General features: G+C 43.4%; 48 protein-coding genes (1 of these 48 cut by a window edge). 18 read left to right on the forward strand and 30 right to left on the reverse strand.

What is annotated here, in order from left to right; translation table 11 throughout:
* The 3 genes in view from JMX50_RS06310 to JMX50_RS06320 are tightly spaced (each overlapping or abutting the next) and all read left to right on the forward strand, a layout consistent with a single transcriptional unit that may run on beyond the window.
* Nucleotides 1–681 carry the 3' portion of a TAXI family TRAP transporter solute-binding subunit gene (locus JMX50_RS06310; protein WP_201628875.1) on the forward strand. 354 nt of this gene lie to the left of the window's left edge, so only the last 681 of its 1,035 coding nucleotides appear in the window; its start codon lies off the left edge, out of view; its stop codon occupies nucleotides 679–681.
* Complete coding sequence (locus tag JMX50_RS06315) at nucleotides 662–1,204, forward strand: DUF1850 domain-containing protein (protein WP_227670940.1); 543 nt, start codon at nucleotides 662–664, stop codon at nucleotides 1,202–1,204. The genes JMX50_RS06310 and JMX50_RS06315 overlap by 20 nt, the downstream gene beginning before the upstream one ends.
* Complete coding sequence (locus tag JMX50_RS06320; RefSeq protein WP_201628877.1) at nucleotides 1,176–3,293, forward strand: TRAP transporter permease; 2,118 nt, start codon at nucleotides 1,176–1,178, stop codon at nucleotides 3,291–3,293. Before JMX50_RS06315 ends, JMX50_RS06320 begins: the two co-directional genes overlap by 29 nt.
* Nucleotides 3,294–3,409: 116 nt before the next feature.
* Here the strand turns inward: JMX50_RS06320 and lipA are convergent, their stop codons facing one another.
* Both lipA and JMX50_RS06330 read right to left on the reverse strand, forming a co-directional pair.
* The gene (lipA, locus tag JMX50_RS06325; RefSeq protein ID WP_201628878.1) at nucleotides 3,410–4,453 is read right to left on the reverse strand and encodes a lipoyl synthase; all 1,044 of its coding nucleotides are present in this window, start codon (nucleotides 4,451–4,453) and stop codon (nucleotides 3,410–3,412) included.
* Between the two features lie 213 nt (nucleotides 4,454–4,666).
* Nucleotides 4,667–5,077 carry a carboxymuconolactone decarboxylase family protein gene (locus JMX50_RS06330; protein WP_201563056.1) on the reverse strand — a complete coding sequence of 137 codons (411 nt, stop codon included), beginning with the start codon at nucleotides 5,075–5,077 and terminating at the stop codon, nucleotides 4,667–4,669.
* A gap of 477 nt (nucleotides 5,078–5,554) precedes the next feature.
* Between JMX50_RS06330 and acnB the strand changes: the two genes are divergently transcribed.
* From acnB to JMX50_RS06345, 3 genes are all read left to right on the forward strand, one after another.
* Nucleotides 5,555–8,158, forward strand: a complete 2,604-nt coding sequence (gene acnB / locus JMX50_RS06335) for a bifunctional aconitate hydratase 2/2-methylisocitrate dehydratase (protein ID WP_201563015.1) — start codon at nucleotides 5,555–5,557, stop codon at nucleotides 8,156–8,158.
* Nucleotides 8,159–8,376: 218 nt separating this feature from the next.
* On the forward strand, nucleotides 8,377–8,805 hold the full coding sequence (locus tag JMX50_RS06340; RefSeq protein ID WP_201628879.1) for a DUF805 domain-containing protein: 429 nt from the start codon (nucleotides 8,377–8,379) through the stop codon (nucleotides 8,803–8,805).
* A 147-nt stretch (nucleotides 8,806–8,952) separates the two neighbouring features.
* Complete coding sequence (locus JMX50_RS06345) at nucleotides 8,953–9,399, forward strand: PACE efflux transporter (protein ID WP_201625183.1); 447 nt, start codon at nucleotides 8,953–8,955, stop codon at nucleotides 9,397–9,399.
* A gap of 114 nt (nucleotides 9,400–9,513) precedes the next feature.
* Here the strand turns inward: JMX50_RS06345 and JMX50_RS06350 are convergent, their stop codons facing one another.
* Entirely contained in the window at nucleotides 9,514–10,311 is a 798-nt protein-coding gene (locus JMX50_RS06350) for an enoyl-CoA hydratase/isomerase family protein (protein WP_201628880.1), read from the reverse strand.
* Between the two features lie 328 nt (nucleotides 10,312–10,639).
* Here JMX50_RS06350 and JMX50_RS06355 point away from each other — a divergent pair, with 328 nt between their 5' ends.
* Nucleotides 10,640–11,452 carry an alpha/beta fold hydrolase gene (locus JMX50_RS06355; RefSeq protein WP_201628881.1) on the forward strand — a complete coding sequence of 271 codons (813 nt, stop codon included), beginning with the start codon at nucleotides 10,640–10,642 and terminating at the stop codon, nucleotides 11,450–11,452.
* A gap of 166 nt (nucleotides 11,453–11,618) precedes the next feature.
* Here the strand turns inward: JMX50_RS06355 and JMX50_RS06360 are convergent, their stop codons facing one another.
* The 6 genes from JMX50_RS06360 to JMX50_RS06385 form a co-directional block, all read right to left on the reverse strand.
* Nucleotides 11,619–12,695 carry an HpcH/HpaI aldolase/citrate lyase family protein gene (locus JMX50_RS06360; protein WP_201628882.1) on the reverse strand — a complete coding sequence of 359 codons (1,077 nt, stop codon included), beginning with the start codon at nucleotides 12,693–12,695 and terminating at the stop codon, nucleotides 11,619–11,621.
* Between the two features lie 163 nt (nucleotides 12,696–12,858).
* The gene (locus tag JMX50_RS06365; protein ID WP_201628883.1) at nucleotides 12,859–14,058 is read right to left on the reverse strand and encodes a cysteine protease StiP domain-containing protein; all 1,200 of its coding nucleotides are present in this window, start codon (nucleotides 14,056–14,058) and stop codon (nucleotides 12,859–12,861) included.
* Between the two features lie 83 nt (nucleotides 14,059–14,141).
* A complete protein-coding gene (locus tag JMX50_RS06370) occupies nucleotides 14,142–14,963 on the reverse strand; it encodes an HAD hydrolase family protein (protein WP_201628884.1) in 822 nt (273 codons plus the stop codon).
* Nucleotides 14,964–15,085: 122 nt separating this feature from the next.
* Nucleotides 15,086–16,396 (reverse strand): phosphoribosyltransferase domain-containing protein, encoded by a 1,311-nt coding sequence (locus tag JMX50_RS06375; RefSeq protein WP_201628885.1) that lies wholly within the window; start codon nucleotides 16,394–16,396, stop codon nucleotides 15,086–15,088.
* A gap of 47 nt (nucleotides 16,397–16,443) precedes the next feature.
* Nucleotides 16,444–17,688 (reverse strand): trypsin-like peptidase domain-containing protein, encoded by a 1,245-nt coding sequence (locus JMX50_RS06380; RefSeq protein WP_201628886.1) that lies wholly within the window; start codon nucleotides 17,686–17,688, stop codon nucleotides 16,444–16,446.
* Nucleotides 17,689–17,774: 86 nt separating this feature from the next.
* Nucleotides 17,775–18,938 carry an ATP-grasp domain-containing protein gene (locus tag JMX50_RS06385; protein ID WP_201628887.1) on the reverse strand — a complete coding sequence of 388 codons (1,164 nt, stop codon included), beginning with the start codon at nucleotides 18,936–18,938 and terminating at the stop codon, nucleotides 17,775–17,777.
* A gap of 354 nt (nucleotides 18,939–19,292) precedes the next feature.
* Between JMX50_RS06385 and JMX50_RS06390 the strand changes: the two genes are divergently transcribed.
* Nucleotides 19,293–20,573 (forward strand): TerD family protein, encoded by a 1,281-nt coding sequence (locus JMX50_RS06390; RefSeq protein ID WP_201628888.1) that lies wholly within the window; start codon nucleotides 19,293–19,295, stop codon nucleotides 20,571–20,573.
* A gap of 108 nt (nucleotides 20,574–20,681) precedes the next feature.
* On the opposite strand, the gene JMX50_RS06395 is transcribed toward JMX50_RS06390, so the two are convergent.
* From JMX50_RS06395 to JMX50_RS06405, 3 genes are all read right to left on the reverse strand, one after another.
* On the reverse strand, nucleotides 20,682–21,290 hold the full coding sequence (locus tag JMX50_RS06395; protein WP_201618778.1) for a TerD family protein: 609 nt from the start codon (nucleotides 21,288–21,290) through the stop codon (nucleotides 20,682–20,684).
* A 166-nt stretch (nucleotides 21,291–21,456) separates the two neighbouring features.
* Nucleotides 21,457–22,209 (reverse strand): TIGR00266 family protein, encoded by a 753-nt coding sequence (locus tag JMX50_RS06400; RefSeq protein WP_201628889.1) that lies wholly within the window; start codon nucleotides 22,207–22,209, stop codon nucleotides 21,457–21,459.
* Between the two features lie 217 nt (nucleotides 22,210–22,426).
* Nucleotides 22,427–23,002 (reverse strand): TerD family protein, encoded by a 576-nt coding sequence (locus tag JMX50_RS06405; RefSeq protein WP_201565719.1) that lies wholly within the window; start codon nucleotides 23,000–23,002, stop codon nucleotides 22,427–22,429.
* A 365-nt stretch (nucleotides 23,003–23,367) separates the two neighbouring features.
* Between JMX50_RS06405 and JMX50_RS06410 the strand changes: the two genes are divergently transcribed.
* Nucleotides 23,368–24,033 carry a 7-cyano-7-deazaguanine/7-aminomethyl-7-deazaguanine transporter gene (locus tag JMX50_RS06410; protein ID WP_201628890.1) on the forward strand — a complete coding sequence of 222 codons (666 nt, stop codon included), beginning with the start codon at nucleotides 23,368–23,370 and terminating at the stop codon, nucleotides 24,031–24,033.
* Between the two features lie 274 nt (nucleotides 24,034–24,307).
* Here JMX50_RS06410 and JMX50_RS06415 read toward each other — a convergent pair whose 3' ends face one another.
* From JMX50_RS06415 to queC, 8 genes are all read right to left on the reverse strand, one after another.
* Nucleotides 24,308–25,372, reverse strand: a complete 1,065-nt coding sequence (locus JMX50_RS06415; RefSeq protein WP_201628891.1) for a DUF475 domain-containing protein — start codon at nucleotides 25,370–25,372, stop codon at nucleotides 24,308–24,310.
* 388 nt (nucleotides 25,373–25,760) lie between these two features.
* Nucleotides 25,761–26,336 (reverse strand): TerD family protein, encoded by a 576-nt coding sequence (locus JMX50_RS06420; protein WP_025650997.1) that lies wholly within the window; start codon nucleotides 26,334–26,336, stop codon nucleotides 25,761–25,763.
* A gap of 308 nt (nucleotides 26,337–26,644) precedes the next feature.
* Nucleotides 26,645–28,951: a bifunctional 23S rRNA (guanine(2069)-N(7))-methyltransferase RlmK/23S rRNA (guanine(2445)-N(2))-methyltransferase RlmL gene (gene rlmKL, locus JMX50_RS06425; RefSeq protein ID WP_201628892.1), complete on the reverse strand. Its 2,307-nt coding sequence runs from the start codon at nucleotides 28,949–28,951 to the stop codon at nucleotides 26,645–26,647.
* 212 nt (nucleotides 28,952–29,163) lie between these two features.
* The gene (locus tag JMX50_RS06430; protein ID WP_227670941.1) at nucleotides 29,164–30,351 is read right to left on the reverse strand and encodes a mechanosensitive ion channel family protein; all 1,188 of its coding nucleotides are present in this window, start codon (nucleotides 30,349–30,351) and stop codon (nucleotides 29,164–29,166) included.
* Between the two features lie 215 nt (nucleotides 30,352–30,566).
* Nucleotides 30,567–32,063 (reverse strand): dihydrolipoyl dehydrogenase, encoded by a 1,497-nt coding sequence (locus JMX50_RS06435; protein ID WP_201628894.1) that lies wholly within the window; start codon nucleotides 32,061–32,063, stop codon nucleotides 30,567–30,569.
* 76 nt (nucleotides 32,064–32,139) lie between these two features.
* A complete protein-coding gene (locus JMX50_RS06440) occupies nucleotides 32,140–32,637 on the reverse strand; it encodes a peroxiredoxin (protein WP_201628895.1) in 498 nt (165 codons plus the stop codon).
* Between the two features lie 188 nt (nucleotides 32,638–32,825).
* A complete protein-coding gene (locus JMX50_RS06445) occupies nucleotides 32,826–33,155 on the reverse strand; it encodes a hypothetical protein (protein WP_201565699.1) in 330 nt (109 codons plus the stop codon).
* 386 nt (nucleotides 33,156–33,541) lie between these two features.
* A complete protein-coding gene (queC, locus tag JMX50_RS06450; protein ID WP_227670949.1) occupies nucleotides 33,542–34,267 on the reverse strand; it encodes a 7-cyano-7-deazaguanine synthase QueC in 726 nt (241 codons plus the stop codon).
* 645 nt (nucleotides 34,268–34,912) lie between these two features.
* Here queC and ttcA point away from each other — a divergent pair.
* Nucleotides 34,913–35,932: a tRNA 2-thiocytidine(32) synthetase TtcA gene (gene ttcA, locus JMX50_RS06455; RefSeq protein WP_413786819.1), complete on the forward strand. Its 1,020-nt coding sequence runs from the start codon at nucleotides 34,913–34,915 to the stop codon at nucleotides 35,930–35,932.
* Nucleotides 35,933–36,214: 282 nt separating this feature from the next.
* Here the strand turns inward: ttcA and JMX50_RS06460 are convergent, their stop codons facing one another.
* The 6 genes from JMX50_RS06460 to ccoN form a co-directional block, all read right to left on the reverse strand.
* Complete coding sequence (locus JMX50_RS06460; RefSeq protein WP_201565695.1) at nucleotides 36,215–36,796, reverse strand: FixH family protein; 582 nt, start codon at nucleotides 36,794–36,796, stop codon at nucleotides 36,215–36,217.
* A gap of 131 nt (nucleotides 36,797–36,927) precedes the next feature.
* Entirely contained in the window at nucleotides 36,928–38,331 is a 1,404-nt protein-coding gene (gene ccoG / locus JMX50_RS06465) for a cytochrome c oxidase accessory protein CcoG (protein WP_201628897.1), read from the reverse strand.
* A 510-nt stretch (nucleotides 38,332–38,841) separates the two neighbouring features.
* Entirely contained in the window at nucleotides 38,842–40,002 is a 1,161-nt protein-coding gene (gene ccoP / locus JMX50_RS06470) for a cytochrome-c oxidase, cbb3-type subunit III (protein ID WP_201618768.1), read from the reverse strand.
* Nucleotides 39,999–40,181 carry a cbb3-type cytochrome oxidase subunit 3 gene (locus JMX50_RS06475; protein WP_191690612.1) on the reverse strand — a complete coding sequence of 61 codons (183 nt, stop codon included), beginning with the start codon at nucleotides 40,179–40,181 and terminating at the stop codon, nucleotides 39,999–40,001. Before JMX50_RS06475 ends, ccoP begins: the two co-directional genes overlap by 4 nt.
* Nucleotides 40,181–40,819, reverse strand: a complete 639-nt coding sequence (gene ccoO / locus JMX50_RS06480) for a cytochrome-c oxidase, cbb3-type subunit II (RefSeq protein WP_183618776.1) — start codon at nucleotides 40,817–40,819, stop codon at nucleotides 40,181–40,183. The genes JMX50_RS06475 and ccoO overlap by 1 nt, the downstream gene beginning before the upstream one ends.
* Nucleotides 40,820–40,828: 9 nt before the next feature.
* The gene (gene ccoN / locus JMX50_RS06485; RefSeq protein ID WP_183618774.1) at nucleotides 40,829–42,310 is read right to left on the reverse strand and encodes a cytochrome-c oxidase, cbb3-type subunit I; all 1,482 of its coding nucleotides are present in this window, start codon (nucleotides 42,308–42,310) and stop codon (nucleotides 40,829–40,831) included.
* Nucleotides 42,311–43,194: 884 nt separating this feature from the next.
* On the opposite strand from ccoN, the gene JMX50_RS06490 reads away from it, so the two are divergent.
* A complete protein-coding gene (locus JMX50_RS06490) occupies nucleotides 43,195–43,584 on the forward strand; it encodes an SCP-2 sterol transfer family protein (protein ID WP_201628898.1) in 390 nt (129 codons plus the stop codon).
* A 108-nt stretch (nucleotides 43,585–43,692) separates the two neighbouring features.
* Here the strand turns inward: JMX50_RS06490 and JMX50_RS06495 are convergent, their stop codons facing one another.
* A complete protein-coding gene (locus JMX50_RS06495) occupies nucleotides 43,693–44,673 on the reverse strand; it encodes a hypothetical protein (protein ID WP_201565680.1) in 981 nt (326 codons plus the stop codon).
* Between the two features lie 461 nt (nucleotides 44,674–45,134).
* Here JMX50_RS06495 and JMX50_RS06500 point away from each other — a divergent pair, with 461 nt between their 5' ends.
* The 3 genes from JMX50_RS06500 to JMX50_RS06510 all read left to right on the forward strand — a co-directional run bounded on the left by JMX50_RS06500 (nucleotide 45,135) and on the right by JMX50_RS06510 (nucleotide 47,588).
* The gene (locus JMX50_RS06500) at nucleotides 45,135–46,370 is read left to right on the forward strand and encodes a lipoprotein-releasing ABC transporter permease subunit (protein ID WP_201565679.1); all 1,236 of its coding nucleotides are present in this window, start codon (nucleotides 45,135–45,137) and stop codon (nucleotides 46,368–46,370) included.
* Between the two features lie 44 nt (nucleotides 46,371–46,414).
* Nucleotides 46,415–47,095 carry a lipoprotein-releasing ABC transporter ATP-binding protein LolD gene (gene lolD, locus JMX50_RS06505; RefSeq protein WP_201565678.1) on the forward strand — a complete coding sequence of 227 codons (681 nt, stop codon included), beginning with the start codon at nucleotides 46,415–46,417 and terminating at the stop codon, nucleotides 47,093–47,095.
* 175 nt (nucleotides 47,096–47,270) lie between these two features.
* A complete protein-coding gene (locus JMX50_RS06510) occupies nucleotides 47,271–47,588 on the forward strand; it encodes a hypothetical protein (RefSeq protein WP_201565677.1) in 318 nt (105 codons plus the stop codon).
* A gap of 95 nt (nucleotides 47,589–47,683) precedes the next feature.
* Here the strand turns inward: JMX50_RS06510 and JMX50_RS06515 are convergent, their stop codons facing one another.
* On the reverse strand, nucleotides 47,684–48,259 hold the full coding sequence (locus tag JMX50_RS06515; RefSeq protein WP_227670942.1) for a DUF2062 domain-containing protein: 576 nt from the start codon (nucleotides 48,257–48,259) through the stop codon (nucleotides 47,684–47,686).
* A 274-nt stretch (nucleotides 48,260–48,533) separates the two neighbouring features.
* Between JMX50_RS06515 and JMX50_RS06520 the strand changes: the two genes are divergently transcribed.
* The 4 genes from JMX50_RS06520 to JMX50_RS06535 all read left to right on the forward strand — a co-directional run bounded on the left by JMX50_RS06520 (nucleotide 48,534) and on the right by JMX50_RS06535 (nucleotide 54,912).
* Nucleotides 48,534–51,680 (forward strand): ComEC/Rec2 family competence protein, encoded by a 3,147-nt coding sequence (locus tag JMX50_RS06520; RefSeq protein ID WP_227670943.1) that lies wholly within the window; start codon nucleotides 48,534–48,536, stop codon nucleotides 51,678–51,680.
* 287 nt (nucleotides 51,681–51,967) lie between these two features.
* Nucleotides 51,968–53,023: a signal peptide peptidase SppA gene (gene sppA, locus JMX50_RS06525; protein WP_201628899.1), complete on the forward strand. Its 1,056-nt coding sequence runs from the start codon at nucleotides 51,968–51,970 to the stop codon at nucleotides 53,021–53,023.
* 126 nt (nucleotides 53,024–53,149) lie between these two features.
* Nucleotides 53,150–54,037: an alpha/beta fold hydrolase gene (locus JMX50_RS06530; RefSeq protein ID WP_201628900.1), complete on the forward strand. Its 888-nt coding sequence runs from the start codon at nucleotides 53,150–53,152 to the stop codon at nucleotides 54,035–54,037.
* Nucleotides 54,038–54,108: 71 nt separating this feature from the next.
* Nucleotides 54,109–54,912, forward strand: coding sequence for a CPBP family intramembrane glutamic endopeptidase (locus JMX50_RS06535; RefSeq protein ID WP_413786820.1), 804 nt, complete (start codon nucleotides 54,109–54,111; stop codon nucleotides 54,910–54,912).
* Nucleotides 54,913–55,015: 103 nt separating this feature from the next.
* Here JMX50_RS06535 and dusA read toward each other — a convergent pair whose 3' ends face one another.
* Both dusA and JMX50_RS06545 read right to left on the reverse strand, forming a co-directional pair.
* Nucleotides 55,016–55,987 carry a tRNA dihydrouridine(20/20a) synthase DusA gene (gene dusA, locus JMX50_RS06540; protein ID WP_201628901.1) on the reverse strand — a complete coding sequence of 324 codons (972 nt, stop codon included), beginning with the start codon at nucleotides 55,985–55,987 and terminating at the stop codon, nucleotides 55,016–55,018.
* A 214-nt stretch (nucleotides 55,988–56,201) separates the two neighbouring features.
* Nucleotides 56,202–57,503, reverse strand: coding sequence for an MFS transporter (locus tag JMX50_RS06545; RefSeq protein WP_201628902.1), 1,302 nt, complete (start codon nucleotides 57,501–57,503; stop codon nucleotides 56,202–56,204).
* Between the last annotated feature and the right edge of the window lie 168 nt (nucleotides 57,504–57,671).

Genomic DNA, 57,671 nt, shown 5'->3' on the forward strand with positions numbered 1-57,671 from the left:
ACTGATGCGGTAGAAGGTAAAAATGACTTTAAGGCAGCGCCTATCACCAATATCCAGCAAATTGCCGTGCTTTATCCTAACGTCATTCAAGTGGTTGCCTCAGAGAAGTCTGGTATTAAAAATATTGAAGATTTAAAAGGTAAGCGTATTGCAGTTGGCGATCAAGGCTCGGGTACAGAGGTCAATGCTCGCACCCTGTTAGAAGGTTTTGGTATCACTTATGATGATGTCAAAGTCGACTATTTAGGCTTTGCCGATGCAGCCGATGCGATGAAAGCGGGTAAAATTGAAGCGGCGTTTTTTAGTAGTGGCTTACCGAACTCTTCATTATTAGAGCTAGAGCAAGGTATCAAATTGCAGCTGGTCACCATCAATCAAGATAAGCTCAAAAAAATCATCGAAACCAAGCCTTACTTTAAGACTTTTGAGATTCCTGCCGGTACCTATGGTAATGCTGCTGCTATTCCAACCACAGCTGTCATGAATGCCTTATTGGTGCGCTCTGATATCTCTGAGGATGATGGCTATAAGTTGACCAAAGCGTTATTTGAAAACTTAGAGGGCTTGAAAAACGCTCACCAAGCGGCGAAGGATATCAGCTTAGAGACCGCCCAAGTCGGTATGGTAGCTCCTATTCATCCTGGTGCCAAAAAATACTATGATGAGCAAGCAGCCAAATAAACCTTTATGGTGGATAGCTGGCGCAGCAGCGATGGCTGCGCTGGTTTTATTGATACTATGGGCGATTTTTAGCCGCCAATCTGTCATTGAAATACGGGTAGCGGGCGATACTAAAGCCGATAGCTTGGTATGTTATTTTGTTGAGCCTGACTTTCAATTACGCTGGATTCATTCAGTAGAAAAACAGTGGTGGGAAGAGCAGTATCTTCGTGAAGCGGAGGGTTTACTACTAACCAATACCTATTTTCAAGCATTTGGTGCCGGTACGCCGTCTACCGAAAACGTTGCTCCTATCAAAAAGGATGGCTACGTCGGCTATCAAATTAACCAAAGGTTTCCCCATCTTAATTGGGTGGTATCAAGATTAACGCAGGGTGAAATTGATTATGCCGGTCAGCGTATTTTGATTCACCAATGGGTACCAGATTATTCAGAAGTAACTATTACGCCCAAGGCTTATAGTCTAATCGATAGATTTAATAAGGATTTTTGTCATGAACTCCCAAGTGATGGATCACAATAGCGGGACTCCTATTTATAACGATGATGCAAATTCTAACGATGATGTGAATGCTAATGAAAATGCGATATTGGCACAGCAGACAAATGCGCATGTAGAGACTGAAGATTACGACGACGTTGATCCTAGTGTGACGCAAGCGATATTAGAAAAATATGATCGCGAGTCTATCACGCGTCATATTACCCAAGGTCCGGTGAAGTATATTATCGCTACCGTTTGCATCTTATATTCCCTTTTTCATTTATATATTACCTTTAACCCCATGCCGTCATTACTACAGCGCTCCGTGCATGTGGGCGTTGGCTTTGCGTTGATTTTTTTAATCTTTCCTGCCAGCAAAAAAAGCAGTCGTAAGCGGGTAGCATGGTATGACTGGATTTGGTTTGTGTTGTCTTTATCTGGCATGACCTACCTGATATACGAGTACCAAGATATTGTCACCAGTCGCGGCGGCATGGCAAATTCGGTCGATGTGATACTTTCTATTATCACCGTCATCTGCGTCCTTGAGGGCAGTCGGCGTATTACTGGTTGGATATTGCCCATACTGGCCTCTATATTTTTGCTATATCCCTTTGTCAGTCATCTGGACTTTATGCCTGATCGGCTACTCACTCGTCCTTATGATATGGGCGATATTTTTGGTCAATTATTCCTAAAAACGGAAGGATTGTATTCAGTCGCAATCGGCGCCTCAGTCACCTTTATCTTTTTATTCATCCTCTTTGGTGCATTTCTAGCGCGTTCTGGCATGGGTCAACTATTTAATGATTTGGCATTGGCGCTGGCAGGCGATAAAAAAGGCGGTCCTGCTAAAGTGGCTGTCATTTCAAGCGGCTTTATGGGTAGTATCAATGGTTCCGCCTTATCAAACGTCGTTAGTACCGGCGCGTTTACCATCCCCTTGATGAAAAAGGTTGGCTACCATAAGGATTTTGCGGGCGCTGTAGAGGCAAGTGCGTCGGTTGGTGGTCAGATATTACCGCCAATTATGGGTGCAAGTGCCTTTATTATGGCCGAGACCACAGGTCTACCGTATAGCACCATTGCTTTGGCAGCATTATTACCTGCTATCTTGTATTATCTAGGCGTTATCGCGCAGGTACATTTTCGTGCCGGTCGCCGAGACTTAAAAGGCATGGCAAAAGAGAGCTTGCCACAGGTAAAAGAGGTATTAAAAGCGCGCGGTCATATGTTATTGCCGATTGTATTTTTGATTTATTTATTAATACAAAATGTGCCGGTAGGCTATGCCGCTGCCTATACCATTGGCTTTACGGTTGTCATCAGTATGCTACGTAAAGAAACACGCATGGGCTTTAAGGATATTTTGGGTGCGCTAGAAGACGGCGCCCGTCAGTCGCTAGCGGTGATGGCTGCTTGTGCGGTCGTAGGTATTATTATTGGGGTGGTCAGCCTAACGAGTTTTGGTACGGTAATGACTTCTTCGATTGTCACTTTAGGGGCAGGGTCGTTATTGCTGACCTTAATTTTGACCATGCTAGCGTCGATGGTCTTGGGTATGGGATTGCCATCGATTCCTGCATATATTATTACTGCAACGATGGCGGCGCCCGCATTAGCAGGGTTTGATGTGCCTATTTTAGCCGCGCATATGTTTGTCTTTTACTTTGGGGTGTTTGCTAATATTACCCCGCCGGTCTGTTTGGCTGCTTTTGCTGGGGCTGGTATTTCGGGCGGCGATCCGATGAAAACAGGCTACTTATCATTAAAGCTGGCGTTAGCAGGTTTTATCGTCCCGTTTATGTTTATTTATAATCCTGCGATGTTGATGATTGACCCGACAGGTCTTGCGGTCACGGCGAAAGAGTTCCCATTGCCACCGGTCATGGATATTATTATTGCCGTTGTGACGTCGGTCGTTGGTGTGATTGGGCTTAGTGCGGCGTTAGAGGGTTATTTTAAAGGAAGTATGAATTCAATCACGCGTATCATTCTGGCCATTGGCGCTTTACTGCTGATTTATCCTGGGCTTATCACAGGTGTGATTGGGGGTGTCATCATCCTTGGTATCGCGTTATTAAATATAAAAGCCAGTAAGACGCCCGTGTTACCTCTAAACGTTTAACCTTATTTAGAGCGATAGTTTAGAAGCATAAAAAGGGCGAATAGTAACTCTCTACTATTCGCCCTTTTTATATTTTAAGATTCGTCATCCTACTTTGATATAGTGACAAATTTCACTTAACAGCCAAGTTTACCTTCTGCTGCTAAGGCTTTTTTGCTACGGATAGGTGCTGGGCAATCTTCGCCGTAATATTGACGGTCAGCAAAGTAGCTTGAGCGCACCATAGGACCTGCCCAAATGTTAAAGAAGCCAATCTTTTTGCCATAGTCCATATAACGCTGGAACTCATCTGGATGGACATAACGATCGACTGGTGCATGGTCTTTACTTGGTTGCAGGTACTGACCAACGGTAATCATATCAACGTTATGGGCTTTTAAATCATCAAGTAGCTTATAGATTTCTTCTTCAGTTTCACCAAGTCCAACCATAAAACCACATTTGGTGGCAATATCAGGACGGCGTTCTTTATACAGCTTAAGCAAATCGAGCGAATGCTGATAATCAGAGCCGGGACGGAAGGCTTTATATAAACGAGGCACGGTTTCGATATTATGATTAAAGACATCTGGCGCAGTTTTAGTCAATAAGTCCAAAGCGATATCCATACGACCACGGAAATCTGGCACGAGTATCTCAATCAAGCAATTTGGGCTTAAAGCGCGAGATTCATTCAATACTTCAACGAAATGGGCAGCACCGCCATCTTTTAAATCATCACGGTCAACCGATGTAATTACCGCATATTTCAGACCTAGACCCTGAATGGTCTCAGCGGTATGGCGTGGCTCGTCTTTGTCTAACTCATTTGGGCGACCATGACCGACATCGCAAAACGGGCAGCGACGGGTACAGATATCACCCATAATCATAAAGGTCGCCGTACCATCGGCAAAGCACTGCGGCAAGTTAGGACAAGCTGCTTCTTCACAGACGGTATATAGCTTTTGCTCACGCAAGGTGGCTTTAATACGTGCCACTTCAGCAGGTGAGGACATTTTAACCCGAATCCAATCTGGCTTTTTCTTTGCCTCGACGGTCGGAATCACTTTAATTGGGATGCGCGCTACCTTGTCGTAGCCACGTAGCTTTTCGCCTTGGATGGCCTTTTTCGGTTTTGCACGGGCAGCGGGGACGTGGGTTTGTACGGCGTTTGTCATAATCAAATGTTCTCTTAACCCTTGATAGAATAAGGGTTTATGGCATTATTAGAATGTTTTATGAATGCAGCTATTATAGCAGATAACGGGTCAATATTTTTTAGGCAATCTTGTTAAGATAACTAAGAAAGCTACTAAGGATAAAAAGGCTTCCATGAATAAAAAAGCTTGCGTAAATAACAGGGTACTACGAAGCATACCTTTATCGTAGTTTTATTTATTGATATCAATGTCCATGTCATTTAGCACTTCTATGGCAGCGCGAAACGCTTCTTGGCTGGCAGGTGCGCCGCAATAAGGCAGGCTATGCATCAATACTTCTCGGATTTCAGCGACGCTAGCACCATTATTGATCGCCCCACGGATATGACCCTTTAGCTCAGCGGGACTTTTTTGCGCAATTAAAAACGCCATGGTAATCAATGAGCGGTATTTGCGCGGCAATACAGAGTCGTCTTGCCACGTGCTGCCCCAAGCGTGTTCGATAATCCAGTCTTGCAACGGCTGGGTAAATGGTGTTGCTGAGTCAAGCGAGCGTTTAACATGCGCTGCGCCCATCACTTCAGTACGAACTTTTAAACCATTATCGTAATGAGCGTTATTGTCCTTTTCGCTATTTTTCATACTGCTATTTTTTAGACTGCTATTGTCCATATTGCTATTATCCTTAATATTCACTCATGGCGTTTGTGTTATAAAAACCTGTATTAAAAAATCGTCTTAGAAAAAATATCTTAATAAAGTCGTAGATATTTAGATAATAAGAGTATAGCAGCCGCGCCATTTTTATTTAACCGCCAATGTAGAAGTCTATGCAGAAATTAATGCAGCAGTCAATGCAGAAAAAGAGAAGGACAAAAATGAGCGATAAGGCGACAGGTTTGCTATTTAAGGGCGTCAATCATATTAGTTATGGCACTATTTTTATAATAAATGTCCAATATGGCCTTATTCTGCGCCTTTTCGCCGCACAGCCATTAACATTTTGAGCGTTTTGAGCTATGATTGCACGGATAATTATTCAATGCAGTACATCGATGTAGGCTGTCATCCTGACTACTCACGTGATGTACTGGTCACCAACCGACGAGGACGACTATTGTGTTAGAAGCTTATCGTAAACATGTCGCAGAACGTGCTGAGCTAGGAACTGTACCACTTCCACTAAATGAGAAGCAGGTAGCAGAATTGGTTGAGCTACTCAAAAACCCACCAGCGGGCGAAGATGCGTTCTTAATGGACTTGTTAGAAAACCGTATTCCTGCCGGTGTTGACCAAGCCGCTTATGTTAAAGCTGCATTTTTAGCCGCTATCGTTAAAGGTGAAGCGACTTCACCACTTATCAGCAAGAAAAAAGCCGTTGAAATCTTGGGCACTATGCAAGGTGGCTATAACGTTGCGCCATTAGTTGCGGCATTAGACGACAGCGAAGTCGCACAAGAAGCCGCTGATGCGTTGAAAAAGACATTACTGGTATTTGATGCGTTCAATGACGTGACCGAAAAAGCTGAAGCTGGCAACGACATCGCTAAAGAAGTTGTGCAATCTTGGGCTGACGCTGAGTGGTTCTTAAACCGCCCTGAAGTACCAAAGAAAACCACTTATACCACCTTTAAAGTGACTGGCGAAACCAACACTGATGACTTGTCGCCTGCGCAAGACGCATGGAGCCGCCCAGATATCCCATTGCATTCATTAGCCATGCACAAAAACTCTCGCGACGGCATCTTTGCTGACGAAGAGGGCGTTGTTGGTCCAATGAAGCAAATCGAAGCTTTGAAAGAAAAAGGTCATCCACTTGCTTATGTCGGCGACGTGGTTGGTACGGGTTCTAGCCGTAAATCTGCAACCAACTCAGTCCTTTGGTTAATGGGCGATGATATCCCGAACGTACCAAACAAACGTGGTGGCGGTCTAGTATTGGGTAACAATATCGCTCCTATCTTCTTTAACACCATGGAAGATTCTGGCGCGTTACCAATTGAAAAAGTAGCGGTTGATAACCTAAACATGGGCGATGTGTTTGACATCTATCCGTATGAAGGCAAAATCACTAAGCATGATTCTGACGAAGTATTGTCAACGTTTACGCTAAACTCGCCAACATTGCTTGACGAAGTTCGTGCAGGCGGCCGTATTCCACTAATCGTTGGTCGTGGTTTGACTAACCGTGCTCGTGAATACATGGGTCTTGGTCATTCAGACGTATTTGCTAAGCCAGAAGAGCCAGCTGATACCGGTAAAGGCTTTACCCTTGCACAAAAAATGGTCGGTAAAGCTTGTGGTCTACAAGGCGTGCGTCCAGGTATGTACTGTGAGCCAAAAATGACGACGGTCGGCTCGCAAGATACCACTGGTCCTATGACCCGTGATGAGCTAAAAGACTTGGCATGTTTGGGCTTCCAAGCAGACCTAGTGATGCAGTCATTCTGTCATACTGCTGCTTATCCAAAGCCAGTTGACGTTGAAACTCAGCATACACTACCTGACTTTATTATGAACCGTGGCGGCGTAAGCTTGCGTCCTGGTGATGGTATCATTCACTCATGGTTGAACCGTATGCTACTTCCAGATACCGTTGGTACTGGTGGTGACTCGCATACTCGTTTCCCAATGGGTATCTCGTTCCCAGCTGGTTCTGGTTTGGTTGCATTCGCCGCGGCAACTGGTGTGATGCCACTTGATATGCCTGAGTCTGTTCGTGTGCGCTTCGTTGGCGAACGTCAGCCTGGTATCACGCTACGTGACTTGGTCCATGCGATTCCTTATCAAGCCATCAAAGAAGGTTATTTGACCGTTGATAAGAAAGGTAAAATCAACGAGTTCAACGGTCGTATCCTTGAAATCGAAGGTCTAGAAGACCTAACCGCTGAGCAAGCGTTTGAGTTATCTGATGCATCAGCTGAGCGTAGTGCTGCTGGTTGTACCATCACTCTATCTGAAGCGTCTGTGACTGAGTACCTAAACTCAAACATCACGCTACTTAAGTGGATGATTTCAGAAGGTTATGGCGATGCGCGTACGATTAGTCGCCGTGTTGAGCAAATGCAAGAGTGGCTAGCAAACCCAAGCCTATTGCGTGCTGACGAAGATGCAGAATACGCCATCGACATGACAATCAATATGTCTGATATTAAAGAGCCGATTCTTTGCTGCCCGAACGATCCAGACGATGCTAAAACATTGGCTGACGTCGCTGGTGATACCATTGATGAAGTATTCATTGGTTCATGTATGACCAACATTGGTCATTTCCGTGCAGCGGGTAAACTGCTACAAGACGTACCAGCAGGTAGCCTCAAAACTCGTCTATGGATTGCGCCACCAACGAAAATGGATGCGCGCCAATTGATGGAAGAAGGTTATTACAACATTTATGCACAAGCCGGCGCTCGTACTGAAATGCCAGGTTGTTCACTATGTATGGGTAACCAAGCACGTATCGCACCGAACTCTACTGCGGTATCGACTTCTACCCGTAACTTCCCGAACCGTCTCGGTCAAGGTGCTGACGTTTATCTAGCGTCTGCAGAGCTTGCAGCTGTCGCAGCGGTACTTGGTAAACTGCCAACCAACGACGAGTATCAGCAGTACGCTGGCATGCTTGATAGCATGGGCGAGGAAGTCTATCAGTACATGAACTTCGATCGTATGGATTCTTATACCGAAGAAGCGGACAAAATTAACGTTGCTCAGTTGACCTAATTTTGCTTAAAGCTTAAGTTAAGTATTTTTAAGTTTTACAATTCTTATTTAAATAGAAACCCCGTATCGTGATGATGCGGGGTTTTTTTAAATTTAAAATAAATCAATAACGGTTTGCAAACTTTTATTGAGTGCTTATAATCAAAGTGGCTGATTAAATTTTTTGGTTGGCGACTTTACCGTTAAGGTTGACGACAAATCCTAGGAAAAATAAAAATATGCTTGATAAAACGACGCCGCCACCTTTACCGAATTCTGCAATGGTTAATAATCATAGTGCTGAAGCAAACTTTGGCATCCTTGACTGGTTTAAAAAAGCTTTAAGAAATTATACCAATTTCTCTGGTCGTGCTCGACGTAAAGAATATTGGTATTTCGTATTGGTACAAATGGGTTTGATTATTGTAGCGATGATTTTAGATGCCATTATATTTAATTCAGAAACGGGGCTATTCTATATCGTTGTAGCGCTTGGTCTGTTTTTGCCGGGCTTAGCAGTGACTATTCGCAGATTACATGATACCAGCCGTTCAGGATGGTGGTTTTTGCTATCCATTTTGCCATTGATAGGCTCTATTGTATTACTGGTATTTTTAGCGAGCGATACCAAGCTTGAAACCAATCAATGGGGTCCACCAGCAAAATAAGCTGCGACTGGTTTCTCTTATTATCTTCTGTATAATATAGGGGCAGGCGGAAACCGTGGCTCTGCACTTTTTTCTCTTTTCTATCTCGGGACGGACCGATACTTTGCTGGGCAACTTTTTTTATAATTAAGTGCTTTGGAGTTTTGGTTGATTACTTTATCCCCACTCAAACGTCGTATCGTCTATGTGACTGTTTTTGAGCTGATTGCTATCATTGCTTCTACCTTTGTATTAATGAAACTCAGCGGCGGCGATGCGGCAGAGTCGTTACCCGTTGCTGTCATGGTGTCGTTGGCCGCTGTTATCTGGAACTTTTTATACAATACGGCTTTTGAAGCGTGGGAGCGGCGCAAGCAGGTTAAAAAACGCACGTTGTTAATCCGCAGTGCTCATGCTTTAGGGTTTGAAGGCGGATTGGTATTGATTTGCTTACCGCTATATATGATTTGGTATGACGTTGGTTTAATCAAAGCCTTTATGATGGAGGCGGCGTTACTGCTATTTTTCTTGGTTTATACCTTTGTTTTTACCTTGGGTTTTGACAAGATATTTACCTTACCGCATCACTATAAGACCGCTTCTGCTTCTTCATAAGTAAATAGATTAAAGGTATTAATATAGACTTGTCTTTATATTGTTTTACCCAAAAAAAGGCTACCTAATGGTAGCCTTTTTGCTGATAGTACAGAAGGTAGCGTTAAAAGGCTTTTATTTACCTTGATAAACGGGCTTACGTTTTTCCATAAAGGCGGTGATACCTTCAGCAAAGTCAGCAGTTTTTGCCATCATAGTTTGTTGGTCAACTTCCATATCGAGCGCTTCATTTAAGCCTGCAAAAGCATGAACGTTAATCATATGCTTCATTGATGCCAAAGCTTTACCGGGCAGGTTGCTTAGGCGTGTTGCCAATGCCAATACGCTGGCGTCAAGCTCATCTTTGCTTACGACGCTATTAACTAAGTTTAGACGCGCGACATCGTCGCTAGTAAGCTTATCACCCAACATCACAAGCTCAGTCGTTTTAGCCGCCCCAATCAACTGATTAAGCAAGTAAATGCCACCCGCATCTGGAATCAAACCGATATTGACAAAGGCTTGTACAAATTTGGCATTATCAACGGCGATACGGAAATCACACGTTAATGCCAAGTTCATCCCAGCGCCAGCCACTGCCCCTTCTAACTTGGCGATAATTGGCTTATGAATATTACGCAGTTTTAGGCTCACTTCTGCGACTTCTCTGAGCATAAAATCAAGCTTTGCCACGAGTGCCTCAGATTCCATGCCGTTTTCTAGCATCTCACCGATATGACCGCCACTAGAGAAGTTGTTATTTGACCCTTGCAGCACAATCACGCGCACATCAGTATCTTGATCGGCTTGATCAAGCGCATCCATAATTGCGCCTTTTAATGGCGTGCTAAACGCATTTAGCGTCTTAGGATCATTCATGGTAATGGTGGCAATATGGTTTTCGCTGTGATATTCGACCAGAGATTGTGACATAGTTGGTTTCCTTAATGAGAAATTTTAGATAAGCATTGCTGATAACAATGGATGTTATAATGGACAAGGTGTAACAAGTCATGCAAGCTGATTACTATAGCAGCTTGTTATGATTATAAAAGCGGGTTTTGTGGGCGCTTAAGGCACGCTTAAAGAGGTTTAAATTTTATCTATTTCAATGAACATTTACATTATTGAATATATAACGCGTACCGTGCAAAAATAACGCTATGAACTCTCTGCTCGCTGCATTATGCTAAAAGGCAGTAGTTTTAAGGATTTCTTTCATTAAACAAGCAATCAACAAGCAAAAAACAAGGAAGTGATTATGCCAATGATAAATGTAAATAACGTTGATATTTATTATGAAGACAGCGCGCCTGAGGATAAGCAAAAGCCAGTGATGGTATTTGCCCATGGACTGCTATGGAATACGCGGATGTATGATAAGCAGGTGGAGTACTTTAAATCTGGCTGCCGCTGTATTGCGTTTGATTTTCGTGGGCAAGGTCAGTCTGAGATTACCAAATCAGGCTATGATATGGAGACGCTGACCGAGGATACGCTAGCATTGTTGGATGCGCTAAATATTGAGAAATGTCATTTTTTAGGATTATCCATGGGTGGCTTTGTCGCTCAGCGTATCGCGCTTAAACGTCCAGAGTTACTGTTATCGCTGACCTTACTTGAAACGTCAGCAGACCCTGAAGACCCAAAAAACGTGCCGCAGTATCGAAAATTGATGAAAGCTATCCGCTGGCTTGGTATGAAGCGGGTCAGCCAAAAAGTCATGCCTATTATGTTTGGCAATAGCTTTTTGAACGATAAGTCGCGTAAGGCTGATCGCAGAGAGTGGCTCGCGATGCTACAAAGTAATCGTAAAGGCGGGGTCGTTAAGGCGACCACAGGCGTCATTGAGCGCTCGGCCACTTATGATCGGCTAGGCGAGATTAGCACGACGACACTGATTATCGTTGGTGATGAAGATACGGCAACGCCTTATGCAAAGGCGGAGCGGATGCATTTTGCGATTAAAGGCTCTAAGCTTGCGGTTATTAAAGGCGCTGGGCATACAGCGACGGTAGAAGAACCTGAGCAGGTTAATAAAGTGATTAATACCTTTTTAGCAAACTGTGTCTAACTTTGAGCGAGACTGGAACCAGTTTTGAATCAGACATAGCAATTAATAAAGTGTTTATACGAAAAAAAGCCGTTATCCTATTTAAGATAACGGCTTTTTTATTGAAACTATTTAAGAAATTAACATTAAAATATTAATTTTAAAACAGCAAGGGTAACATCTTTATTTATAACCGTGCCGTATAGTCATTATTAATATCATCAAGGGTGCCAAAAACCTCAGCGCGATTGACGATTTCTGTTGCCCATGCACGGTGCGTGGCAGGCTCGAGCATCGTATCATTATATTTAAATACCGCTTTTGCCTCGCTATGTAAGATTGCCTGCGCTTCATCCAAGGTGCTTAACGGCACGCAATACGCTTGCTGTACCAAAGCAATCTGGCTTGGGTGAATGACCGTTTTGCCGACCAGTCCCAAGTTCACATCACGCATCAGCTCTTTCATAAACAGTGTTGGCTGCTCTAAGTATTCAAATACTGGCGCGGTAAGATAAAAACCATGCGGTACAAAGCAGCCAAGCAGCTGATAGGCGAGCGTACCAATCGGAGTGTCATAAACGATGCTGTTTTTAGGACGGCGTAAACGCAGCGCTGCAAATAAGTCATTACCACCGATACGCAGGGCAAATACTGGCTGGCTAAAGGCTTCTTTAAAGCCAATCGCCAACTCTTGATTGTGATGTGGATTAAATAGCGCTGCCGTCTCAAGCGTCGGCATCAATAGCTGCTCAGTGCTTAAATTCTGACAGGCCATACGCCAATTAGATAAGCTATACATATCGACTTTGGGCAAAACAAAACCGTCGACCAAATCAATATGGGCAAAATCTGCGAGCTGCTCTAGCATCGCCGGATGACGCGGGCGCACGAAGACCAAAGGTCTGGTTGGCTGATCGGTGTGCGCTTTTGATTGAATGCCATCTTTTTTTGCTGGGTCATTGATACTATCGACATGCGCGGCCCACGTATGTAGCAGCGTTTGTAGACGCTCAAGTGCCAGCTCAACATCGCTATGGCTGACCGCATCTTCTAAGCAGATAATAATACTGTTAATCGTCGGCAATTTATCACGCGTAATGACTTGCCAAATATCTTGCCGCGTCGCAGGCATATATAGGCTAGCACCCAGCTGATACGGGTGATGGGTATTCGGTTTGAGCATCGCATGACGCTCAGTAATCAGGTGGGCATAAGACTGATTGTTATTATAAAGATTGGACTCATTGTGGGGCATATCGGACATAGTTGGCATCGTAAATAGTGATAAGTGAATGGTTATAGCAAGAAATCATAGCGTAAGGACGTATGATAAAAACAGCGGTGCTGATGCAGTATTGATGCATTTCTTTCGCAAGGCATCAATACATCAAGGCATCAAGGCATCAAGGCATCAATACATTAATGAATCAAGAGCGATCTGTTGCCCGCTGCTTAATCAGCGTAATCGCTTGATAGGGGAGTATTTTAGCACCTAATACCGTGATATTGATATCACGCTCGCTACATAAATGCCGCAATAACACAGTATCTGGGTGATCGGCGGTTGCCAACAAGATGCGCTCAGGATCACGGCGTAATATCGCCCTTGTCGCCTCTGCAATGGTCGGCTTAATACGGTTGCGATTGCTAATGTCATACTCTGCTGCCAGCGTATCAATTAAAGCAGCTGTCTGATAGCGTGGTTGCTCAAACGTTTGCAAGTATTGTGGAGACGTAGACAATGCACGCCGCGTGCTATCAATATGATCAACAAAGGCTAGGCTATGGTCTACCGCAACCAAGTTATCATAAAAGACGCTACGATGTAGCCCCGATTGTGGCTCAGTATATAAACTGCGTGATATCAGCCCAGATACGGTGCTGTTTAATAAACCTGATGGAATCAGCCAATCTTCCTCACTAGCCGCCAACCAAGCAACGCCTGCGGGGTCCGCAAGGGTTAATAGAGGAATAACATCCTTGCCTTGATGGAAAATATTGGCAAAATTTGGATGATTAGGGTCACTAAAGATATCTAAGCTACGAGCCAGCTCTTGATAAATTGCCCCTTTACCCGTCCAGCCGTCGACAAATATGATTGTGCTGTCTGGATGAGCGTCCAATATCATCTGCAGCGCGACTGGATCAAGTCCGCGATCGCGAATGATACTGATACCATAATGCACACTTGGCAACGCATAGCTGCTATTAGTATCTGACCTTTCATTGTCTAATAGGGCACGTTGCAACAATACGCCAACTGGTAAACCTGCGCGTACCAAGCTGACTAATATTAATGGACGTTCAGTACTTACCGTCTGCCAAAAAATATGATGTAGCGTATAAGCCAAGTTAGCAATATCAGTTGCGGTTCTTGTTGTACCTTGCGCTAATGCCTGCTGATACAATTGCTCATGCATGGCAGTTGGCGCATGCTCTAAGGTTAACATATCTGAATAGTGGCGCTGACCGCTTTGGATGAGCGCTTCTTTTTGACTGACGGGCACATCAGCAACGGCGTTTTTATCAACGATATCAAGCAGCACAGTCACATCGCTAGCAAGATAGCTGCCTGAGCCATATTCCTGCATTTTTTGAATATTAGGGTTCGTTATAGGATGGGTCATAAGATAGTTTCTACTTACAAAAATGCGTTCGATTATTGTTTTTAAAATGAGGACACGCCCTAAGAGAGGTTAAGCGTTTAGAATTACTGCGAGCTAAAGCGCTCATGTAGCTGACCATGATTTGGCATGCCGTACCAGTCGAGTAGTTGCAAAAATGGTAAATCGGCCAAGCTATCACCAAAGCCAAAGCTCGGACGCTGACTGTCTAAATGCTGGTCTAATAAAAACTGCACCGCATGGCGTTTATGCACTGCGTGCGGTAATATCGCCAGATTGTTCGCATTGACATGCACATAAAAATCTTGCTCAAAATCACGTATTAACGTTGGTAACTTTTCAGCGAGCTCTACTAACGCTTGATGGTCCTTTTGCCCATGTTTAATAGCCAGATAAATGGTCAGCTCTTCATTAACAGCGCCATCATTAAAGTGATCGATATGCGGTGTAAATACCAGCTGACTGTTATCATTTCTACTGTGATTGGCAAATAATTGGCTTAGCTGCTGTAATTTATCCTGCAATGGCGCAAGTTCACTATGCATACGCTTTTGCCACTGAGCTTGTAGCGTGCCGTCTCTATCAAGAATAATCGCACCGTGGGTTAAGACCTGCCAGCTATCAAAAGGCAGCTTAACGCGTTTGATTTCACTGCGATCGCGTGCGGTGACCACTATCAGCTCTGTACTAAGCAGCAGCCAATTAAAGAACGCGGCTTGGCGCTGACTCATAAAACTTAGTGGCTTACCTTGTTTATTAACGGTCGCGCAAACTAAGTTTTCAGGTTCAGATGTTGGCAAATCCCATGCATCAATTTTACGTTGGGTTTGAAAAAGCGTATCGTCCAAATCCATCAGCGCGTAGGGTTTGACGATATCGGAATTGGCTTGAAAAAATGGGATAGTCATAGTATTTGCCATAAAAGCGTGCGTAAGGGTTAAATGTGAAAATCAAAGCAGAATTTAAAGGATAGTTTTAATAGGACAGCTTTTATAAGACAGCCTTTGTAAGCTAGCTTTTATAAAACAGCTTAAAGCGTCGGACTCACCACCAAGACATTCTCCAAACTTTGCCACATGTCATCGACGCTATCCGCTGATGTTTCCACACACAAAATAATTAAGTCCCAATCGTTAGGCTCAACATTATAAGCAAAGTTGGTCATACCAAGCCCATAGTTGTCGCTAAAACTTAGCATCTTCTTAATCGCGCCACCAAGGGCAATCGGTGAACGTGTTAACGCGCTAAAATTAACGGTAGAGTTTTGAGTTTGCGTCTCAAGCCATTCAGCCAATAAAAACGGCAGCCAGACAAACTCATTACTGCCCAATACTAAAATCCGCTTGGGCAACTGCTCTTTATCAAACTGTTCTTTCTCAGATTGGGCTTGCTTATTAAACACCTTGAATGCGGTTTGAAACTTCAAAAAGTAATTATCAAAGCCGTCGGTACTGTCTAGAGTTGGGAAGCGTCCCCAATTACCAGTATCACCTAGCGTATGACTGCCAGCCTCAGTGGTATCGACCGATGGCATGGTAATCGGCTCAGGATTAGGCGCATCCGTCCATGTCCATGCACCAGATAACAAGTGATGACGTTGAAACTTGATATTAGGTAGACGTTTGGCGATTTGATCAGACACAGCGTCATCCGAGTCAGCTGTATCCTGATACTGATGTCGTTCCTGATTTAGGGACCAATCCACCAAAGTGGTCAGATGTACTTGCTCTAATTGATCAAGCCCTGCGTTACGTAAGGCCGTGACAACATTGACGCAAGTATTGCCCGTTGACGCTTCGTCATCGACCATAATCAAGGTTTTGCTGGCAAGTAGCTGCGCTTGAGTGACGTTATCTGCACTTTGATAAATCAGATGCTGGCTGGCGTGACTGTGATCTTCGCTAAACGTGGTCAATAAAGAGTGGCTGCTTTTGTCATGACTGTCATCATGTTGCGCATGACGCGTAGAATTTAACAGTAGCGCATTGGGGTAACGTGTTTGTAGCGCTTGATGTACCCCCGCAGATAGCCCAACCGCCGTCTCTGCCATACCTATAACTAAAATGGGTTCAGGCAAATCATCTGGTACTAGGTTTGCCAAATCAGTAAAAGCATGACGCATGGTGCTAGGCGTGACTGGAATATGGCGACCTAAGACTTTTGAGACAAACAAAAATGCGCGTTTAGGATTAATGCGCTGCGCAAATCCAAGCAAGTCTTCTAATTGATAGTGATTGCTTTGTTCTATTCCATTTTTCTCAGTGGCTGAATTGGTTTGATAAGTCAGATCAAGAGTGCCGCGTGGTAAGTTAATGGTAGTGCTGTATTGCTTATTTAGCATTTATTTTCCTTTGGTCTTTCAGTTTTTTATATCGTTGTAATGATTACTTAACCCTGACATCCTACTAACCACAAAGCACCACGGCTTTTTTTACTCAATTGCGGTGTGGTCAACGCGGCAGCTGTCGTGCCTGACATGCCAGATGCCTCAGATAAGTTATCTAAACTCATTCCAGCGCTCGCGAGTAGGGCGGATAATAACTGAAATTTCACCGCATAGTTCATATTTTGTGCATGCTCGTGCACGAGGCTAGACGTCACCATCCCGATAACCTCGCCAGTCGGCAGTAATAAAGGGCTGCCACTAGAACCAGGTTGAATGGGCGCGGTAAATTGCATATAGCGAATATCATCACCAAACCCTGTCAGTCCTGAGATACAGCCTTGCGTCACTTGTAGTTGGCTGCTCAATCCTGATAATGGAAACCCTAAAGTCGTAATGGTTTCACCCAAATTATCAGTACAACGCTGTGCTAAGGGTAAATAACTTGGCAGCGGCTCGCTTACTCTAATAATGGCTGAATCACTACCGATATCGCTAAGCACCACTTGCGCCTCACGATCAGGCTGCCCTTGTTGTCGAATTCCAATCATCACCGCCGACTCAATGACATGATAGCAAGTCAGTAGATGATAAGGGTCAATAGCAAAAGCCGTCCCTGTCCAAGTTTCACTAGACTGAACGTGTCTTGGCGGGCGCGTATCACTGTTAGGATAACCTTGCTGCTGCGTGCGCTGGGCATCTTGGATAAGGGCGTGCGTATCTGGCGGACGCATATCGAGGCTAATTTGCACATGATGCTCTAGGCTTGCCAATCCTTGGGTAGAGCTTTCACCAAGGGCGCGGCATTTAAATTGTCCATTGCGCCGATATATTTCTAATATGATTGCTGCTTTAACATGGCGCTCACTTGCGGTAAATTCATAATGAATATCGCCACCATTGAGTGTTAAATTTACTTTGCTTAATTCGACAGCGGGTAAGTTGAGGCTTGGCTCATGATAAACATAAGCAATCAATTGTAAAAAGCTTACGCCTTGTTTATCAAACAATGCCGGCAAATCCAGTTGCCATGCGCTTGGATTATCCTTGCTATTGAGCTGCGCCCACTCTTTTGGTTCATGCAGATAAGCAGGGCTACAAGCCGCTTTACGATGCTCATCTAAAGGCAGCCATAATAGTCCAAGCTGCTCGCCAAACTTTAGCTGATTTGTCGTCGCAAAAGCGACCGAACAATTCGATTGCGCGATAACCGTATTTGCCCCTAACACTAACGTGGTTTGTGCTGTCATCGCCTGCCTCTTATTGAATATATTCGGTTGCCGTCGATTTTTACCGCCGATTTATTACTGCCGATTTTTTATTTCATTGTTTTTACTTACTCGCTAGCATCTTCTTCAATCTTTACGCTGACCATGATTGAGCGTACTTGGCAGGGAATAATTTGCTGGGCAATATCCGCAAGCTTTGGCTTATCGGTTAAGCCTAACCAATAACTGAATCCAACTTGGGTTAAATCGACCCCGCTATGGGTGGTGTAATCGATGCCACCAGAGGGGCGACTGTTAATCTCAAGTACACGGTGCTGCCCGTTATCATCGGCCTTGGTTTGCACGCTGACGATACCATCGCAGCCAAAGGCTTTAATCAGTGGAATAACCACATCCATGACCGCTTGCTCGTAGCCGATATGCTGAATTTTCCCTGTTTTATAACGGGTGATGGCAGCCAGTACTTCACCATATTCGCAAACGACATCGATAGAGTATTCTTGGCCTGATAAATAAGGCATCAGTAACATAGGAATAGGGCGCTCGTGCACCATCAGACTGTTTGCATAGGCATTGATAAACTGCGTGGTATTGATTTTTTTCTCTTCGGTAAAGTATAAATGCTCAAAGCTATCGTACTGTTCACCATCGTTTTTGGCTAAATCCAATCGCCAAAAACCTTGGGCAAAAATACCTGTCACTGGTTTGACGCATAATGGTTGGTGCCCGTGCGTAGCAAGTAACGCCTCAAGCTCTGCGACATTATCAAAGCGCCATGCATCGGCAACGGGAATATCATGTTGATGACACTGCTGCATAAAGGCAAATTTATCATCTATCGCTTCTAACGCCGCCACACTTGTCGCGCCAGTCAATAAACGAATACCAGCCGCGTCAAATGCCTCACGGTGGGCTTCGTAATCAATACCATTGCGTCCAGTGAGTAATACTTTCACGTTGTTTTTCTGAGCTTGCTCTAAGACAAACTGCCAACGCGGCATCAATGGCTCAACAGATTCGAGCATTGCTTGCTCATCGCTATCTGTAGCGCTCGCAGAAGGCTCACGGTAAATGCTATCGGCAAATTCAAAAATCTCAGGTCTATTATAGCGGTGTGACGCGATGATGTTAAATGGCATATCAGATTGGGTTTTTAGTGTTTGCAGGCTGGCTAACATATCACGCTGGCTTGACTGACCTTCAGCTAACCAAGCGGCAGGTGGCACGGCAGTCGACGTTGTATGAGGGCTTTCGTTAGCAGGGGTTTTCATAATTCTCTCAGCGTTATCATAAATTTTAGAGGGGACTAACTGGGACTGGCATTTAATAAGGTAATAACCCAAGGCGCGATACGGCGTTGGTTAACAGTATTGGTTAACAGCGTTTATTAACAGCGTTTATTAACAGTATTGGTTATAGCAGGGTCTATTATATACAAATGCTAAGCGTTATAAATGCTGCTGACAAAATAGCATTAAGGATTTGTAAAAATGTTTTTGCAGCGTTGTTAACGCCTTGTTGAACTGTGCCGTGCACTGTAAAAATCAGGCGCTATCCATGCTACTATATAGCGATAGCCAACCTCACCTATATAAACAAATAATAAATAACCTAAAGGATAAATGATGAGCCAACCTCAAAAACTGATTGCTGGCGCTAATGCACCGCTGCCAACGGATAATATCAGCATTCGTATTTTAAGCCAAAGCGCCATTGATTGCGCCGCTTATCGCCTGACGACTGAAGGTAAAGTACGCGGCGATGGCGACATGATATTTTATGGGCAGACGCGTAGCGATGATGGCAGCGTCAGTTTCCGTGGTCATGATAGCGATGGATTTTTTGATATTAACTTACCTGCGCAGCCTGCGAGTATTGAAAAGATAGCCCTCGCGTTTTCTAGTGCGCAAACGCTTGCGCAAGTCGGTGATGTGGATATTCAGGTTTTACAAGGCAGCCAAGTGCTGATGACTTGTCAGTTAAGTGCTGCTGGACGTAATGAAAAAGCCATTATTTTAGCAGAGTGTTACCGCCGCCAAGGCAGTTGGAAATTCCGTTTTATCGCCCAAGGTTTTGAAGGTGGCTTAAAGCCGTTATCTGAACATTTCGGTGTTGAAATTGCCGATGAAGCCCCAGCTCAAAGCCAGTCACAAAATCAAGCGCAAAGCCAATCTCAATCTATCAATACGCAAAGACCTATTAACACGCAAAAAGCGGGTAGTGCGCCTCAAACAACGCCGCCGCCAATTCCTACAACTTCTCAAAATCCGTCAATTAACCTAAGTAAAATCACCTTAACTAAAAACCAATCTAGCATCAATCTAAAAAAACGCGATGATTTTGGTAAAATTTCTGTCAATCTTAATTGGAATCAACGCCCAGATAGCAGCACACAAGCCCCTAAAAAAGGCTTGCTAGGCGACCTGTTTAAGCAGCATAAAGCCGCTGGTATTGACCTTGATGTTGGGGCGATGATTCATCTGAAAAATGGTGAAAAAACGCTGATTCAGGCCTTGGGCAATCGCTTTGGTAACTTACAATCAGCACCTTATGTATTGTTACGTGCCGATGATAGAACCGGACAAGTCAGCGGCGGTGAGTGGCTCGATATCAATGGACAACAGTGGTCGCAGATTGAGGAAGTGTTTATCTTTGCTTTCATTTATGAAGGCGCACCAAACTGGGCGCAAACCGATGGCGTCGTAACCATTCATGTACCCGACCAGCCACCGATTGAAACCCGTTTGACAGAAGGTGCGGGTAATTTACCAATGTGTGCGATTGCGCGTTTGGTCAATCAGCAAGGCAGTATCAATGTTGAGCGTATTAATGAGTACTTTAAAGGCCATCAAGAGATGGATAAAGCATTTAATTGGGGCTTTAGCTGGAAACGTGGTAGTAAGTAAGCGCTTTAATAGTATTGTTTAATACAAAAAATCAGCCCGTCTATTATAAATAGACGGGCTGATTGCTTATAGATTACTAAAACTCTTACTTCAGATTGCTTAACCTATTTACGCATGCGGAGTGATAGCCGGCATCAAATCATGGAAAGTACGACCAGAAGCAGTCTCGCCAATGGCATGCATTTTCCACTCATTATTATGGCGATAAACTTTTGCCATAATCATCGCCGTATGAGTACCTTGTGACGATAAGTTATAGCGCGCCACTTCAGTATTATTATTGGCATTAACGATACGGCAAAAGGCGTTTTCTACGGTTTCAAACGTCTGACCAGTAAAGCTATTTACCGTAAATACCAGTGATACTACGTTCGCTGGAACTTTTGATAAATCAACATTGATGACTTCGTCGTCGCCATCGCCATCACCAGTGCGGTTATCGCCGGTATGGACGATACTACCATCTTTTGATTTTAGCTGACTGAACCAAATCGCATCGACGGCTTGTTTATTGGCATCAAACATAATGCATGAGGCATCTAAATCGATCGAGTCGCCACCGCTGCCGCCACCAAATAATTTGCCTAAAAAGCCGCCTTTTTTCTCTTGCGGTCCTTGAAAGACGTCCCAACCTAAACCCAATTTTACTTGAGTAAGCTCACCACCAGCTTCTTTGCTGAGGGAGATTTTTTGACCCTTTTGTAAACTAACTGCCATGGTAAAATCCTTATAATAATTGTGAGTAGAATACTTAAGTTTTCAGTGCTGTTTTCGGTTATTGATTTCAGTATTAGCTTTCAGGTGTCAATTTCTGCGCTGCTTCTTAGCTATAATGTGAGCTGTAATTTTAGCTATAAATTTAAATTATAAGATGAAACTTAAATTATAAGATGTTATCTAAAAACCCACCGCTGCCACCACGACCACCTGAGCTAGTACCTAAGATGCTTTGTAGCCAGCCTTGATAGCTGTCACGATTGCGCGAGCAGATGATAACTTTGCCCGTTCCTGAGAAGTTTAAAACCATTCCTTCGCCACTGGTGACGGAGTTAATAATATTGCTCATGATGCCTTTTTTCTTGCTGGTTGATACCGAAAGCTTATAATCAAGGTTTGAATCCCAGCAGACCACATGGCCGTTATCAATAATAACGTATTTATCAGGCGTCACATCAATCTCAAATAGCGAACCAAAACCTGACACCACTACCTGACCTTGACCTTGGGTTTGCATGACCATAAAGCCGCCCGTATCACCAAATACCGCGCCGCCAAGGTTGCGCTGGATATTGGCTCTGATATCGACGCCGGTTTGTGCAGCAACGAACGCGCCATCGCTCAAGGTATATTGCTGAGCGCCGCAATCGATGATTTGCATATCACCATCTAGTGTAGGGGCTAGCAAACAATCACCTTCGCCATTGACGGCCTCAATTTGCTGTTGAAAAAGTGACTCGTCGTTAGCAAAGCGGCGCATCAGTGATTGCATGAGTCCACCCTGTAGCTTACCTTTCAGCTCAAGGTTCGACTCCATCATCACCATGGCATTGGCTTCACAATAAATTGAATCGCCTTTTTTTAAGTTACAATGCAAAAAAGGTTCAATAGTGCCGATTAAGCTAAACGTTGCGGCCATGGGGTGCAAATCCTTATTCTGAAATTTTTAAATGCTTCGTTTTCTATAAAAATCATCGTTGTTAATTTAAGCCTGCCAATTACATTTAAAGCCATCAAATGCTTTAAACAGGCACACTTGATGGCTTATTAACTATCGCAATCAAATAATCGATTGCGATAGGGGGCTTAATAGAGGTCTTACAGTTATCGTATAAAACGATGACGTTATTTTAACGTTAAACGTTGACGCCGTAAGAGGCTGCTAATGGTCCAAGACCACCGCTAAAGCCTTGACCGACCGCGCGGAATTTCCAGTCACCGCTATGGCGATATAATTCACCAAAAATCATCGCTGTTTCAGTGCTACCATCTTCTGATAGGTCATAACGAGCGATTTCAGCTTCGCCATTGTCATTGACCACACGGATGTAAGCATCACCAACTTGACCGAAGTTTTGGTTACGAGCTGTGCCTTCATAAATGATGGCGCAGATAGCGACTTTGCTGACGTCAGCTGGGATACTAGCTAGGTTGATTTTGATTTTCTCATCATCGCCGTCGCCTTCACCAGTACGGTTATCGCCGGTGTGCTCAACCGCGCCGTTGTCTGACTTTAAGTTATTAAAGAAGATGAAGTCTTGGTCGTTACGGACTTTGCCAGCTTCGTTGACCAAAAAGCCAATCGCATCTAAGTCAAATTCTTGACCGTCAGTGGCGCGTGGATCCCAGCCAAGACCGACCGTAATATTGGTTAAACCGGGCGCTTCTTTTGATAAGTTTACGTTGCCGCCTTTTGTTAAGCTAATAGCCATATAAATATCCTTTGGATTAATAATTAAGTGGATTTGGTTTTATAAAACAAACTAAAAATAGTGCAGTGATTACTCTCTTAGATAAAGTAACTATCTTAGCGAAAGTATCTTAGCGAAAGTATCTGAACGCAAAAGGTCAATAAATCGACCTGTACGCCACGTCCTGCATATCATTACGTTTTACTATACTAAGCGTTTGCTGACTAAGCAAGGCGTATTTTGTGTGACTATATGACATTTATATATTTGTTTAGAAAAAAAGGGTTTTATGGCGATATCAGACCTATTTTGGCTATTTATCTTAATATGATTTATAATAGCGCGCTCAGGTTCCCTCTACCCTGACTTAAAAAAAGGACTCTTCTATGAGCAGTAGTACCCTTTCAACCACCCCGATTCAATCTATTCGCTATAGCCGTGCTTTATTTTGGCTTGTCAGTCTGCATATATTTATTATTGCTATCAGTAATTACTTGGTGCAAATACCTGTCGGACTATTTGGTTTTATTACCACATGGGGCGCCGTCACCTTTCCCTTTATCTTTCTGATTACGGATTTGACCGTACGCATATTTGGTCAAAATCTCGCTAGACGCATTATCTTCTTTGCTATGCTGCCAGCGCTGGTGATTTCTTATTATTTCTCAGTAGTGTTTTCAAATGGTCAGTTTGTTGGTCATGAGCATCTGCTAGATTTTAACCTGTTTGTCTTTCGCATTGTGGTGGCAAGCTTTAGCGCTTATGTCGTCGGACAGCTGTTAGATATCCAAGTATTTAATAAATTACGCCAGCTTAAAATATGGTGGATTGCGCCCTTAGTATCGACGTTTATTGGTAATCTTGTCGATAGCTTTTGCTTTTTTGCCATCGCCTTTTATAAAAGCCCAGACCCTTTTATGGCAACGCACTGGGTTGAGATTGGCGCGATGGATTACTTGTTTAAAATAGTAATGGGCGTGCTTATTTTCTTACCTTTATATGGTGTGATATTGGCAAAGTTGCAGAAAGTGCTTGCAGGGAAGGAAAAGTAAACAGCGCGGTTGAGCGCACTGCTGATGATAGAGATTAAAGGTGTGCGCCATGCATCAAGCGTGTAGACAGACTCAAATTTAATGCCAAAGATTTAGCTAACTATTCAGAAACACCTGCGCATTCAGAAACATCTAAGCATTCAAAAATATAGTATGTAAATACAGATAAAAAAACAGGTTATACCAATTACTTGATATAACCTGTCATTACTACGATTTTCTGTCAAAGCGCTTTTTGCTTAATGTGAAGTTAGCGTTGAAACTAAAATTCAAACTAAGTAATCGACTTTGCTTCTCGCTTACGATAATTGAGTGAAGCGACAAACGCCCAACCAATAAAGGTAATACCGATAAGGCCAGTGATAAGCTCTGGCACATGGAATTTCACCGATAACAACATGATGATGGCTAAAGCGCCAATGGCATAATGCGCGCCATGTTCAAGGTAAACAAACTCATCAAGCGTGCCTTTATCAACTAAGAAGATAGTCATCGAACGCACAAACATCGCACCGATTGCAAGACCAAGCATAATCACGATAACGTCATTGGTAATCGCAAATGCGCCAATCACGCCATCGAAACTGAATGAAGCATCAAGGACTTCTAAGTATAAGAAACCGATAATACCGCCTTTCATAATGGCGCTAGTTGCAGCACCAGTACTATTACCTTGAGCGTCTAGTTCTTCTTCAAGATCACCTTCAAGCATACCCGAGACCACTTGTACGCCAAGGTATACCAAGATACCCCATATGCCTGCAATCAATACCGCTGCTGACTGCTCAGGGTTAGCAAATGATACCGCAATCATCAACACGATAAGCGCCACAAACACGCTCATGGCATCGACTTTACCCAGTTTTGCCAAGCGGCTCTCGAGCCAATCAAACCAGTGCACTTCTTTATCATCAAAGATAAAGTTCAAGAAAACCAATAGTAAGAAGATACCACCAAAGGCTGAGATTTCAGCATGGTGTGCCATTAGTCTTGCCGAGTATTCTTTAGGATCGTTCAATGCCAAATCTATAACTTGCATCATACCAAGATTAGCGGTAACCGCGACGATGACAATAGGGAATACCAAACGCATACCGAAGACGGCGATTAAAATACCGACGGTTAAGAAAATCTTTTTCCAAAATTCGTCCCAGCCTTTAAGGACTGAGGCGTTGACCACCGCATTATCAAATGATAATGAAATCTCCATGACGGCCAAAATAGCGGTAATAGATAAGGTGGTTATCATACCGCCTATACCGCCGTGTGAATATCCCCACCATGCCGCTACCGCTAGGGCAATAATAGTGAAGATAAAGTCTAAATAAAAATGTCTCATGACACATCCTGTCTGGTTGCATAAAGCTAAGGTCGGTCTATTATAGACACAAACCGCAAAAAAAGCGGTTATTGCTAACCACTTTTTTGCATAATTTTAAACGAAACATAAAGCATTACCAGTCTTTTAGCTATGAATAATTGTGACTATTTTGCAACCATATTTTACCGTCAAAATAGCGGCTTATAATTACTGTTGAAGTACCTGTTTACAGCACCTTTAAACAGTGACTGTTTATAGTGGTTTCAAATAGTGATGTTAAATATTGATTTTCAATAATCACTTTAAAATAGCCACTTTAAATAAATAGCTAAGACCTGCTTTAGGTCTTGGACGTGATCATTCTATAAAAGTCGATTTACGGTAAGGATGCAATATCAAGACCGTGTTAGATATCGACGCCATACTGCTGACACATGGCTTGCAAGCCACCTGAATAGCCTTGACCAACGGCGCGGAATTTCCACTCACCGTTATGACGATAGACTTCGCCAAATACCATCGCGGTTTCAACAGAGTAATCTTCTGCTAAATCAAAACGTACCACTTCCGTGCCAGTTTCTTCGTTCACAACACGGATAAAGGCGTTGGCCACTTGACCAAAGTTTTGGCTACGAGCGGCTGCATCATGAATAGTGACGGTGACGACGATTTTATCGACATCAGCAGGAACTTGGGTCAGGTTTACTTTAACGACTTCATCATCGCCGTCGCCTTCGCCAGTACGGTTGTCGCCGGTATGCTCAACCGCGCCATTGTCAGATTTTAGCTGGTTGTAAAAGATAAAGTCATGATCGCCGCGTACTTTACCCGCCGTGCTGAGTAAAAACACACTGGCATCCAAATCGAACTCAGCGCCAGAAGTCGCGCGCTCATCCCAACCAAGACCGATAAGCAGCTTGGTTAAGTTTGGGTCGGTTTTGGTTAGCGATAAGTTACCGCCTTTATTAAGGGATAATGCCATGGAATTGTCCTTGTTATTAGAGTAGGGAAGGTTTAACTATTACAGCGTTAGGAATGAATGCTATAAAAGCCAAAGTCTATAAATATAAGCGATAGCGGGATTAAACTGTACATAAAACTATCGTTTAACGGTTGTCTAACTATTGCTTAACTATTACTTAGTGACGCTCTATCATAACAACAAAAAATGACCCAATCAAAGCCGATTGGGTCATTGTTATGTGTACGGTTATGTGTACGATAAGACTGACGATAAAGGACAGCGTTTACATGCAGTGCTTAACCTTTACCGGCATCTAGAAACCTAAATTATAGGCTTTGACGATGGCGAATCTCAAAACTCTGATGAATCGGCTTTTTAACATCAAAATCAAAACCAATGGTTTTTTGGGTGATATCAACAATATCATAGCGCTCAGTCAGCTGCTCATCGAGCTCAAAGCGGGTAAAGTTGTTGGAGAAATACAATACGCCGTCTGAGGTCAAGCGGTTCATCGCGCGGTTGATGAGAGCCGAATGGTCGCGCTGCACATCAAAGGTACCTTGGAACTTTTTCGAGTTCGAAAAGGTTGGCGGATCAATAAAGATAATATCAAATTGTTCCGTATTGTCTTTAATCCACTCAAAGATATCAGCAGCGACAAACTGATATTTGTTGCGGCTAACGTCAAGACCATTCAGCACAAAGTTTTGCTTGCCCCAATCGAGGTAGTTCTGTGATAAATCGACGCTAGTGACTTTTTTCGCGCCAGCCAATGCCGCATGGACACTTGCTGTACAGGTATAAGCAAATAAGTTCAGTACGGATTTATTACGACTGTTGTCTTTGATTCGGGCGCGCATATTACGGTGATCAATAAACAAACCGGTATCGAGATAATCGGTAAAGTTGACATAGAAATACGCGCCATCTTCACGAGCGACATAGAACTTGCCACGCTTTTCAGTATTGCCTTGCTTGCTATATTGGTCATTACCAGACTGACGCGCACGGGTTTTGATAAAGATTTGTTCGCGGTTAATGCCAAAGACTTCACGAATACCCATTAACGCCAAATTAAAGCGTTTTTTCGCCGTTTCAGGTGGAATGGTTTTTGGTGGCGCGTATTCTTGCACGTGCACATAATCGCCATATAAATCGACCGCTACTTTGAAGTCAGGCAAATCCGCATTATAAACGCGTAAATTACTGACAGTGTCTTTTTTAGCCAGTTTCTTCAGTTTAGCAAGGTTTTTTTGCAAACGGTTGATGAAGTCTTGTCCTTCTTCCACTTCAATCTCACGCTTCTCAAAGCGACTGACCAAATTACCCGTTTGCCCCGCAATCAAGGTGCCGTAGCGGAAATAAACCGTAATAGCACCGTTATGACAGCGTAAAGTTTTTGGCTCTTTAATCGGCAAGATATCCACTTGTTCGACATTGGCCGCCAAGATTCCAACCATAGGGTCGATATCAATACCGGCAAAACTGTCTTGTAAAATCAGCCCAAGCGCATGATATAACGGCTTAATCATCTCTTCATCACCCAAGCGCTCACCATACGGCGGGTTGGTAATGACTAAAGGATTGCTCAAGCGACCATCATCAACCAGTGGTTTTAAGACGCTGCTTAGTTTGTCAAGAGCACGCGTCTCAAGGTCGAGCAGTGGTAATAAGTCCTGCAAACCGGCGGCAATCAAGTTCTTTTCTGTCGCCAAAATCGCGCCGCTATCGGCATCAAAGCCCAAAATCAGCGGTAAAGTATCTGGCTGCTCGTTGGTAATGGCCAACGCATCACGGAAACGCGTCTGGGCATCATCAATCATCTGTTGCCATAGCGCATCGTCATGATGCTGCCATTGATAAAAACCAAATTGATTGGCGGCTTTATCAATACCGACGGCATAATCGCAATGCATGAGAAGGGCTTCAATAATAAAGGTGCCAGAACCACACATTGGATCAATCAGAGCGTTATATAAAGGGGCATTACCTTCTTCATTTCTCTTATGCCAGCCTGCGCTGTAGAGCAACGCCGCCGCTAAGTTCTCTTTTAATGGCGCTTCGGTCATCGCCACACGGTAGCCACGGCGATGCAAACTGGTGCCTGATAAATCTAGATACAGCTCAGCTTGCTTATCATTGACCGTTGCAAACACCGAAAAATCTGGGTTTTTACTATCGACGTTAGGACGGCTGTCATATACTTCGTTAAAGGTATCGGCAATCGCATCTTTGATACGCAGCATGGCAAATTGCTGACTGACGGCAACGCGTTTATCAACCGATAGACGAATGGCAAACGTTTGCTCTAGCTTAAATTGTTCCGTCCAATCGACCGATTTTGCCAAACCATAAAGCTGCTCTGCCACATCGTATTCAGTATTGATGTTTTTGCGTTTGATCAGCATCAATACCCGTGACGCAACCCGCGACCACAAGCAAATGGTGTATAGGTCACGCAATGTACCAGTCACCGCTAAACGACCAGTACTCTTGATCTCGCTTGCAATACCAAAACTGGTCAGCTCAGTTTGTAGCGGTGCCTCAAGCCCATCGGCACAGGTAATAATAAGGTCAAGCGACAACTCTGCTGAAGCGGCTGGTAAGGAGTTGGGCGTGGTTGTTTCGGTCATACGGATACCTGTGGGCTAAATTGATAAACATTGATAAATAAGGCACATCATAAAATAAGATGTTTAACCGCCAATTTTACCATAATTACGCCATGGATAGTTTAAAGCGGGATTGTTTAAAAGACTGTTTTTAAGAAACGGCTTTTTGTTTTTAAACTAAAATCATGGCGCACCATTGTTTTTTAATATCGTTAAGCAGCTAATGACACTGACTACTTACCGCCTTTTTTTAACGCGGCTGTTTCTGTGACCAATTGCGTAGGGGTCGCAACTGGCTTGGTAACGATAGGGTAAACCTGCTCTGTTGGCATCAGTAGGCGCATATGCGGATAAGGGGTTGAGATATCAGCAGCATCAAAGGCACGTTTGATATTCTCGCGTAAGACTTCTTTGATTTTAGGCATACGTGCAACAGCCGCAGGCTTGACCCAAAAACGCACAATAAAGAATACGCCGTATTCGCCAATCTCATCAACAGTCGCTGAGGTTTCAGGGCGATTTAATACCACGTCGCTCTCAGACAATACCTGCAAAATCACCTCACGTGCCTTGTCGATATCATCTTCAAAAGCAATGCGCATACGGATATCAAAACGTATAAAGTTTTTCGAGGTTAAATTGATGACCACAGAAGAAGCGACGTTTGAGTTGGGGATAATAACGGTGATATTGTCGCGGGTTAAGATATGGGTCGTGCGTAAAGCGATAACCACGACGCGCCCTTCATTGTCATTGATATTGACCCAGTCGCCGACTTGAAAGGACTGCTCAAGTAAAATGGTAATCCCCGCGATAAAGTTAGCAAGCGTTGATTGGGCGGCAAAGCCCACGGCAATACCGGCAATACCCAAACCTGCCACTAACGATACGATATCAAAGCCAAATTGCGCCATGACGCTGGCAAGCCCAAATACCAATAATAGTACGGACAAGATATTTTTCAGTAGCTGCTCGATAGAAGCGTTTAGACCATAATGCTGCAAAACCTTATGGATAATTTGCCCAGATGACGTCCATAGCACATAATAAATACCCGCCCAAGTACTGGCTTTAGCAGTGGCTTTGACCGTATCTGGCTCAAAATTAAGCTGGCTCATGATAGCTATCAAGCTGGTCACAATCCAAATATAGCGTAGTATTGAGCGAACAATTTTAGATCGGCGCTCATTTAAGCGGATTCTGGTTCTGCTTTTTTTGACAATGTAGATAGCAAGCCAATAAAAAAATCCCAATACCGCCAGCAGTATTAGGATTTTGATGCCCGTACTCACCAATTCTACCGATTTAGCTGACCAGTCTAACGAGTCTTCATCTATGGTGCCGCCGATAGCAAGGTATAGGCTAGTATGTAGGTCGCGAACAATCTCTTGAAAGAAGTCAGTAATACCAGCGATTGCCATTGTTTCATCCATGCAGGGTTTAGGTCTAAATAAAATGGGTATTAAAAAGTCTGATTGTAAATTAACTCAAATCGCTCAGGCAAATCAAGTATGACCTTGATTGCCTTGAGCGTTCATTTGAGCGCTAACTTAAAGTGATATAAGTCAAAACGACAAAAGTACGAAGCATAATTTTATTAAAAAACATTGCCGCTTATCTTGTTAAAAGCAAATACTTAAAAATTGCCTTCTTGGGTATCATGCGATTGATAAGGTATCTTCATCATACGCTGAACATCACGTAATGCGGTACGCAAACCTTCTAATATCGTCGGATGATAAAACGGCGTATCAAGCATGTCTTTGATACTCAAATCATTGGTAATTGCCATCGCCAATATATGTCCAATATATTCCGCATCAGGGCCGACCATGCTGGCGCCCAAGATTCTATCGGTCTTTTTGCAACCATAAATATGCAATAAACCGCAGTTGACACCCATCACGCGGCTACGTCCTTGATTGTCAAAGCTCACTTTGCCAATCACATGCTCAAGCTCTGAGTCTGCTTGGATTTCAGGTAGCGACATGCCGACGTTCACGATTTGTGGCGCGCAAAATACGATAGAAAATGGCGTGGCAGGTGGTCGAATATAAGCGTCTGTCTTATTGTCGCAAACAAGGCTGCCGGCGCTAAATCCTTCATCACTGGCTACATGTAATAGAGGAAGATTGGCATTGGCATCACCAACGATATAGACTTCTAAATTACCGATTTTACCAGTCTTTTTATCAAGCTGCTTTGGGCGGTTCTTATCATCAAGCTCGACGCCTAGATTTTCAACACCAAGCGTATCGATGTTATTACGGCGACCTGTGGCAACCAGTACGTACTCGCCTTGCCACTGCTGCGTTTGACCGGCGCTATCTTCGTAGTCGATAAAGGCAACGGAGCCTTTATCGACTGCATCTGCTTGAGTGCCAACCTCGGTAATGTTACTACCTAAATGCATGGTCAGCTCACGATTTAAGCAATCGATGGCTTTATTATTAATGTCATCGTCTTTTAAACTGGCGACGCGTTTGGCACGATTAAATAAGGTAACATTGACGCCTAAGCGTTTAAAGGCTTGGGCAAGCTCTAAGCCGATGGCACCTGCACCAACCACCGCCAGTGATTTTGGTAAATCAGTCAGCTCAAAGACAGTGTCAGAGGTAATCAGGGTATCGCCAAGCTTATCTGCCCAGCCTTCTGGGATAAAGGTTGAGCTACCAGTCGCGACAATGATTTTATCCGCTTCGATTAGCTCGTTATTGACCTCAATCAATCCTTGTTTATTGATATAAGCGCGACCCGCTATTTTCGTTTCTGCAGGCCAACTTTCTACTTGCTCCTCAACGTAGCTGGCAAAATGATCACGCTCAGCGCGAACCCGCGCCATGACTTGTTTGCCATCTATTCGTGCGCTGGCATGCACACCAAACTCGCCAGAATGATTGGCCTCATGCGCGCGGTCAGCAGCAGCAATAAGCAGTTTACTTGGCATACAACCGACCGCAATACAGGTGGTTGTCCAAAATCCATCATTAATAATTATGACATCGTCTTTTAATTTGCGGGCTTGGCGAAAGGCATTTTGACCAGCAGTACCAGCGCCAATGACCGCAACCGATACCTTGCGTGTCACTTTTGTATGGCTACTGTCAGCAGTGCTATCAGGCTGTTTATTCATAGTATTCTCAAATCAGGCGAATGTGATATTAGGTGATGAATTTGCACAAAAAACGATGAAAAAGGCTATTGAAAAATTAAGGCGCTAACGTATTCAGTAAACGCTCAGTATAGCCTGCCGCGCGTAAATTACGCTGCGCATGAGTTAGCGTGCCATCTTTATCAAAGACAAAGGCTGAACGTACAAGACCTAAGCTGATTTTGCCATACATGTTTTTTTCTTTAATGACATCGAAGTATTGGCATAATTTCTCATCACTATCACTGATAAGCGAGATATTAAGATGGTGTTTAGCGATGAATTTTTCGTGAGATTCGACGCTATCACGCGAGACACCGATGATATCGTAACCCAATTTATCAAACTCATTGAGCTGAGCGGTAAACTCTGTCGCTTGCGTGGTGCAGCCTGGGGTGTTGTCTTTGGGATAAAAATATAAAATTAGGCCTTTATCGGTATGAGCAACCAGCTCTTTTAGGCTGATGTCGTCATGTATAAAGTTGCCGTCTAGCTCGCGCACGATGGTGACTGGGAAATCAGGTAGGGCAATAGTCTCGGTGGTCGGCTTGGCCATTATAAAATCCTTATTAGTTTTGGTTATGCATATATTGTTGTTTATACATATATTATAGTGATTGCTCTTATTATAGGCAGATTCATGGCAATAACTACTCAGTTTTACACTTCACTTATTCATTAGCAACAAAAAAGACTGGCAATGACCAGTCTTTTGTATTTTGCAGCAAATATCTTTTACGTGCTTTAAGCAGGTTTTTGTGGCTGCTTTAAATCCAAACCAACCGTGCATTGCTGCAGGTCTTTTTGCATTTTTTTCACGTAAGGTAAGCTTGATGGGTCTTTTTTATCTTGCGCGTAGCTTTCAATTTCCCACATCTGACCGATGGTCATCTCGCTACGGACACCGATGGTGCACTTGCATAATTTGGTCGCGGTATTTTTGTCAGCGACCTTATATTTGACCGCGCCATTGACACAGGTATTGATATTATTTTGCTTGATATCGGCAGCGTTTGCTTGTGGCAATGCAAACAGAGCAGCTAGGGCTAGGGGTAATACTGGCAACAACTTCATAAACATCCTCTATAGGTCGCGTCAATTTTTCAGATTTTATAGGCAAAAATCTTGGTCGTTTTATTTGGTTACTGGTCTAAGTATTGATTTTAGCACTGATTTTAACAATGGTTAGGATACTAATTTTGTCACTTATTTTATAACTTGCATGAGCAAATATATAGGCAATTCTTCATCTATATAGCGCTCATTACATTTAGCTAACTATCAGTACGGTTATCTTGTCATTGATATAGTCGCCCATACCATAGCAATTAAATTGCTTAAAATACAACGCCAGCGTGCTGTGTTAATGCAAGCAAATGTTGCGCAAATATTTAATGAGCTGCGCTATTAAGACAATCATACTCGCCTTTAAGATAGCTATAAGCCTGTTTTTACAGTATTTATTCAGGCTGATAATGCGTAGGGTCAGTAACGCCAGCTTGGGAAAATCCTTGGCGGCGCAGCACACAGCTGTCGCAGACACCGCAAGCCAACCCATCGACATCTGCTTGATAACAAGAAATCGTCTGCCCATAATCGACCCCTAACGATAAACCAAGCTCGATGGTTTTGGCTTTAGATAACTGCTGCAGTGGTGTTTGAATCGATAAATGGTGACCGGTGACGCCAGCTTTGGTGGCAAGATTGGCCATGTGTTCAAAAGCAGCGATATATTCTGGACGGCAATCAGGGTAGCCTGAATAATCGACGGAGCTTACACCAATGACGATATGGTTGGCATCGGTCACTTCAGCGACTGCCAAGGCGTAAGATAAAAATATGGTATTACGCGCAGGTACATAAGTATTTGGAATAGCGTCGTTATCGATCTCATCACGATTTTTACTCGGGAATTTATCGGTATCGCCATCAGGGACAATCATGCTGTGGTCGGTGAGTGATGAGCCGCCAAGCTGCGCGATATCGATATCAATAATGCGATGATTGACTGCTGCGGTTTCAGCGATGGCTTTAGCGGCGACAAGCTCACTATTATGACGTTGACCATAATTAAAACTGACCGCTGTCACAGAAGCATAGCGCGCCTTTGCCCAATACAAACAAGTCACGGAATCAAGCCCACCTGATAGTAGCACCACGGCATTTTGGCTTTTATGCAGCGCCATCAAGTTAGCGTCGTTTGCTGGATTGGTAGAGGAGGTTTGCGCAGTAACAAGAGTCATAGTGGTATCTATTATTAGTTTGAAATTATTGGTTCAAAAATATGGATTTACGAAAGCCGTCTATTTTAGCAAAAATAGCCCCATTACAGAACCTTGAAGGTGTTATTAAAAGAGGGCTAAAGCGTGATTAAGTAGTGGCTAAAGGATGGTTCAGTCAGCACTGTATTTGTATTATCCATCAAACACTATTAATCAGACATAGGACAATCAAGCAGGCGATTAGGCATAAGTACTATTATAAAGTTAAATAACAGTCTTAAGCTGCCTTCTTAAGTTGGCTTGGTATTTAGCCTTATCAATTAACGTCATATTTTCAATCTGTTAGCAAAATTTGTTATAATCGCTGCTTTTAAAGCCCGTGTGCTAAAAATATTGCTAACTGCTTTGTAGCAAAATCAACCTTGTAAAGATATTGAGTAACTTATGACCGTAGCGACCTTGTTTACGCCAAAAATAACCCCTCAGTTTGATGCTGCGTCTATCGATGCTGCTTCTACGGATGCTAGCTCTGCCGACACTGGTTGGGATAGCTATGCATTAGATACGGATGTCGCTGACGAATCTGATGGAGTTGCGCATGACAATAATATGGCTGAGCAATTATTATCTAATCAGCTGCTACCGACTGAAACGGCACAATTTCGCAAGCTACAAAAAAAGCTACGCCGCCAAGTATCATGGGCGATTCGCGATTTTAATATGATTGAAGATGGCGACGTCATCATGGTTTGTGTGTCAGGCGGCAAAGACAGCTATACACTGCTAGATATCTTGTTGTTACTTAAGCGTATTGCCCCGATTAGCTTTGATATCGTTGCGGTCAATCTCGACCAAAAGCAGCCCGGTTATCCTGAAGATATCTTGCCCGCTTATCTGAATGAGCAAGGTATCGCGCATTATATTTTAGAAAAAGACACTTATAGTATCGTCAAAAGCGTGGTGCCAGAAGGTAAGACTTATTGTTCGGCTTGTTCACGTCTGCGCCGTGGCTCGCTATACGGCTTTGCCAAACAAATTGGCGCAACCAAAATCGCCCTTGGCCATCATCGCGATGATATGCTGGCGACGTTCTTTTTAAACTTATTTCACGGCGGCGCGCTTAAATCGATGCCGCCTAAACTGCTCAGCGATGATAAGCAAAACTTGCTTATTCGTCCGCTTGCCTACGTTGAAGAAAAAGACATCATTGAATATGCGCGTTTAAAAGAGTTTCCGATTATCCCGTGCAATCTATGCGGTAGCCAAACCAATCTACAACGGGCGATTATCAATGACATGCTACGCGAATGGGATGACGCCCATCCACAGCGCTTAGCGTCTATTTTTAAAGCCATGCAAAACGTCGCACCGTCGCAATTAGCCGATCGTGAATTATTTGATTTTGAGACATTAAGCCTCGAGCGTGATGATAATGAGCGCTTATTTGAAGGCGATAATATCCAAGCAGGGCAGACCGATAGTCTGGCTGAGATTGGCTTACCTGTAGCACCAAAAACTCAAGTCTTTAATCCAAAATTTGCCAATAATCAGAACACGGACGCAGCAGATGAAACGGAAAAAAACAGCCGTATAACGCAGAAAATTCCAACGATTAATCCTGTCATTTAATGAGCTGATGGTTTAAAGCTATAGTCAAAATATCCTAAAAACGCTACGGTATTGCTGATATCAATTTTTTGTAGCCTCTGTCTGCGCAGGCACAGCAAGCAAGAAAAATTGATATCAGCAGCGCGTGATGTATCGATATTACTTTTCACTGACTATATGTTGCTTAAATAATCTTAAGTTAATTTGATAAAGTTAAATCCATAAAAGTTAGCCCCAAAAAAACCAGCCCTTAATTATTAAGGGCTGATTTTTTTAACTTTAAGAGTAGCTATTTAAATAACACTAGCTTTCGGCAAACACCGGTAGCGGATTAAAACTTACCTCTGAACGTGGCAATTTTGCCACATCTTGCATACGCCAATCATCCTTACCATCATTACTAACTTGTAAGTAATATTTGGCTTTGACTGGGTCAATATTTACCTGAGCGCTATATTTATTACCTTCTTCATGTTTTAACACAACATCACGATCTTTTTTGATATCGGTGGCATGTGAGATAGATAACTCTAAGGTATCAGGATAAGTAACCGGCTCGCCATTTGATAATTTACCAGACTGCAAGCTCTGCTCAGGATAATTTAGATAAAACACGATATCACCATTATCGGCAAACTGCATTTGACCGTGTAAGTCTAAATCATAGGTGAGCTTGTCGCGCGAGACGTCATGATAGAGGGTTTTGCCATCCATATACCAGTCGTCACGTACCACACTGTCACGTATTTGGTAAGAGTAATAAACAAACCAGATGCAAGCAATAACGACTAACGCTGGCATGCCAATGACAAAAATAACCACCATATAGTTTTTGTACCATGGCTGGCTATCTTGATGCTTAAAGTTGGGGGCTGGACTAGACATAACATACCTATTAATCAGATATTCGTTTATAGCTGTCTATTAGAGAGTTATAAACGGTATCAACGGATAAAATGATGGCTCAATACTGCCAGATTAATGACGAAATATTCACGCCCTAAGCACGCAAAGACTTATTGTCCTTGCGTGGTAAAGATGTTTTGTTTGCTAACATTATACTGACCATTTTCGCTCTTCACATTTAAAGTAACTGGTGTTTGACCAAACTCAATCACATCAGGGTCACCATAAATACTGACTGGCATATCAAAGCTTTCACCAGCCTCTAACGGTACATCGTTAAAGCGTAACTCTAAGCTCAAACCGTCTTGTGGCTCAAGGGTTATCTTATAAGTGTGAGGCTCTTGCGTTTTGTTGGTCAATTTAACGATATAGCTGTTCTCAATCATGCCTTGCTGATTCAATGACGACAACTGGTTGCGGTCACGGCGAATATCAATCTCTAGCGGTACGCGATCATTTAAGGCATAAATTACGCCGCCACAAAGCACGGTCAGTAAGGTTAAGTAGGCGAAGAAGCGCGGACGAAATACACGGCTTGGCTCTTTTTCGACCAATTGACGCTCTGTTGTATAACGAATCAGCCCGCGTGGGTAGCCAACTTTATCCATTACATCATTACACGCATCGATACAGGCAGCGCATTGGATACAAGCTACTTGCAAGCCATCACGAATATCAATACCCGTTGGGCAGACCTGCACACACATCTGACATTCGATACAGTCGCCTAAATCCTCAGGGTTGGTGCCTTTTTTGCGCGCGCCGCGAGGCTCACCGCGCTCATAATCGTAAGAAACGATTAACGTATCTTTATCGAACATCACGCTTTGGAAGCGACCATAAGGACAGATTTGCACACACATCTGCTCACGCATATAGCCTGCATTGACGTAGGTCGAGAAAGCAAAAATAAATATCGATACCCATATCCACGTTGACCAATCAGGGAAGGGGATAAACCCTATCATCTGCCAATTTTGATACAACGCCTCAGTACCCGACACATAACTGACAAAGGTTGTGGCGGTAATCATCGAAAACACAAACCAGATAAAATACACTAAAAAACGCTTAAACACTTTCTGTGCGCTCATAGGCTCTTTATCGAACTTTATACGCTTGTTACGATCGCCAATCACCAGCTTTTCAACATATTGGAACATATGCGTCCAAATGGTCTGGGGACAGGCATAGCCACACCACACCCGTCCGGCGTAGACAGTCACCATAAATAGGGTAAAAGCAGCAATAAGCGCGAAAGCAGCAATAAAGTAAAAATCTTGGGTTAAAAAGGTCATACCAAAAATATAATAATGCTGCGACGGCACATCAAACCAGATTGCTTGCCTACCGTTATAACGTAGCCACGGCAAAATCAGAAATAATGCCAAAAACGCATACATGCTAATGACACGGATGTTTTGATAAAATCCGGTGACAAATCTGGGATGTACACGTTTTTTATTGGCGTTAAGATCGACGACAGGGATTTTATTGGATTGTTGTGCTGACATAAACGTGCCTCTTTAAAAAAAGAATCAGTCTGCTGGCATGATGAACAAATACCCTGAATAACTGGGTATATGAATGTGCGATGTTATCAATGTCAGTAAGTAGCGAGACATACTGAAAGTCAAAATATGCTGACTCGACTACCAAATGAGCGATTGTAAATAATGGGTTTAAATATGCTTAAATGGATGATTCAATAGTGTTTCTCATAGATAGCTATTTTAACATTCTCCCTACTATAAATGGGGCAATAATGCTAGAAAGCAACATTAATCTCATCATTATTGATAGACGAATGCGGTAATAGCAGCTGCTAATGATAAACAAATCATAAGCAAGGGACAAATAACCAAGTCTAATTATTGTTAATGAGAGTATTAAGGTTTTTATTGAATTTACTCACTATAACCAACATTTAGCCCTCAGTGAATAACTAAAAAGGGAGAACTGCAATAACAGTCCTCCCTTTTTTAAACTTACTTATTTACGATATAGCGACTGACTAAATATGATTAGTTAGCGGCTGTCGTTTCTGCTGTAGCGGTTGCGGTTGTCGCTGCCTGAGGAGCAGGGGCAGAGACTGTTTTTGCTTTAGCAGGTTGAGCGCTTCTGTCTGATAGAGAGTAAACATAAGCAGCAAGCAACATAATGCGCTCATTACCCAGTTTGGTTTCCCACTCAGGCATTACGCCTGCACGACCATAACGTACCGTTTCGCGAATGGTTTCACGATCGCCGCCATATAGCCAGATTTTATCTGTCAAGTTTGGCGCGCCAGTAGAGGTCATACCTTTTGCGTCTGGACCATGACAAAGTACACAGTTGGTTGGCTCGTTGAAGATTGCCTCACCCTGAGTAACTTTGGCTTTATCCAACTCATAACCTGGTTGATTGCCAGATATCGAGAGGACATATTCAGACACGGCACGAACACCGTCTTCACCGATTTGGTCGCGCCATGCGGTCATACCACCGACGCGGCCGTTATGTAGAGTTGTCAAGATATTTGCCGCCTCACCGCCATATAACCAGTCATTATCGGTAAGATTTGGATAGCCTGCCGCACCTTTGGCGTTAGAGCCATGACAAACTGCACAGTTCTGTAAGAACAAGCGACTACCAACCTTCAATGCATTCGGGTTTTCAGCCAGCTTTTCTACATAAGGTGCCAACTCGGCAACTTTCTCGTCGATTTGAGCCTGTAGTTCTGCTGGTGGCTTCTCACTATGACGCAGCGTTGCTTGCATCTCAGAAAGCGTTGCTAGGGTTTTTGTTGCACCGCTAGCATCAGCCTTGGCCAAAATGTTTTGCTCAAAGTTATCGGTAAATACTTTGTTATTACTTTCAAGTTCGCTGTTCAACTCGTTATGAGAAGTCCATGGTAAGGTTTTACCATCCACTTCTACGGTTGTAATACCTTCCCACTTTGATGGAAAGATAGCAGGGAAAAATATCCAGTATGCAACGGCCCAAATGATTGAGCCAAAAAATATCACTAGCCACCATTTAGGGAGTGGCTTATCGTATTCCTGAATGCCATCGTAAGTGTGACCAGTGGTACCGTCTTCCTCTACTTCTGGCTTGTACTTCAAAACCATTAGCAAAACACCGAGGATACCCGCCCAACACATAATACTTAGTATGGTGATCCAAGAACTCCAAAAAAATGTCATCGTTTATCCTTATTGCGCTGCTCTTCAGACAAAGATTCGATATCTTCGTCATCAAGCGCAAGTTGTGCATCTTCTTCGAAGCGTTTTTTGTTTTTTGGCGAATACGCCCACCATGCAACGCCTACGAAGGCAATAAAGGCAGAAACGGTCGCAATTGTTTGTAATTCACCAATACCCATTAGCGCTGTCCTTCCATCGCGGTACCTAACTGCTGTAAGTAGGCAACCAAAGCATCAAGCTCAGTGGCACCAAGTACAGCATCGGGTGCGCCTTCGATATCTTCTTCAGTATAAGGCACACCGAAGCGATCGCGGAATAGACGCATTTTGGCTTGAACATTGCTACCATTAACTTCATTGGTTGCAAGCCAAGGGAAACCAGGCATCACTGACTCAGGTACTAAAGAACGTGGCGCAATCAGATGCTGTTTTTGCCAATCTTCAGAATAGCGGCCACCAACACGTGCAAGGTCAGGACCCGTACGTTTTGAACCCCATAAGAATGGATGGTCCCACGTTGATTCTGCAGCACGCGAATAAGGTCCATAACGCTCAACTTCAGCACGTAACGGACGAATCATTTGGGTATGACAGACGTGACAGCCTTCACGAATATAGATGTCACGACCTTCAAACTCAAGTGCAGTCCATGGCTCCATGGCGGGAAGGGGAGCGTTCACCCCACCTTCTTCAGGACCCTTGTTATCATAAATCAGCGGTACGATTTCAACGAGCGTTGCAAAGCTAATGGCAATAACAATACCGATAACCAACAAGCCTGTATTTTTTTCAATAATTTCATGCGGTGTACCAGACATGATCGCTCCTTATACGTTAGCTGCCGAAGGTTTATCAACACTAGGTTCATGATCCGTTGGGTCAGCGATATCTACAGGCTTACCTTCTGGCATTTGCAGTGTTTTATAAACGTTATATGCCATAACAAACATACCCGATACATACAATAGGCCACCAAAAGCACGACCGATATATGGGAAATGTGAGAACTCAACCGTATCAACGAAGCTGTATACCAACGTACCGTCTGGGTTGGTCGCAAGCCACATCATGCCTTGGCCAATACCTGAAATCCACATAGAGACGATATAGAAGATAGTACCTGCTGTTGCCAACCAGAAATGCGTGGTGATTAAGCTGATTGAGTACATTTTTGGTTTGTTATAGATACGTGGTAACAATACGTATAGCGAACCAATGGTAATCATACCAACCCAGCCAAGCGCACCTGAGTGTACGTGACCTACAGTCCAGTCAGTGTTATGAGATAACGCGTTGACGGTCTTAATAGACATCATTGGACCTTCAAACGTCGACATCGCATAGAACGACAATGCCACAATCATAAAGCGAATGATCGGATCGGTACGTAACTTATCCCAACTACCTGATAGCGTTAGTACACCGTTAATCATACCACCCCAAGATGGTGCAAATAGGATGATTGAGAATACCATTGCTAATGACTGCGTCCAATCTGGAAGCGCTGAATAATGCAAATGGTGACCACCAGCCCACATGTATGATGCAATCAATGCCCAAAAGTGAACGATAGACAAACGGTAAGAATAAATAGGACGACCAATCTGTACTGGAACGAAGTAATACATCATCCCAAGGAAAGCGGCCGTTAAGTAGAAACCTACCGCATTATGTCCGTACCACCACTGCACCATCGCATCAGTTGCACCGCCAAATAACGAATAAGATTTAAACGCACTAACAGGGATAGCCATACTGTTTACGATATGCAGTAAAGCAATCGTAATAATAAAAGCGCCAAAGAACCAGTTAGCCACATAAATATGTGAGGTTTTGCGTTTGATTAGCGTACCGAAGAAAACGATGGCATAAGATATCCATACCAAGGCAATCAAAATATCGATTGGCCACTCAAGCTCAGCGTATTCTTTGGTCGACGTCAGACCTAAAGGAAGCGTAATAACCGCTGATACGATAACCGCTTGCCAACCCCAAAAGGTAAACCAAGCCAAGTAAGGTGCAAATAGTCTCGTCTTACAGGTACGCTGTACCACATAATAAGAGGTTGCGAACAGGGCAGAGCCACCGAATGCAAAGATAACCGCGTTGGTGTGGAGCGGTCTTAGGCGACTAAATGTCAACCATGGAATGTCAAAGTTGAGTGCTGGCCATGCTAACTGTGAAGCAATGAACACACCAATACTCATGCCGACGATGCCCCATATCACGGCCATTATCGTAAAGAATCTTACGACAGTGATTTCATATTCACGGTCAACTGGGGCGACTGCTGTGTTTTGTAAACTCATTGGATGATTCCTTTACAGCCCGAATTATCAACAGAATTAACTAACTCTCCGCGGCAGCTGTCTTATAAAAATTTATAAGCAGACAATGATTGCGGTACATGCTATTTTTTGACTACTCTTATCAGTCTTGCCATTATTAACTATCAACTTCGCTAGTTATCAGCTATCGCTGATGAGTAGAGGACGGCGATAAAAACGCACTGCGCTCACAGCTAGTCGATAGTAGGATTGTTAATAAACGGTCAGATTTGATAAGAAAACGTGCCTTCCTTGAGCATCAAACATCTATTGAGGCTGAGTATGTATCTTAATTATTACTGATAAAAACAGTATGAACGAAGATAGATACTGATATTCAACTGGCGCTAAAAAGCTCATGCACCATCAATGTATGCTAGCGGTGGCTGACAAAAAAACATGTTTAGGTAATGTTTAGTTAAAACTCCCGACTCTGTTTAAGGGTATTGTAACGCAAACCTAATCAAATATCATCAGAACTATGCGCCAAAATACAAACTCTTTGGTAAAATATGCGCCAACAACTTAATATTGCAGCATTATGCTCCCATTTTATACCCAATTTCCCTACTATTCTAGGGGTGAAAAAACATAGTGCTAACGAAGCAAAACGCAGACTTATCAGAAAAATTTGTAACCATGACGACATTGGACCTTTAAGAGGCTATAAATAAGTTTTACTTATTATCAAGTCGCATCTTATAATGGCGCTGAACAGTATTGCTGACAGGACGTTTTTATGCTTCTGTTAACAATTATTTTAATCATTGAAATAGCGGTCAGACTTATGCCTTTAACGGCACAAGCTGTCCATACATAAGCTTTTTATACATGAGCTTTTTATAATAGGTATTAAGGATAATAATATGGCAGTTTTTTTGACAGACGAATGGTTTGAGCAAGTTGAGAAAATGGGTGAAGAAGCCGGTGAACTAAATCTACCACCAGCATTGGCTAATATGATTGTAAACCTAAAAGTATCTGATACTGAGCAAGATATCGAAGCCAGTTTTGCTAATGGTTTATTGCATCGCGGCTTAAATGACGCAGCGACGACGACTTTATTGCTTGATCGCAGCATCTTACAATCTATCATCACTGATTTTGATACCAATGAAATCATGGGTGCCTTTATGGGTGGTAAAATCCGTGTTGAAGGCGATATGTCACAATTGATGGCAGTACAAACGGCGCGTCCTAGTGCTGAGCAAAAAGAGCTGTACAGTAATATCAAATCAATGACTACCATGGCTTAATGGTTTGTCTTGAGTTTTTATAAAATATAACGTTTAACATAAAAAAGCCCTTAATTCATATTAAGGGCTTTTTTATTGACAAATTTAACAGTAGAGGACAGTGTTAAATTAGCTGGCTTTTGATTGTTGCGCGCTTGCTTGCGATTTTTGATTTTCTTTATAAATCGCTGCTTGTAACCAGATATTCGCCTGTACATAGTCATGAACTTGGATAGCAGCAGTGGTTGAAGTTTTAGGCGCACCAATACGGATTACAAATGGGTCAGCATCTTGCTCACGCAGTACCACCACATCAAATAAGATAATGGGCTTACCATTAAACAGCGTTTCTTGCTTACCAAGCACCTGACCTTGACACCAAGCTTCATCTTCTTGCCCTAAGGTATCACCAAACAGGTAAGCGCACATATGACCTAAGTTAATCTCAACCGGTGCCATTTGTTCTTTGGTCTCTGGCTGCCACGCTTTGATTTGCTCTTGTAAATCATCGGGCATTTTTCCATCGTTGGCGGCGACGATATCGTTAAAAGCGCGATGGTAGCGAATGGCTTCTTGGTCTTCGACCATAATCACTTCGTCTTGTTCGCTCAGCTTAATCTCATGCGCCCAAGCACTAAAATTCACATAATACGCCATATCCTGCTGATATAAATGACGGTTGGCGGTATAAAGCTGGTCAAAAGCATAGATGATGCTGCCATCAGCGGTGCGTAAGCGTAATACCGCATCATGGGTATTGTCATTGACAATCATACGTTCAATTTTACACGTCAGCCCATAAGGGCTATCGACACAAGGGTAGGCGTTAATAAAGCATTCAGGCTTGCCATCTTTCATCGCCAGCACTTGATTGATATGACAAGGCTGGTCTTCAGATAGCAGCAAACAGCTGTCTTTGGCACTGACATTGCTGTTAAGCCCTTTCGGCATAGCCGCTTTTTCAATCATCTTTTGCAGCCATTCTGGCACGTCTTGACTCATGTCATCGGTCAAAATGCGCCAATGATCGGCGTGACCGGCAGACTGCTCGTCAGATAGAGTGATTTTGGTGGGGGATTGGATATTTTTATATTGATAATTAATGGTCATGAATATACTCAAACTTAAGTCAGCCATGAGGTTTGGGTCTAAAACTGTGATTGCTGACCATTATCCAATATGTGAGCGGATTGGTTTATGATAACCAGCAATGTCGTCAGTAAAGAGGCAACAAACAACAATGAGGGGTTAATGACAATTGTCCTTAGCATACAATATATAGGTATAGACGCAACTAATAGCAAGCCCCTCATGAAAAATAATGTTAAAAGTTGAGTTTTTATTAAAAAATACTGGCAGTTTGCGCTAATGACTGGCACATATAAGTCAAATTGTGTCAAACTAGCTCCCTTTTGACAGCGGCATTTTGCTGGTCATAACCCCTGTTTTTGTGTTCGATTGATATGTTTTTGCGGCAAGCGCCTTAGTAAATGTAATGCTACGAGGCGGTTGTTGCATCTGGTTTTATAACATAAATAAAGTCGCACGTGGATAAGATAAAGAGTTTGAATATGTTTCGTCCTTTAGCGTTATTTATCGGCTTACGGTACACCCGAGCAGAGCGTAGTAATGGTTTTATCTCCTTTATATCGCTGATTTCAATGATTGGTCTGACGCTTGGCGTTGCGGTATTGATTACCGTGCTATCGGTCATGAATGGTTTTGATCGGGAGCTAAAGACTCGTATTTTGGGTATGGTGCCACAAGCGACGGTGATCTCAACCGAGATTATCGGTGATTGGAAACAGGTGGCAGATAAGATCAAAGAAGATCCAGAAGTCGCTGCCGTTGCGCCTTTTATCCAGCTGCAAGGTATGCTGACCTCCAACGGTCAAGTGGCTGGGATTATGGTCACCGGTGTCGATCCTGAATACGAGAAAAACGTCTCTATCATCAACGAGCATATGGTAGAAGGCAGTATTGATACCTTACAAAACGGTGAATTCAGTATTGTGCTTGGCGAAGAGATGGTGCAATCCTTGGGGCTACGCTTAGGCGATAAAGTGACGTTGGTGTTGCCAGAAGCGTCGCCATCACCAGCGGGTGTGATACCGCGCTTTAAGCGTTTTACGTTGACGGGTATTTTTACCATCAGTCCAGAAGTAGATAGCCTGATGGCGTTTATTCCGATGGGCGATGCGGCAAAATTACTGCGTCTGCCAGAGGGCGCGCAGGGTATTCGTATGAAGCTTGACGATATCTTTAACGCACCGATGGCCGCCCAACGAGCTGCTGCCATTGCCCCTGAGCAGTTATATCCTAGCGATTGGACCCAAACGCACGGCAATCTATTTGGGGCGATTCAAATGGAAAAAGCCATGGTTGGCTTGCTGTTATTTTTAATTATTTTAGTTGCCGCTTTTAATATCGTCTCAAGTTTAGTCATGCTAGTGACCGACAAAAAAGCCGATATCGCCATTCTAAAAACCTTTGGTGCTTCACCGCGTCTGATTACCCATGTCTTTATGGTACAGGGTGTGGTCATTGGTTTTATCGGTACGATTGCAGGCACGATACTCGGCGTTATCTTTGCCCTGACCGTCAGTGATATTTTGGGCTTTATTAATAATAGCTTTGGTTTGAATTTATTTGATGCTTACTTTGTGAACTATCTGCCATCGCAGCTGCGTTTGACTGATGTGGTACTGATTACCAGCGCGTCATTTGTATTGAGCTTTTTGGCGACCATTTATCCAGCACGCCGAGCGGCTAAAATCCAGCCCGCCCAAACGCTACGTTACGAGTAATCTATAGGCGTTAATGCCATGATAAATAAAATAAAGGAAGCGCTATGTCTGCGATTTTAAAAGCGACCAATATTAATAAAATTTACGATGAAGGGGCGGTGAGTACCCAAGTATTGACGGGCTTAGATTTGACCGTCAATGCCGGTGAGCGCATTGCGATTGTCGGTACCAGTGGCTCAGGAAAAAGCACCTTGTTACACTTGCTCGGCGGACTTGATACGCCAACCAGTGGTGAAGTCTGGCTACATGGGCAGCTGCTAAATACCATGAATGAGACTGAGCGCGGCGCGATGCGCAACAAGCACTTAGGGTTTATTTATCAGTTTCATCATCTATTAGCGGAATTTACTGCGGTTGAAAACGTCGCTATGCCGCTGCTGATGCGCCCAAAAATGTCGACTACTGAAGCGCGCCAACAAGCGATAGATATTTTAAACAGTGTTGGTCTTGAGCACCGTTTGGCGCACAGGCCAGGTGAGCTATCAGGCGGTGAGCGTCAACGTGTAGCAATTGCCCGTGCGCTGGTGACTAAGCCATCGCTTGTCTTGGCCGATGAGCCGACCGGTAACTTGGATTATGACAATGCCCAAAGTGTGTTTGGGCTGTTATCCGAGCTCCAAAGCACCATGCAAACGGCGCTGTTGATGGTGACGCATGACCGTAGTTTAGCAGCACTTGCTGACCGTCAGCTACTCTTGCGTAATGGTCATTGGGAAGATTACTAAGCCTTTAGCCTTTCGTTCTAAACAATGTACTAAATAATATTCTTAACCGTTTCTTCTAAAAGTTGCATGATTGCCGTTACTAAGCAGTAGCATGATAGGGTTAGAATTTTTATAAAAATAAGATAACAAATAGGCTGTATAGGGCAGCCTTATTCATTAAGTAAGGATGGATAGTATGAATAAAGATGATGACCCGATTGAAGCGTTTGGCAGTATCGAAGAAGGTAATGAGCCCTTAAAGCCTTATATGGATCCAACGTTATTTGACACCATTGATAAACAGGCGCAAATAGAGTTGCTGACGCCAGTTTTTGACTCGATTACTTTAGCGGGTGTCGATTACGACTTAAAGGCGCAAGATAGTGCGACTGGCAAGCGCTATACGCTGCTTAAAGATGAGAAGGTGATAGATGTCTTTGTGATGGATACCAATCTTACTGACAATATTCTCAATGCTATCGAAAAACATAAAGAGCAAGAAGGCGAATTATAACGCCGCCTAAAAGTTGGGTAATGATTTTTATAAAATGCTGCTATTTTTATCGTATGACTGGCGCTGAATGAATGGTTATACAGGAGTAATAGCTATTAGTGCTGAGGCGTTTCGTCAGAGGAGTTCTGCTGACGTTTTTGCCAGCTGGTAACGGTCTTATAGCGCCAGATGGCTTTAAACGCCAAACCACATACGATGCTGCTAACGATGGCTAAAATCGTGAGTCCTAAACAGAACGCCGTCAGAGATACTGTGCCTTTATAAGTAATAAAGGGATTAGCGCCATCTGACAATGCCCATAAGCTAAAATCAGCAATCATCCTGCCGATAAGCCGCAAACTAATCATCGGTACGTCAAGGATTTTGGCACCGACATAGTAGCCAGCATAAAACACCGGCAAGCTGGTTACTGGATTGGTAATCCAAGTCAAACCGAGCGCCATCGGGACATTGGCTCGAAAAATGAGCGCGCCGATTAATGCCAGTAACATTTGTCCTGGCAGCGGAAAAAACGCGCTAAGCACACCGATATAAACCGCTTTATTTAGACTATGGCGATTAAAATGCCATAAACGCGGGTCAGCAAGTTGCGGCGCAAACAGTTTTAATGTGCGACTGGCTAAGATTTTTTCAGGGGTAGGAAGTAGGTCTTTCAGACGTTTGTTTGGCACAGAATCGCCTTTACTCGTTATCTACAGCCCGCTCAATCATACTGATGGGCTGGTATGCAGTGATGTTATTGATAAAAAATACAGGTAAGGATGTTATCAGAAAAGCAGGAAGATAATGTTGGATAATCACTATCGCAATATTTCTGCTCAGTATAGGGTAATAGCAGGATAAATGCCATCGCTTGACGGTTCGGTCTAACATTAAGGCTATCGTCAATCATCATTTATCATACAGCCTATACTTATCATACAGACTATCAAGCAAGGAGCGCTGGTGTACTGGTTAATTGGTAGCTTGATAATCATCGTTATGATGGGCGTTTTAGCCGTTGCTGATAGCATGCCGCTGCCTGTTAGTCCGCTGTTAGCAGACCTCAGTGCTACTGCGACATTGCCGCTATTATTAACGATACTTACTATTGTTTTGTTAGTCGTCAGTCAACGTCGTATTCCATATCCTCGTTCCTTTACTATTAGACAACCTCCTTCTCAAAACCCTTCTGTTAAAAATTCTACGAAAACCTCAGCGTATAGCTTGTCGTTACTTTCTAAGTGTGTCCGCTATTTATTATTGGCAGCGCTAGCACTGACGCTGATTAGTGGTAGTGGACTGCTCGCCTTGATAAGTCATCAACAGGCGCAAAGTAGCGCCATAAAACAACCTTTGCGTGTACAAGCGCTGGTTAGCATCGAGGGGATAAGTGATAGTGTCTATGATGTCGCAAGTGATAGTGGCTATCGACAGGTTGCCACCATCAGTCAGATATCACCGTTATTGTCTGAATTGACAGCGCAGGATTTAGATAATCTTACGGCGAATTACGCTGCAAATTATAAAGAAACTCTGAATAATAGCCTAAGCAGTAATAAAGAAACTAAAGATAATTTAAGCCATGATAATTCTGAAGATTTTGAAAGCTTTGAGAGAACTGAATACCGCGTATTGCTAAACGCCTATCCAAAAAAGCCCTATAAGGAATCACGTAAAAAGTTGTCTAAAAAGGCTACTGAGAAACAAGCTAAACAATCATTTAAGCAAACACAGATTACAGATTTAAATCATCTACAGCCCGGTGATCAATTATTGATGACCTTAACGCTAGCGCCACTTGCTGGCTCTGAGCAAGCGCTGAATAACCCAACCGGATTTGATAGTTATCGGTGGTTACGGGGTCGGCATATCGATGGCGTTGCTAATATAATAGCGACCAGTACCTCGACTATTCCGTCTGATGACTCAGCAGCACTATCTAAAGCTGACGATTCTTATTTATACCGTTTTCGTACCGCTATCGACCAAGGACGTTGGCAGCTGCGCCAATACTTTTATCAAGATTGGGCAGCACAAAATACCACACAGCAGCAAGCAAAAGCGGTAACTTTAAGTTTGCTGACCGGTGATCGCAGTTTAATCAATCGCGATACCAAAGATTTGTATCAGTTGGTAGGTATTTCTCATTTATTGGCCATCTCAGGGACGCATGTTTTATTTTTAGCGATTGTGTTAGCAGGATTGGCGGTCCTACTGCTGAATCGCTTTTGTCCCTCTCTTTATCGTCATATCCCGCGCTGGCAAGTGCGCTGGTGGGTCATGATTAGCGCGGCTTTTATTTATGCCTTATTTACCGGGTTCGATGTCCCTGCTGCGCGTACCGCATGGATGTTATTAGCGATAGGTTTGATACGCTTAACATTGCTACCGATTAGTACCATGCGTATATTATTGGCGCTGGCAGTATTGATGGCATGGCTCGACCCATATGTATTGTGGCAGGCAGGTTATTGGCTGTCCTTTATAGCGGTGGCGTTGTTATTAAAGTACGAGGATAGCTCAGGACAATGGAGTCAAGCAGAATTTACCCAGTTAACGGCTTTTAGTCATGATGATGATAAAAACAAGCAACTGCTTAAACGCATGTGGCTAGGCTTCAAACGACTGTTTAAGTTACAGTTTTGGCTATTTATCGCTCTCTTGCCCATTACCTTGTTATTATTCGGCAAAGCGTCATTGTTAGGACTTGTCGTCAATCTATTTGCCATAGGTTTATTTGGCTGGGTGATTGTACCGCTGAATCTATTGGCAGGGCTTTGCTACCTTATCGTGCCCACGCTGGCAGATGCTATTTGGACGTTGGTGATTGCCATTGTCGCTTATTTACATGAGCTGATTATATGGCTGACAGCATTACCGATATTCTCAGGAGCATGGCTCTATACGCCAGTCAATATGGCTATTTTGCTGATGGTATTACTGGCAATGTTACCGTGGTTATTGCCGCGCGGGCTTATCAGTCGTTGGCTCGCGCTAGCGCCGTTAACACTGCTAGTGATGACGGTATATGCCAATCAGCAGTCGCTAACCACGATACCAACTCTTTATATTTTACCGACTGGTGATCAATATGTGAGTGCGGTTTTGCTGCAATATCCTGTGATAAACAATGAAAATGTGCATAAGGATAATAAGAAACGCGCATCCGCTAAAGGGGTAAATAAGAAAAATGTCAGCTGGTTGTTTTTGGCCGATCATAGACCTGATAGTGTCCGTACGATGCCAAGCACGCTAACGGTTGATAAGCTTTCTGCGACGCTAGAGCAGCAATTACGTAGCTTATCCATTAAGCGCTTAGAGGGTATCGTGGTACAAAGTAGTAGCGCCGCATTGACGGCCACACTGTCAACATCATCGACTAGAAACAGCAAGCCCTTAAAACCCAACAGTTTTAAGACAAATAATTCTGAGCCGAGCAATTCTGAATTACTACCCATGACAGTAGCGCAACTAAGTCAACGTTTCCCAACGGCTCAATACTGGCAAGCAGGACGTAGTGAGCGCTGGCCTGAGCGTCAGCGCGCTTATCAAGTAGCCAGTCAATCTGATCAAGCTAAAACTCATGCAACCATTAGCGCCCAAGGCTGTGAGCAAGGTAAAATCTGGCAACTCATGAATAGGGATTTAACTTTACGAGCAATAACAGGTTGGAGCAAAATAAACGATGTTAGTGTCTGGGATTGTACGCTTGCGATTGATAGTCGATTGCCTATTCAAGTCATCAATTATAATGCGGCTGAGCCACTCAAATCATTACCTGCTAATATACAAACGCTTCAGTCCGATATAGAGGCGCCAACCCCTCAAGCCAAAAACGCTCAATCACGTCTGATTCTGAATGCCGATACGCATCCGCGCGTTTGGCAAATGTGGTCGTTATTATGTTCGATTGAGTATAATGATAAAAATAGTAATTTAAACAACACCTTAGATAATGCCATAAATAGCACAACATGGCTTGGACACAGTACTTCGCATATCTCTACTGAGGTAATAAGCCAGCAACAAATCCATGAGATAATCACTTACGATAATAAGCCACTAGATGCCGCCTTAGCTTTTAATACTGATACTAAGGATTCACCTTAAGCTTTACCTTAATAGTGCTATGCTTATAAAATGCCTCGCTTCTACTTATGAAATGCCTCGTTTCTAAAGGTGTCGCCCTTATAATATCAAGCTATTTCACAGTTCTGCTATTGAACCATGAGTGAAATGGCATCATACTTAGTAGCTTATTTAACTTTTATGAAAGCGCTACAAAATGCACTTATATAAGCAAATATACTTATTGCGGTTGTATTAAGTTTTTGCTCGATTAAGTTTTAAGACCCTCTCTTTTATTGTTTTACATTGTTTCTGACTTAGGAAGTTATATGCCCAACTGGCCACCAGACCCTAACAAACGTCCTAACAACTCGGCAAATCAGCCAACGCCGCTGCAGCAGTCAAATCAGCCGAGCGGACAAGAGTGGCGACTGATTGAAAATACGTTATTAGCCAGTGTGGTTGAGCAGCGCCGCGCCCGTCGCTGGAGTATTTTCTTTAAGCTATTGACCTTTGGTTATATATTATTGATATTTTTAACCCTCGGCCGTGGTTGCAGCACTAAAACACCAACCAGTCTCGATGGCATGGATACCAGTAAGCCGCATTTGGCTGTGGTTGAAATCCAAGGGACGATTAGTAGTGGTGATGTGGCCAATGCTTATGATGTCAATGAAGCCTTGACTCGCGCCTTTAAAAACAGCAATGCCAAAGCGGTGGCGCTCGATATCAACTCACCTGGTGGCTCACCTGTCCAGTCTGATGAAATCTGGCAGACGATGATGGATTTGCGTCAAGAATATCCTGATAAAAAGCTTTACGCGGTGATTGGTGATATGGGTGCTTCTGGTGCTTATTATATCGCGTCAGCGGCGGATGAGATTTATGTCAATCCATCAAGCTTGGTCGGTTCGATTGGCGTAATTATGCCAAGCTATAATATCGAAGGCTTAATGGATAAATTTGGCGTTAAAGACCGTACCATTACCGCAGGCGAGTATAAAGATATCCTAAGCCTGTCGCGTCCGCTCACGGCTTATGAAGAGAAGCACGTCGAAAAAGTGCTAGACAATACCCATAAGCACTTTATCAATGCGGTCAAAGAAGGTCGCGGCAATCGTCTAAAAAATCCTGAGCAAAATAAACTGTTTTCAGGGCTATTTTGGACCGGCGAGCAGTCTATTGAGCTTGGTTTAGCCGATAAAAAGGGCAGTATTTCAAGTTTAGAGAAACAACTTAAACTTGATAACGTCGTTAACTATACCCCGAGCGACCCGTTTAGCTTATTTATGGATCGCTTTGCGGTTAAGTTAGGCACAGGGCTTGGCTCAAGCATCAAGCTTGACGTACTACCGCAAGAAGAGGGTAACGCGCAGATGCGCTAAGCCCTTTATATTTTAGATTTAATGTGTATGATTGTTAAGGCTGAGCATATGACTATGCTCAGCCTTAATTGTATATAAATTTTGACTATTATAATAAACAGCTATTTAAATTACTGAGAGCTTGTCATGAGTGTCATTACCTTGCAGACCTTTGCGTCACTGCCCAAATCTAAGATAACCCAAAAGCCTATCATTCATTTTGCTCATGCCAATGGTATGCCAAGTGCCGTCTATGCGCCGTTTTTTGCACCGCTTGCTGAGTTTTTTACCATTGAATATATTCCTATGTTAGGTAATACGCCCGATTATCCAGTAGATAACCATTGGCAGAGCCTAACGCAGCAAATTATCGACAGTGTTAAACGTACTTGTGAGCAGCATGGCGTTAGTCAGGTGGTGGGCGTCGGTCATTCGCTTGGTGCCATGTGTACTATGCAGGCGTTATACCGTGCGCCAGAACACTTTGCGCAAGCGGTACTGATGGATCCGCCTTGGATTTATGGTAAAGTCAGCCTGCTATGGCATTTGGCCAAAACCGCAGATAGATTACCGCTGATGAATAATCGCTTGATGGATAAGCTCTCGCCAGCGGGCGTCTCTAAGCATCGCCGTGATGTTTGGGATAGCCGCAATGATGCTTATGATAAGTTGCGTCATAAAGGCTTTTTTAAAGGTTTCGATGAGCGTAGCTTTCAGGGCTATATCGAGCATGGTTTGCATGAGCGGGCGGATGGCAAGGTAACATTGGCTATCCCTAAAGCCAGCGAAGTTGAGGTTTTTCGTACCAATCCGTCATGGTATTGGCTGACCCCAAACCGTGCACCTAAACCGCCGGTGACGCTTATCATTGGTAAAGACAGTATCTTTCTTAAGCGTAGGTTCCCGCAGCAAATCAAATCACGACTTAATATCGATTACGAAACCCACGCTGGCGGTCATATGTTCCCACTTGAGCATCCAGAATCGGTGGCGCTACAAGTGCTTGAGCTTATCAAAAAACAGTTGCCAAAATAAGCTGATGCATTATTAATGCTCAGAATAAATATCCTGTGGGCAGCTAGCACACCCCTTTGAGTGACAACTTTATGCTAAAAGATGCGACCACAAAACCTGTTATGATCCCATCTGTTATGACTAAAGCACCTAAGCCTGCACCGCTATTTTCGCGCTTGGGTGCGTTGCTGTTGGTCATAGGCATGGTGGTGACATTTTTTATCAGTCAATTAATCGGCGTCTATATCGCCGGTAAACTGGTGTTGCCCGCCGCTAAAAATGCAACCATGGGCGATATTTTCTTTTTTGGTAGTAACGATGGCACAGTAGTAAGTCTTTCTATCATCATCGGCTGTATATTGCTGGTGGCAATCAGCGTATTGTTGATTCGTGTGAGAGGCGGGAATGTAAAGCAGTATCTGGCGCTAAAGCCCTTCTCATGGACGGTAGGCATCGGCATGTTAGGATTGCTACTGATATTTATGATTGGCAGTCAGGCATTAACTTATCTGCTCGATAAATCGCCACTGGTTTTTGTCGACCCTTTATATCAGTCTGTCAGCTCAGTATGGCTATTGATATTTGCGATGGTGATTGTCGCGCCAATTTATGAGGAGCTGATATTTCGCGGATTGTTATGGTCGGCTATCGCTGAGCAATTCTCAGGCGCAACCTATAAAGAGCATCGCGGCGCAGTCGTCGCAAGCTTAGTGACCAGCGTGATATTTGCGGTGATTCATTTGCAATATGGCATTTATGAAATCAGTACCATTGTGGTATTGGCCTTGATATTTTGCTACGCGCGTATTAAGTCAGGCTCGCTAGTGCTGCCGATGCTGCTACATATTATTAATAATGGCGCAGCAATGGGGCAGTATTTAGCGCAAGTCGCTTAAATACTTATCTATAAATGGTTAACGGCTAATTGGTGAATGTCTTTATCAATTAGCTATGCACCAATTAGCCCCTACTTTATGCGAGAAGGGTAATTACTTATCTTTAAGCATCTGGATTTAAGGCTAAGACTTCAGCAGCGGCTCGTTTAATATCATCAATCGTTAGTTGCGGTTTGCCGCTTAATGCCTGTCGCCATTTGCGAGCGCCCATCAAACCTTGGAACAACCCTAAATAATGCCGCGTCATCGTTGGTAGTGCTTCACCTTTAGCAACTTGTTCTTCTAAATATGGATACAGTTTTGCTAAAATATCTGAGCGCTTAGGAATCGGCTCGCCCCATAAACTATTAGCTTCTGCCAGCAAGTACGGGTTATGATAAAACGCCCGTCCAATCATCACCCCATCGATATGCTGTAAATGCGCTTTAATATCAGCAACCGTTTCGATACCGCCGTTAATTTCGATATCAAGGGCAGGGAAATCCTGCTTAAGCCGGTAAACATCATCATAACGTAATGGCGGTATTTCGCGATTTTGCTTCGGGCTTAAGCCCTGTAGCCACGCCGTACGGGCATGGACAATAAAGCGCGTACAACCTGCAGCCGCTACTTTTTCGACAAAATCCACCATAAACTCATAACTGTCAAAATCATCGATACCAATACGATGCTTGACGGTCACCGGAATATCGACCGCCGCCTGCATGTGCTTAACCAAATCAGCAACCGTATGCGGCTCTGCCATTAGACAAGCACCAATCTTATTATGTTGGACGCGATCGGACGGACAACCGACGTTGATATTGACCTCATCATAGCCATGCTGCTGGGCAAATTCAGCGCATTGGGTCATCTCGCTAATATCGGCGCCGCCCAGTTGTAGCACCAGCGGATGCTCAAGCGTATCAAAGCGCAAATGCCGTGCGCGATTGCCATGTATCAGCGCACCGGTGCTAATCATCTCGGTATAAAGATAAACGTGCGGATTAAACAGCCGTGCAAAGTAGCGATAATCTGTCGTTGTCCAATCAATCATTGGCGCAACAGAGAGTCGTTTGTTGGTCATATCAACCATTAGGGTTAAGCCTCGTTATTAAGTATGAATACTTTTAAATGCATTTTTATATATATTAAAAAAAATAGTCGATAAAGCGCCATGCCTGATAGAGGCAGGGCGCTTTTTTATTAATAAGGGTATATTGGTTAAACGATGAAAAAATCAATGGCCAAGCAAAGTAGGGCTAAATGACATATCTACTATGACATGGCTACTATGATATAAATGCTTCTCAAATAACCTCATTGATTTTTCTAAACTCTGGCAAATTATAAAAATAAATGCCCATGATGATGCCAATAAAGCCGATAAATACAATGTATAGGGCGGGCGAGAAACTGATGTATAAAGTGGCGTAACCAAGCGCAAAAGGCACCAATACCCCAACAAGACCGTAAGATAGATTATAACAAAGCGCCATACCAGTGAGTCGTACATTGGTCGGAAATAGTTGCACAATAATGGCGGGTATCATGCCAACGATACCAGCGCAAAAACCTAAAAGCGCATACATAATAAGAATATAGTCGCCACTGGCTTGCAGGTGATAAAAGAAAGCAAGCATCTGCACAATCAATAATACAGAGCCAATCGCCAATACTTTACCAAAATTTTGATGATTGGATATGATGCCATAAAACACACAGCCAAAAATCATAAACACAATGCCAAGACTGTGTGAAAATCCAAACAAGTCATTATCTAAGGTAAAGCGCAATTCAATTAAATCCGGTAATAACAGAACGATAACGGTCGTGATACTAGCGACAATGAGGGTCAGAACCAAGCCGATAAAGATAGAATGCTTACAATGTTTAAAGAGTAGGGTAAAGGGTTTGACCACATAATCACGTGGTTTTGATGCTTTCATAGCGATAAAAAACGGTGACTCATCTATCCAGCGCCATGCCAACAAAGGTAAAACGCTCAAAAATGCTGCGATAAAAAATGGTATACGCCAACCATAATCAGCCAATTGCGCAGTGGTCAGCGCATTGGTCAACCAAAGAAAAAAGGCGTTGGAAAATAATACACCAACATAGAAACTTGCGGTCACATAGCCACAAGCGACTGATAAATATTGGCGCGGCACGTGTTCTGAGACAAAAACCCAAGCAAGCGGTACAAAAACGCCAAATGCCATCCCTTGTATCAAACGTAAGGCAATAAATAAAGCGGGCGCAACCAAGCCCCATTGTGCATGCGTTGGTAAGCAGGCCATGGCCAATAAGCTTGCAGCAGTCACCAATATGCTGATTAATAAGAGCGGTTTTCGACCTTTAATATCACCAAAGCGGCCAAAGATGATGCCGCCAAATGGACGTGCCAAATACCCAATCGCAAAAAGCCCAAGCCCTTGCATACTGGCGACCGTAGAGTCAGCATTGGCAGGTAAAAAGGTAGCGGCGATGATATTTGCAAGATATAAATAAATCAAAAAATCAAAAAACGCGACCGCGCTGCTAAAGCAAATAAACAGTACGGCATTTCTATCTTTAGAGGACATCAGAGCATATTGAGAACGAGAAGGCATAATATATCACGCATCCACATAGGGAAGAGTTTGTTAAGCCAGTCACCATCTAGATAACCGGCCATAATAAAAAACGACAAATCATATAACTGGCTAATGATTTGCCGAAAAGATAGGGTCTTGCACTAAAAAATACTTCAGCATTAAATTATCGGCTTAAGATATCTC

It is taken from the genome of Psychrobacter maritimus, assembly GCF_904846345.1.
GTDB classification, from domain to species: domain Bacteria; phylum Pseudomonadota; class Gammaproteobacteria; order Pseudomonadales; family Moraxellaceae; genus Psychrobacter; species Psychrobacter maritimus.

What these genes read in the sequence shown, in the direction of transcription:
- JMX50_RS06315 (WP_227670940.1), top strand. Translation starts at nt 662, where the DNA reads ATGAGCAAGCAGCCAAATAAACCTTTATGGTGGATAGCTGGCGCAGCA.
- JMX50_RS06320 (WP_201628877.1), top strand. Translation starts at nt 1,176, where the DNA reads ATGAACTCCCAAGTGATGGATCACAATAGCGGGACTCCTATTTATAAC.
- lipA (WP_201628878.1), bottom strand. Translation starts at nt 4,453, where the DNA reads ATGACAAACGCCGTACAAACCCACGTCCCCGCTGCCCGTGCAAAACCG.
- JMX50_RS06330 (WP_201563056.1), bottom strand. Translation starts at nt 5,077, where the DNA reads ATGAAAAATAGCGAAAAGGACAATAACGCTCATTACGATAATGGTTTA.
- JMX50_RS06340 (WP_201628879.1), top strand. Translation starts at nt 8,377, where the DNA reads ATGCTTGATAAAACGACGCCGCCACCTTTACCGAATTCTGCAATGGTT.
- JMX50_RS06350 (WP_201628880.1), bottom strand. Translation starts at nt 10,311, where the DNA reads ATGTCACAATCTCTGGTCGAATATCACAGCGAAAACCATATTGCCACC.
- JMX50_RS06355 (WP_201628881.1), top strand. Translation starts at nt 10,640, where the DNA reads ATGCCAATGATAAATGTAAATAACGTTGATATTTATTATGAAGACAGC.
- JMX50_RS06360 (WP_201628882.1), bottom strand. Translation starts at nt 12,695, where the DNA reads ATGTCCGATATGCCCCACAATGAGTCCAATCTTTATAATAACAATCAG.
- JMX50_RS06365 (WP_201628883.1), bottom strand. Translation starts at nt 14,058, where the DNA reads ATGACCCATCCTATAACGAACCCTAATATTCAAAAAATGCAGGAATAT.
- JMX50_RS06370 (WP_201628884.1), bottom strand. Translation starts at nt 14,963, where the DNA reads ATGACTATCCCATTTTTTCAAGCCAATTCCGATATCGTCAAACCCTAC.
- JMX50_RS06375 (WP_201628885.1), bottom strand. Translation starts at nt 16,396, where the DNA reads ATGCTAAATAAGCAATACAGCACTACCATTAACTTACCACGCGGCACT.
- JMX50_RS06380 (WP_201628886.1), bottom strand. Translation starts at nt 17,688, where the DNA reads ATGACAGCACAAACCACGTTAGTGTTAGGGGCAAATACGGTTATCGCG.
- JMX50_RS06385 (WP_201628887.1), bottom strand. Translation starts at nt 18,938, where the DNA reads ATGAAAACCCCTGCTAACGAAAGCCCTCATACAACGTCGACTGCCGTG.
- JMX50_RS06390 (WP_201628888.1), top strand. Translation starts at nt 19,293, where the DNA reads ATGAGCCAACCTCAAAAACTGATTGCTGGCGCTAATGCACCGCTGCCA.
- JMX50_RS06395 (WP_201618778.1), bottom strand. Translation starts at nt 21,290, where the DNA reads ATGGCAGTTAGTTTACAAAAGGGTCAAAAAATCTCCCTCAGCAAAGAA.
- JMX50_RS06400 (WP_201628889.1), bottom strand. Translation starts at nt 22,209, where the DNA reads ATGGCCGCAACGTTTAGCTTAATCGGCACTATTGAACCTTTTTTGCAT.
- JMX50_RS06405 (WP_201565719.1), bottom strand. Translation starts at nt 23,002, where the DNA reads ATGGCTATTAGCTTAACAAAAGGCGGCAACGTAAACTTATCAAAAGAA.
- JMX50_RS06410 (WP_201628890.1), top strand. Translation starts at nt 23,368, where the DNA reads ATGAGCAGTAGTACCCTTTCAACCACCCCGATTCAATCTATTCGCTAT.
- JMX50_RS06415 (WP_201628891.1), bottom strand. Translation starts at nt 25,372, where the DNA reads ATGAGACATTTTTATTTAGACTTTATCTTCACTATTATTGCCCTAGCG.
- JMX50_RS06420 (WP_025650997.1), bottom strand. Translation starts at nt 26,336, where the DNA reads ATGGCATTATCCCTTAATAAAGGCGGTAACTTATCGCTAACCAAAACC.
- rlmKL (WP_201628892.1), bottom strand. Translation starts at nt 28,951, where the DNA reads ATGACCGAAACAACCACGCCCAACTCCTTACCAGCCGCTTCAGCAGAG.
- JMX50_RS06430 (WP_227670941.1), bottom strand. Translation starts at nt 30,351, where the DNA reads ATGGCAATCGCTGGTATTACTGACTTCTTTCAAGAGATTGTTCGCGAC.
- JMX50_RS06435 (WP_201628894.1), bottom strand. Translation starts at nt 32,063, where the DNA reads ATGAATAAACAGCCTGATAGCACTGCTGACAGTAGCCATACAAAAGTG.
- JMX50_RS06440 (WP_201628895.1), bottom strand. Translation starts at nt 32,637, where the DNA reads ATGGCCAAGCCGACCACCGAGACTATTGCCCTACCTGATTTCCCAGTC.
- JMX50_RS06445 (WP_201565699.1), bottom strand. Translation starts at nt 33,155, where the DNA reads ATGAAGTTGTTGCCAGTATTACCCCTAGCCCTAGCTGCTCTGTTTGCA.
- queC (WP_227670949.1), bottom strand. Translation starts at nt 34,267, where the DNA reads ATGGCGCTGCATAAAAGCCAAAATGCCGTGGTGCTACTATCAGGTGGG.
- ttcA (WP_413786819.1), top strand. Translation starts at nt 34,913, where the DNA reads ATGGCTGAGCAATTATTATCTAATCAGCTGCTACCGACTGAAACGGCA.
- JMX50_RS06460 (WP_201565695.1), bottom strand. Translation starts at nt 36,796, where the DNA reads ATGTCTAGTCCAGCCCCCAACTTTAAGCATCAAGATAGCCAGCCATGG.
- ccoG (WP_201628897.1), bottom strand. Translation starts at nt 38,331, where the DNA reads ATGTCAGCACAACAATCCAATAAAATCCCTGTCGTCGATCTTAACGCC.
- ccoP (WP_201618768.1), bottom strand. Translation starts at nt 40,002, where the DNA reads ATGACATTTTTTTGGAGTTCTTGGATCACCATACTAAGTATTATGTGT.
- JMX50_RS06475 (WP_191690612.1), bottom strand. Translation starts at nt 40,181, where the DNA reads ATGGGTATTGGTGAATTACAAACAATTGCGACCGTTTCTGCCTTTATT.
- ccoO (WP_183618776.1), bottom strand. Translation starts at nt 40,819, where the DNA reads ATGTCTGGTACACCGCATGAAATTATTGAAAAAAATACAGGCTTGTTG.
- ccoN (WP_183618774.1), bottom strand. Translation starts at nt 42,310, where the DNA reads ATGAGTTTACAAAACACAGCAGTCGCCCCAGTTGACCGTGAATATGAA.
- JMX50_RS06490 (WP_201628898.1), top strand. Translation starts at nt 43,195, where the DNA reads ATGGCAGTTTTTTTGACAGACGAATGGTTTGAGCAAGTTGAGAAAATG.
- JMX50_RS06495 (WP_201565680.1), bottom strand. Translation starts at nt 44,673, where the DNA reads ATGACCATTAATTATCAATATAAAAATATCCAATCCCCCACCAAAATC.
- JMX50_RS06500 (WP_201565679.1), top strand. Translation starts at nt 45,135, where the DNA reads ATGTTTCGTCCTTTAGCGTTATTTATCGGCTTACGGTACACCCGAGCA.
- lolD (WP_201565678.1), top strand. Translation starts at nt 46,415, where the DNA reads ATGTCTGCGATTTTAAAAGCGACCAATATTAATAAAATTTACGATGAA.
- JMX50_RS06510 (WP_201565677.1), top strand. Translation starts at nt 47,271, where the DNA reads ATGAATAAAGATGATGACCCGATTGAAGCGTTTGGCAGTATCGAAGAA.
- sppA (WP_201628899.1), top strand. Translation starts at nt 51,968, where the DNA reads ATGCCCAACTGGCCACCAGACCCTAACAAACGTCCTAACAACTCGGCA.
- JMX50_RS06530 (WP_201628900.1), top strand. Translation starts at nt 53,150, where the DNA reads ATGAGTGTCATTACCTTGCAGACCTTTGCGTCACTGCCCAAATCTAAG.
- JMX50_RS06535 (WP_413786820.1), top strand. Translation starts at nt 54,109, where the DNA reads ATGCTAAAAGATGCGACCACAAAACCTGTTATGATCCCATCTGTTATG.
- dusA (WP_201628901.1), bottom strand. Translation starts at nt 55,987, where the DNA reads ATGGTTGATATGACCAACAAACGACTCTCTGTTGCGCCAATGATTGAT.
- JMX50_RS06545 (WP_201628902.1), bottom strand. Translation starts at nt 57,503, where the DNA reads ATGCCTTCTCGTTCTCAATATGCTCTGATGTCCTCTAAAGATAGAAAT.